Source organism: Streptomyces sp. AC555_RSS877, from assembly GCF_019049245.1.
GTDB lineage: Bacteria > Actinomycetota > Actinomycetes > Streptomycetales > Streptomycetaceae > Streptomyces.
The window spans coordinates 1-57,087 of sequence record NZ_JAGMUK010000053.1 but is presented as its reverse complement, the minus strand read 5'-3'; the positions used below and the strand labels follow the sequence as shown (position 1 = coordinate 57,087).

Below are 57,087 nucleotides of genomic sequence, written 5' to 3'. Positions count from 1 at the left end.
ATGCGGTCGATGTCGGCCGGGTCCATGGACAGGGCCGCGCCGACGTCACGGATGGCGTGCCGCACCCGGTAGGTCTCCGGCATCGCGACCGTCGCGACCCGCTCGGCACCGAACCGGCCGATGATCGCGCGGTAGACCTCCAGGCGGCGCGCGGACTCCACGTCGATGTCGATGTCCGGCAGGACGACCCGTTCCTTGGACAGGAAGCGCTCCATCAGCAGCCCGTGCTCGACCGGGTCGGCGTGCGCGATGCCGAGGAGGTGGTTGACCAGGGAGCCGGCACCGGAGCCGCGGGCGGCGACCCGGATGCCCATGTCCCGTACGTCGTCCACCACCTGAGCGACCGTCAGGAAGTAGGAGGCGAAGCCGTGGTGGGCGATGATGTCCAGTTCCCGGTGCATCCGCTCCCAGTAGTGCCGCGCTTTCGGGGAGCGGTCGTACCCGTGCAGCACCATTCCGGTCGCCGCCCGCGAGGCCAGCGTCCGCTGCGCGGTGCGGCGGTCCGCGCCGACCAGGTGCGGCTCGGGGAAGTGGACGCTGCCGATACCGAGGTCGTCCTCGGGGTCGACCAGGCACTCGGCGGCCGTCGCCCGGGTCTGTTCCAGCAGGTGGTGGGCGGTGTCGCGCCGGTAGCCGGCGGCCTCGACGACCCGTTCCGCCACCCCGAGCATGGCGGGGGCGTCCTTGAGCCAGGCCTCGCCGGAGTCCAGTTCCTTCGTCGGGTCGACGGGGACCAGACGGCGGGCCGCGTCCAGGACGTCGGCGACCGGGCCGAGTCCGGGATCGGCGTACCGGACGGCGTTGCTGAGCACGGGCCGGATCCGCTGCTCGGCGGCGAAGCCGACGGTACGGACGGCAAGCCGCAGGGAGCCGGGGCCGGTGCCCTCGCGGCCGTGCCAGACGGCTTCGAGGCGCAGGGCGTCGCCGTAGACCTCCCGCCAGGGGGCGATCAGCCCGGCCGCGCGGTCGGGGCGCCCCGCGGCGAGGGCGCGGCCGACGTCTGAGGCGGGGCCGAGCAGGACGGTCAGGCCGTCGGCCATGTTGTCGGCCCAGGGCAGCAGGGGCGTGGCCTCCCTCGCGTGCGAGGCCGTGACGAGCCGGCACAGGTCGGCCCAGCCGCGGGCGCCGTCCCGGGCGAGGAAGGTGACGCGGGGTGTCGACTCGTCGATGAAGGCGCCTCCGCGCACGGGCGTGCGGCGCCGCTCCTGCCGTCCGCCCCCGGGCGTCTCCACCGCGAGGTCCACGCCGAACAGCGGGCGGACCCCCGCCTTGGCGCAGGCCTTGGCGAAGCGGACCGTGCCGGCGAGGGTGTCGCGGTCGGTGAGGGCGAGGGCGTCCAGGCCCCGTTCGGAGGCGCGCTCGGCCAGCCGCTCCGGGTGTGAGGCTCCGTACCGCAGCGAGAACCCGGAGACGGTGTGCAGATGCGTGAAGCCCGGCACACGCACCTCCCGCACTCGCGAGCCCGACGAGCTCTCGAACATTTGTTCCCAGCTACCTCACCCCCACCATAGACCAAATTTCGAATGTGTGTGCGACATCCGTCCGGGCCCGTCCCACCTGCGCAAACACCCCGTGGTCCGGGCCGTGGGGGCATGACGCGGACCACCGGTGCCGACACCCCGAGTACCCCCTTTCTCGGCGAAGTGAAGGACGCCGTGACCCCTCGGGCGACGCTGCTCGTGCTCGGCGTGGTCGCGCTCCAGCCGCTCTTCATCGCCTCCCATGTCGGGGCTCTGCACGACCCCGAACCCAAGGACGTGCCCTTCGGAGTCGTCGCACCGCGGGCCGCGGCCGAGCAGGCGGTGACTCGGCTGGAGCGGCTGCCCGGCTCGCCGCTTGACCCGCGCGTGGTGGCCGACGAGGCGAGGCGGACGCCGGCGCCACGGGATCGTCGGCATCGGCCTCGCGATCCTGCTCGTGGTGATCGCGGGCAACCCGAGCGCGGGCGGCGCCTTCCCGCTGCCGATGCTGCCGCCGTTCTGGCACGCCATCGGTCCGGCCCTGCCTCCGGGCGCCGGAACCTGGGCGGCACGCTCGATCGCGTACTTCGAGGGCAACGACACGACCGCTTCACTGCTGGTCCTGTCGCCGTGGGCGTTCGCCGGGATCGCGATCACGCTGCTGGCGGCGGGGCTGCGCGGAAGGCGACAGCCGAAGCAGGCCGGGCAGTTCGGGCAGGCCGCGCGGACCATGCAGGCCGTTCCCGTACGACTACGACGCGAAAGTCCCGCCCCTCGCGCGCGGGGCGGGACTTCACGAAGCCGGATCACGGTGCCGGATCAGGCGATCCGGCAACCTGCGCGCCGAGTCAGCCGATCTGCGTACCGGTCGCCGACAGCGCCTCGGTCACCGGCTGGAAGAAGGTCTCCCCGCCCGAGGTGCAGTCGCCGCTGCCGCCGGAGGTGAGGCCGATCGCGCTGCTGCCCGAGAAGAGCGAGCCGCCGCTGTCGCCGGGTTCGGCGCAGACGTCGGTCTGGATCAGGCCGTTGACGATGTCGCCGTTGCCGTAGTTCACGGTGGCGTCCAGACCGGTGACCGTGCCGTCGTGCACCTGGGTCGTGGAGCCGCTGCGGGTGACCTCCATGCCGACGGTGGCGGCGGCCGCGCCGGTGATCTGCTGGGCGGAGCCGTTGTAGAGGTCCACCTCGCTCGGGTGGTCCACGTCGGCGGTGTACTTGACCAGGCCGTAGTCGTCGTCCGGGAAGCTGGAGACCTCGTTGGTGCCGATCTCGGTGCCGCTGGAGTCCGACCAGGTGGAGACGGACTCGGTGCAGTGCCCGGCGGTGAGGAAGTACGGCTCGCCGCCCTTGACGACGTTGAAGCCGAGCGAGCAGCGCCCGCCGCCTCCGGTGATGGCGTCACCGCCCGCGATGAAGGGCTTGAACTCCCCCTTCGTGCGCTGGAGTTCGGCCGTGCCGCCGAGCTCGTCGACGACCTTGGTCAGCTTCGCCCACTCGGCGTCGGAGACCGTGCGGTCGGCGGTGACGACGACCTTGTTGGTCGTCGGGTCGGTCGCCCAGGAGGTGCCGGGGATGGTCGCGTCCCGCGTGAGGGTGCTGCGGGCGCTCTTCAGTTCGGCGAGGGAGTTCGCCACGACTCTGGCCTGGGCCCCGGCCGCCTCGACGGTCTCGGCCGCGGCCTCGTCGACCACGTTGACCACGAGGCTCTTGGTCTTCGCGTCGTAGAACGTGCCCGCCGCGTCGGCGCCGAGGTCCTGGCCGAGCGTCGAGGCGAGCTTTCCGGCCGCCAGAGCCGAAAGGACCTGAGGCTCAGGGGTGTTCGCAGGCTCGCTGGCGTTCGCAGTCTGGAAGGTGACTCCCGCGGCGACCAGTGCGGTGATGCCCGCACCTGCCACGGCGACCCGCCGCCTGGGTATGCGTCGGTGCTTCAACTCGCGTCCTCCTGTGGGGGGTCGGTCCGGAGGTTGTGGGGACCTCGTGGACCGGAAGGCTGGTTGACGAGCGACCACTCTTCCGAACCCCACAGGGGGCGCACAAGGTCGACTTCCGGACGCGCGTAGAACGCGGTTGCGCGCCCCCTTTGTTTTGACTGTTCACGGTCACCCCAGGCTCTTCGCCCTGCAAACACTACGCGCGAGTAATATCCATCAGCCTGTGAGGTCTAGTCCTGTCTTGAAATCGCCCCTCGGACCCCGGATTTCGGCCGGGGTTCGACGGACAGGAATTGCTCCTGCACCGGTTGCTGCACCGCAGGAGGCGTCGGCTGCGCCACGGAAGGCACCGGCCGCTGTGCAACGGGAGGCACCGGTCGCCGTGTCGCAGGAGGCGTCGGCTGCGCCACGGAAGGCACCGGCCGCTGTGCAACGGAAGGCACCGGTCGCCGTGTCGCGGAAGTCGCAGGTTCCTGCACCACGGAAGGCTCCGACTGCTGCCCCGCAGGCGGCGCCTGCTGTGCCCTCTCCAGGAAGCGCAGCAGCTCCACCGGGAACGGCAGCACCAGCGTCGAGTTCTTCTCGGCGGCGACCGCGACCACCGTCTGGAGCAGCCGCAGTTGCAGCGCGGGGGGGCTGCTCCGACATCACGCCGGGGACAAGGGTGAACCCCCGCACACCAGTTGTGTGCGGGGGCTCGCCTGCTGCCGGCTGCAGGCTGGGCCGTGCGGGTGCCGAAGGTCGCCAGGTCCTCAGTAGATGCTGACGCCGTAGGCGCTGAGGGCCTCCGTGACGGGCTGGAAGAAGGTCGTGCCGCCGGAGCTGCAGTTGCCGCTGCCACCGGAGGTGAGACCGTACGCGGTGCCGTTGCTGCCGTAGAGCGAGCCGCCGGAGTCGCCGGGCTCCGCGCAGACGTTGGTCTGGATCAGACCGGAGACGATGTCGCCGCCGCCGTAGTTGACGGTCGCGTTGAGGGCGGTGACACGGCCGCTGTGCGTACCGGTGGTGGAGCCGTCGCGGATGACGGTGGTGCCCACGCTCGGCGTGGCCGCCCGGGTGATGTCCACACCGTTCGCGGTGCCGGGCCTGCTGACGGACCCGGAGTACCGCACGATGCCGTAGTCGTTGCCCGGGAAGCTGGAGCCCGTGGTCGAGCCGATGACCGTGGTGCGGCCGGAGTTGGAGTACCAGGTGCCCGCGCCGTCGGTGCAGTGACCGGCGGTCAGGAAGTACTGGACCCCGCTGCTGTTCTGGACGTTGAAACCGAGGGAGCAGCGCCAGCTACTCGCATAGATGGCGTCGCCGCCCTGGATCAGCTTGTTGAACTTGCCGGGGGTCCGCTTGATCGTGAGCGCGTCGGCGTTGGCGCCCGCCTGCTCCTTGATCTTCGCGATCTCGGCCTGGGAGACCGTGCTGTCGACGGTGACGACGAGACGGTTGGTCTTGCTGTCGACCGCCCAGGCGGTGCCCGGGACGTCGGCCTTGAGCACCGAACTGCCGGCGCTCTTGAGCGCGGTGGCGCTGAAAGTGCTGGGGGTGTCGGACGCGTTCGCGCTGGGGACCGCGATGGCTGCGGCGGCTGCGAGTCCGGCGGTCACGGCGATCAGCCGGGTCCGTCTCGTGATGCCGCTGCGGGGGGTGGTGCGCTTGATCCTCACTTTTCGTTCCTCCACATGGGAAGTCGGGGGCCCTCGTGGGGTTCGGGCCCGTGAGGCGCAGCCAGGTGCCGGGTGCCCGGATTCCGGACACGTCGTGCTCCTGACAAGCGCTGTGGGGAATATTCGGCCGAACGGACGGTAGGCGCAAGGGCGCCTTTCGGCCGTCAACATTTAAACGATCTTTGCGGTCTACGCGAGATGACCGCTTTTCAGAGCAGGTTGCGCTCCCCCGCCTCGACCGCGACGTCCAGCCTGTTCCCCGGTGGCGGAAAAGGGCAGACGAAGTGGTCGGCGAACGCGCACGGCGGCAGCAGCGCCCGGTTGAGGTCGACCGTCGTACGCCCGTCGGCGTCCGGTGCGGCGGGCCGCAGGAACCGGAAGCGGTAACTGCCGTTGCCGCTCGTGGTATCGCCGAAAACCGCCCACAGCGAGCCGTCACCCTGGACCGTCACCTGAAGCGTCAGTTCCCGCCCGTCCAGAGTGAAGGCCAGCTGCCCGCCGAGGCCGAGCCCGCGCGCCCGTCCGTCCGCGTTCTCCACGCGTACGGTGCGGTGCTCGCCGTACGGGGTGAACCGTCCCGGCACCGACCAGCGCGGATCGTACGGCGTGGCCTCGATCCCCGGAACGCCCGGCGGGCCGGGGAGGCGGGGTCGAAGTCGCGCACGCCCCAAATGCCTTCGCGCACCAGCACGACCAGCCGCCGCTCCCCGTGGGCCACCCGGGCGGCGGCAGCCGGACCCGGATCCGCGGTGAGCCGCACCGCGTCGGCGAAGGGCCGGCCGTCCACGGTGAGACCGTCCCCGCCGGCGGCCGTGAGGACGACCGTCCCGCCCTCGACGCTCCATGCACCGGGGGTGTCCGGAAGTCGCCCGTCCGGATAGTCCTCCAGCCAGTACGTGCCGGTCAGAGCGAGCGGTCCGTAGGGCGGCGCCGCTGTCTCGACGCGGTGCTCGTGCCACCGCTTCCACGCGTCGGACGCGTCCGTCGTCATGCGATCAGCCTTCCCCGCCGGTTCGGCGAGTCGCAGGTGTGGGCGCGGTGTCATGACGCTCCCCCGGTCCCGGCGTACTGGTTGGCGGGCCGGGGAAGTCCCAGGTGCTCCCTGAGAGTGCTGCCCGGGTAGAACGTGCGGAACAGCCCCCGGTGTTGCAGCAGCGAAACCGTGCCGTTGACCAGCCGCTCCAGGTCACGGCGGGGCTCGGCCGGTATGAGGTGGAAGCCGTCCGTCATCCCGTCCGTGTACCAGGCGCCGATCAGCTCGGCGAGGTCGACGGGACCGCCCCGGTACAGCGGCCCCTGGGGCGTCCGCCGGGGGCCGCCCCCGCCGTGACCGGGCTCGGCCGCGTACTCGCCGCCGCCGAGGTCGACGACGAGACTGGCGAGGACCCGCAGGTCGTCGGGGTCCCGGCCGAACGCCGAGGCAGTCTCCCGGAGTTGATCCCGTACGGCAGCGAGCTGCGCCGGGCCCACGGCTTGGACGAGCGCCACGTCGGCGTAGCGGGCGGCGGTCCGCCGGGCGGGTCCCTCGGTGGCGTCGACCACACGCACGGGGTGGCCCTGCGGGGGTCTCGGCACGATCGAGCGACCCGTGACCGAGAAGGCGGAGCCCGTGGAGTCGACGTGGTGCAGCTGGGCCCGGTCGACGAAACGGCCGGTCGCCACGTCCCGTATCCCGGCGTCGTCCCGGCCGTCCCCCGACTTCGCGGCCGGATCGGCGACTTCACCGGCCTCCTGCCACAGCGCTTCGGCCGCCGGGTCCGCGTTCCGCCGGCCGAAGAGGCGGACCTCGCCCTCGGTGGCCGACACGTCGAGCCGTCGGCCGGCCCGGCCGCGGCTGACCCGGTCGAGGGTCGCGACGGCCGCCTGGGCTTGGAAGGGCTCGGTGTGCGTGGTCGTGACCGTGGGCACCAGGCCCACCCTGCTGGTCGCGGGCGCCACCCGGGACAGGACGCCGAGCGCGTCGGGGCCGGGGCGGGAGAAGCTGTCGTCCAGCGTCACGAAGTCGAGACAGCCGCGCTCGGCGAGCCGCGCCAGAGCGACGTAGGAGTCGGCGTCGTACACCGCCCGCTGGTCGACGGCGGCGGCCAGGTGCAGCAGGCGCCGGCCGTGCGATGAGGTCATGGGGAGCAACCCTTCTCGGCAGGCCTTGCAGGCCTCAGAGGACCTTGGAGAAAAAGGCTCGGGTCCGCTCGTGGCGCGGCGCGTCCAGCACCTCACCGGGCGTGCCCCGCTCGACGATCCGCCCGTCGTCCATGAACACCACGGTGTCGGCGACCTCGCGGGCGAACCCGATCTCGTGGGTGACGACGATCATCGTGGCGCCCTGGTGGGCCAGGTCCTTGATGACGTCGAGGACTTCACCGACCAGCTCGGGGTCGAGCGCGGAGGTCGGTTCGTCGAAGAGGAGCAGCCTGGGCTCCAGCGCGAGCGCCCGGGCGATGGCCACCCGCTGCTGCTGCCCGCCGGAGAGGTGCCGCGGATAGGCGTCCGCCTTCTCGGCGAGCCCCACCCGGTCGAGCAGCCGACGCGCGGACTCCACGGCGTCCTTGCGGGGCCGCTTCAGCGCGGACACCGGCGCCTCGATGACGTTGTCCAGCACGGTGAGGTGCGGGAAGAGGTTGAAGTTCTGGAAGACGAAGCCGATGCGCGTGCGCTGCTTCAGCACTTCGCGCTCGCGCAGCTCGTACAGCCGGTTGCCGGAGCGCCGGTAGCCGACCAGCACCCCGTCCACGCTGATCGCGCCCCGGTCCACCTTCTCCAGATGGTTGATGGTGCGCAGCAACGTGGACTTGCCGGATCCGGACGGGCCGAGGATCACCGTGACCTCGCCCGCGCGCACGGCGAGGTCGATGCCCTTGAGCACGTCCAGCGAGCCGAAGCTCTTGTGGACGGACCTGATGTCGACCATGACGGTCATCGCGGATTCCTAGCGGTCGAAGGAGGGTGAAGTGTGGCCGAAAGGGGTGAAATGTCCCCGATAGGGAGCGATGTGCGGTCGAAGGGGGTGTCTCACGCGGCCGCCCGTCCGGAGAGCGCGCTCAGGAAGACCAGCGCGGCCCGGGCCGTCGCGTCGTTCTGCCGGAACGCGGGCCCCCCGGTGCGCGGCCGGGTGAACGCGCCGGGGGCGCGGGCGTCGGTGTGCGGCCCGAGTGCGAAGCGCCGGGGATGCGGCCGGCCGGCCCTGTCGAGGATCCGCCCGTCGGCCGGGTCCACCCGGAGCAGCCCGTCCGGCGTCTCGGCCACCCCGTCGGCGTGCAGCTCGCGCAGCAGCGGGTCACGGGCCCGCCCGACCGTCGGCTCGGGCAAGCGCGCCTCGACCAGTGCCCGGGCCTCCACGACGAAGCCCGGCACGGTGGCGCCGGACGCCCGGAACACCCCGCCCTCGGCACCGACGGTCATGCCCGCGCCGAGGAACCGCACCACGCCCGCGCGGGACAGGGCGAGCAGCTGCCGCAGCCGCGGCCCGGGCGGACCGGAGGCCAGATAGCTGAAGAACCCGTGCCACCAGGGCCCGATGTCGCCGAGCCGGACCAACTGGCCGTAGACGGAGAGCAGCCCGAGGAACACGGCGAGGTCGGGGCTGTACGACGGATCGTGACGGCGGCTCAGGTCGCTTTCGACGTACCCGCGCAACCCTTCCTGGAGCTCCGCGTACGACGCGTACCGCACTCCCTCCAGCGGACGGTCGAGCGCGGCGAGGTCGAGCCGGTCGGCGGGATCGGGCACGGCGGACGCGACCAGGGCAGCCCGCCCGGCAGGGTCGTCGACGGCCGCGTACTTCTCCTCGAAGACACTCCAGGCCGCGGTGGTCCGATCGGGGTGGACCGTGAACAGCCGGTGGTAGTGCGCGAAGCCCAGTTCCTTCTCCACCAGCGGCCACACGTCCCGCCGGAAGTCGAAGCTCCCCGGCCGGGCGAGCAGACCGTCCGCCTCCGCCGGCCCGAAGAACCGCGGCAGCGGCGGCCGTTCACCGGTCCAGTCGTAACCGATCTTCGAGTGGTACGGCACTCCGCGCCGCGAACCGACGTACAGGACCGGCTCCCGCCCCGAAGGCACGTAGGTGTCCCCGGCGTACCGCCCGCCCCTGCCCTCGGTGAGCAGCACCATCAGGTCGACGAAGGCGAGCCCGAAGCCGCGGACGAGGACGGGTTCGCCGGGCGCGAGCCGGGACAGGTCGCTGTCGGCGGTGAAGTCCGGCGGGAGGTGGACGAGGCCGTGCTCGCGGGCGTACGCCCCCAACTCGCGCTGCTCGTCGTCCGGTTCGGCGTCCAGGTGGCCGAGGGCGAGCACGACGAGGTCGGCGAGGAGCGGGCGGGCGCGGCCCTCCAGCCACACCTGCTGGCGTCCCTGGGGCGACCCGCCGACCCGCAGGGCACGGCGTGGATGGTGGTGGACGACGACGCCCGGCGGCAGCTCGGCCACCGCCCGCTCGTGCACCCAGCTCAGGTAGGCGCCCTGGAGCCGCCGGTCCGCGAAGGTGCGGCCGTCGATGCCGGCCCACTCGTGCAGGGTCGGGCCTTCCCGCACGGGCCCGGCCATGTCGACCGTCTCGTCGGTGAACATGGTGACGTCCTCGGCGTGCGAGTTCATCCACAGCAGCGGCGACTGGGCCGGGCGCCAGATGCGTCCGGCACCCGGCGGATGCGGGTCGACCAGGTGGATGTCGAGGCCCGGACCGGCGTACAGCTCGGGTGCGTTGGCGGCGATCCGCTCGATCAGACCGGTTCCCCGCGGCCCGGCCCCGACGATCACCAGGGAGGGCCGGTGAGCGCTCATCGGGTGCGCTCCGAGCCGCGCGCGTAGTGCTTCTCGACGTAGTGCTGGCCGAGGCTGAGCACCGAGGTGACGATCGTGTACCAGACGGTGGCCACCATCAGTAGCGGGATGACCTGGTAGGTGCGGTGGTAGACGAGTTGCACCGAGTAGAGCAGGTCCTGCACGGCGATGACGCTGACGATCGAGGTGCCCTTGAGGGTGCCGATCAGCATGTTCCCGGCGGGCGGCACGATGGAGCGCATCGCCTGTGGGAGCACGATCCGCCACCAGCGGCGCCACCGGCTCAGGCCGAGCGCCTGCGCGGCCTCGATCTGCCCGCGGTCGACGGAGAGGATGCCACCGCGGACGACCTCGGCGGCGTACGCGGCCTCGTGCAGGGTGAGGCCGATGATCGCGACGGTGACCGGGCCGAGCAGGTCGACCGTCTTCACGCCGAGGATCTGCGGGTACAGCGCACCGATGTTGAACCACAGCAGCAGCTGCACCAGGATCGGGATCGACCGGAACAGCCAGATGTAACCCCAACTGACGCTTCTGAGAACGGGGTTGGCGGACAGCCGGAACGCGGCGAGCAGCGTGCCCAGCGCGAAGCCGAGCACCATCACGAGCGCGGTCAGCCACAGGGTGAGCCACAGGCCGCGCAGCACCGCGTCCGAGGTGAGGTAGTCGGCGACGACGTCCCACTGGAACACCTTGTTGCGCAGGACGGAGTTGCCGGCGAGCGCCAGCAGCACCAGTACGGCGACGGCGGCGGCCCACTGGCCGGTCCGGCGCTGCGGGACGATGCGCAGGGAGTCCGCGTGCTCGGGGACGTCCGGTGCGGCGGGGGCTTTGGCGAGGGTGTCGGAGGACATGCGAAGGCTCCGTGGCATCGAGTCGGGAGAACTCGGGTGGGTGCCTTCACACGGATACGCGCGGAAACGTGCCGCGCGGTACGGCCGAGCCCCTCAGCAGGGCCGTCCCTTGAGACTACGGGTGCGATTCCGTTCACTGTCAAGGCTGTCCGAACTGTGAGCCGTACGTCTCACGTTGGTTGACGCACCACCGAATGCCTGTTCCACTTGGCCCATGCATCCGCAGCAGTGGCTGGTCAAGCGCTCCCACATCGACTTCGGTCGCGTGTGGTCCTCTTCCTGTTGAGCTGACCCTCTGCGCGCCCTGAGCTGTTGATCCAGCGGGGCGCTTTCGCGTTCTCCCCCTTCGCTTTCCTTTCTTTCGCCTTCACACGCGCTCCCCCTCACCCAGCGCTTCTCGCTCCCAGGAGACCGCCACACCATGCGTACGCCCACGCGTGCCCGAAACAGGCCCATCGCCCCCTTCGCCCTGATCACCGCAGCGACCCTGCTCCTCACCGCGTGCGGCTCCGGCACGGACGACACCGTCAACGCCTCCGCCCGGTCGGACGAGGTCCCGACCACGGACGTCGTCTCGGCCGTCGGGAAGGACGAGGCAGCGGCCGCCCTCCTGCCTTCCGGTGCGTCGAGCCTCACCATCGCCGTCAGTGTCTCCGGCCAGCCGCCCGGCACCTCGATCCTGGACGACGGCAAGACCCTGGCCGGCCAGGACGTCGACTTCGCGAACGCCGTCGCCAAGGTCCTCGGCATCAGGCTCAGGACCGAGCAGGCAAGCTTCGAGGCGATCCTGCCGGCCCTCGACAGCGGCAAGTACGACCTCGGCGTCGGGAACTTCGGCGTGACCGACGAGCGCCGCAAGGCCATCGACTTCGTCACCTACATCAACGACGGCCAGGGCTTCGCCACCCGCGAGGACAGCAAGCTGCCCAAGGTCACCGACCTGATCCAGCTGTGCGGCCTGAACATCGCGACCGGCGCGGGCACCACCTTCGAGGCCACGCTGGAGGACAGCGAGCACCTGTGCACCGACGCGGGCAAGAAGGCGTACAAGGTGCAGACCTACAACGAACAGGGCGCCACCTGGTCCTCACTCCAGCAGGGCCGCAGCGACATCGTGATGTCCACGATCAACGGCCTGCGGTACGCGGTCGCCCACCAGGAGGGCGTGAAGTTCCTCAACGAGTTCCACCGCCTGGACGTCGGGTTCGCCTTCGAGAAGGGAAGCAAACTCACCCCCGCCTTCCAGGCCGCGGTGAACAGCCTCATCGCGGACGGGACGTACGACAGGATCCTCAAGAAGTGGGGGACGACGGGCTCGGCGATCACGACCTCGCAGATCTCTCCCCCGGAACTCAAGGAGTAGGCAAAGCGCTCCAGGCGTCGACCCGCCCATGGGGCGGATCGGCGAGATCAGGCACAGGGCAGGTCAGCAGTCGCAGCCACAGTCGCACCCGTCGCCGCCGCAGCAGCTCCCGCAACAGTTCCCGCAGCAGTCACAGCAGTTGCAGCAGTCACTGCAGCCGCTGCAGTCGGCGTTGGTGCACAGTCCTTCTCGGCGCCGGCCGCTCCACGGGTCGTCGAAGTGCCCGCAGCACATCTGGCACGTGCAGGCGAGTCCCGCCCACACCGCGCACCCGGCGAGCAGCCCGCGCCGGTCGCGGCGGGGCGGCTCCGGGGGCAGCGGGGCTCCCGGGCCGCCGGGCGGGGCGTACGGTCCGCCCGGCATCGCTGCCGTCGGGGCGGGCCCGTGGGCGCAGGAGGCGGTGCCGAAGACCCGGTCCACGGAGGTGCGCAGCTCGTGCACGAGCAGCCGGTGCGCGAGCTTCGCGTCCGTGAATTCCGCCTCCCGCAGCGCGAGCCGTATCCCGTGCACGGCGTCGTCGGCGAGCCGCCGGGCCTCCGCGAGCGGAGTCCCGGTCGCGGTGAGGGGGTTCCAGGCACCCGACGCGGCGTCAGCTCCCTTGTCCTCCACGGCGTCCAGGAGATGCGCGAGCCGTCCGAAGAGGCGTCCGGCCTCGGCCAGCGGTTCGGCGTTGCCCGGCCGTCCGGCGAGGACCGCGGTGTGCGCGAAGGCGGCGGCGGTCGCGGTCTCGGTGGGTTCGGTGACCGTCAAAAGGGGCGTTCCCGGCCCGGCCAGCGCCTCGATGCCGATCTGCCGGTCCACGGCGTCGACGAGCAGGGCGGTGTCGAACCCGACGTCCGAGCCGGTCCGCTCCCCGGCCCGGCCCCAGCTCGTGGCGACCCGGCGCGCGGCGAGCGCCACCGGCTTGCGGGCCAGGACCCCGTCCCGGTCGGCGACATGGTCGCGCACCTTGGCGGAGGCGAGCACCAGCGAAACGGCGGCCGCGAGCCGTGCCCCCTCGCCGTGCGCGACGGACGCGGTACGCATTCCGCGCAACGGGCAGGGTCCCGCCGTACGCCGTCCGCCACCGGCCCGCTCGGCCTGAGCTTCCGTCAGAACCGATATCAACAAGCCGTCATAGTTCGTGACGATCCTCGCGAACTGCCCGTGGTCCTTCCGCAGTGCGAGGCACAGCCCGCACAAATGGGCCATCCACTGGGTGGCGAGACTCTCGCCGAGCCGGTGACGGCAGGGCCTGACGATTCCGAACACGACGATCCCCCGGTGGTGCGTACGGCGTTGAACTGCGGTGAGCTGCGGCATCGTACCGATCGCCGCATTCACCCGTACGCACCGCCCATCACCCGTACGCCGTGAAGAATCATATTTCACTCACAGTCAGCAGCCGTTTGCGTAACGACCCTTGGGACATACGGACTCTCGACGGATTCGCTGTGCACCAGTACCGTCACAAACCCCCCGCGCGGCGTCTATCCACTTGGCGCGACGTCCGCATCATGGATGACCATAGGGATGCGGAAAGCAGAAAAGACCGCTGTGAGAGGAGGCGTCCATGGGATCGGTACGCAAGGCAAGTGCCTGGCTTGGCCTCGTCGACGACAACGATGACGAGCGTTACTACGACGACGACTACTCCGAAGGGACCGAGCAGCCCGGGGAGGCCTGGGTCACGGACCCGCGGGTCAAGGTGGCCTCGGACGTCGCCGAGGAGAAGGGCCGCCGGATCGGCACGGTCACCCCGGACAGCTTCCGGGACGCCCGCGCCATCGGCGAACTGTTCCGCGAAGGTGTCCCGGTCATCCTGAACCTCACGGCCATGGAGGCCGCCGACGCCAAGCGCGTCGTCGACTTCGCGGCCGGGCTGATCTTCGGCCTGCGCGGTTCGATCGAGCGGGTGTCCACCCGGGTGTTCCTGCTGACCCCCGCCAACACGGAGATCGTGAACGGCGACCCGGCCGCGCACCGCACGGACGGCTTCTTCAACCAGAGCTGAGGCAGGGCCGCTCACCGGCCCTGCCGCTGCTCGGGGGAATCAGCGGAAGGCGTCCAGCCCGGTGAGCGCCTTGCCCAGCACGAGCTGGTGCATCTCGACGGTGCCCTCGTAGGTGAGTACCGACTCGAGGTTGGTGGCGTGCCGCATCACGGGGTATTCGAGCGAGATCCCGTTGGCGCCGAGGATGGTCCGGGCCGTACGGCAGATGTCGATGGCCTCGCGGACGTTGTTGAGCTTGCCGAAGCTGACCTGCTCGGGACGCAGGCGGCCGGCGTCCATGCGCCGCCCGAGGTGATGGGCGAGCAGAATCCCCTTGTGCAACTCGACGGCCATGTCGGCCAGCTTGGCCTGGGTCAGCTGGAACCCGCCGATCGGCCGGCCGAACTGCTCCCGCGTCTTGGCGTAGTCGACCGCGGCCTCGAAGCAGGTGCGGGCCGCGCCCATGGCGCCCCAGACGATGCCGTACCGGGCGTGGGAGAGACAGCTGAGCGGTCCCTTGAGCCCGGTCACCTCCGGCAGCACGGCGTCGGCCGGCAGCCGTACGTCGTCGAGCACGAGCTCGCTGGTGACGGAGGCGCGCAGCGACCACTTGTGCTTGATCTCCGGCGCGGAGAACCCGGGGCGGTCGGTCGGCACGACGAACCCGCGGATCCCGTCCTCGGTCTGCGCCCAGACCACGGCCACCCCGGCGACGGACCCGTTGGTGATCCACATCTTCCGGCCGTTCAGCACCCAGTCTCCCCCGGCGTCGCGCTTGGCGTACGTCCGCATGGCGGCGGGGTCGGATCCGTGGTCGGGCTCGGTGAGTCCGAAGCACCCGATGACCTCACCGGAGGCCATGCGCGGGAGCCAGCCCTGCTTCTGCTCCTCGCTGCCGAACCGGTGGATGGCGTACATGGCGAGGGACCCCTGCACCGACACCAGCGACCGGATCCCGGAATCGGCGGCCTCCAGCTCCAGACAGGCCAGCCCGTACTGCACGGCGCTCGCACCGGCGCACCCGTACCCGCTGAGCGACATTCCGAGCGCGCCGATGCCGCCCAGCTCCCGGGCGAGTTCCCGGATCCCGGGCAGCTCCCCGCTCTCGTACCACTCGGCGACATACGGCAGCACACGATCACCGGCCCACGCCCGCACGGTTTCCCTGACGGCGAGGTCCTCCGGCTCGAGCAGGTCGTCGATTCCGAGGGGGTCGGCGGGGTCGAACGGAGCCATGAGCAGATCCTCCCAAAACTAGCACCGCTAGTTACGCGCTTGCGAGGCTGACGATACGAGGCGGTGTCCCGCACGTCCAGGTGTCGACGGTGGCCGTGAGCGGCGACGACCCGCAGCGCCCACGGCGGTGTATCCCCGCAGGAGAGCTCCACCACTCAACGACCGCCACAGGCGGTGCGTGGGCGGGAGATGTTCCCGCTGTCAGGCCGAGACGCGGGACTCCGCGACCTCCCGAGGCGCAGGTACCTCCACAGCCCCGCCCCCGACCTCCCCGCACTGCATCACGCGCGGCAACCGCAACGCAATCACCGCCCCCAGCAGCAACAACCCGGCGCTGACCAGCAACGTCACATGCAACCCGTGCACGAAACACTCCCGGGCGGTCCGACGCAGGGCCACTCCGGCCGACCCCCCGAGCCGCCCGGCAACCTCGTACGCCTCGCCCAGCGAATGCCCGGCGGCCGCCGACGCCGACGCCGGAACACCCGGCACCGACGTCACCCCAGGCGCGTACGCCGCGTTCATCACGCTCCCGAGCAGCGCGATCCCGATGCCCGCACCCAGCTGGTACGACGTCTCCCCGATCGCCGCCGCCCCACCCGCCTGCTCCGGGGGGGCCTCGCTGAGCATCGACTCGTACGCCCCGAAGAGAGTCGTCTCCAGCCCGAAGCCCAGCAGCACGAACCCGGACAGCATCAGACCGGCGTTGTCCTCGCCGTCCATCGCCGTCAGCAGCAGCACGGCCACCGCCGTCAGCAGGAATCCGCAGCTCACCATCCGGCGCGGCCCGAACCGCCGGAGCATCCGCGCACCCGCGAGACCCGCCGCCATCGCGGCGATGGTCAGCGGCAGCAGCCGCAGACCGGTCTCCAGCGGAGACAGCCCGAGCACCAGCTGCAGATACTGCGCCGCGATCAGTTCGAGGCCCACCAGTGCGAGCATCGCCAGCACGATGCAGCCCACCGACGTGCTGAACGCCGGCCGCGCGAACATCCGCAGGTCCACCAGCGGATGCGCCCGGCGCCGCTGACGCCGTACGAAGAAGACGACCAGCACCGTGCCGACCACCAGCGGCACCACCGTGAACAGGCCCAGCTCCCCGCCGCCGAGCCGCTTGACGCCGAGTACCAGGCAGAACAGTCCGGCCGCCGCCATCAGCGCGCCGACCACGTCCCAGGGCCCGCGTCCGTCGCCCTTCGACTCGGGCAGCAACAACCGCCCGATCGGCAGACTGACCAGCATCAACGGAATGTTGACGAGGAAGACCGAGCCCCACCAGAAGTGCTCAAGCAGGAAGCCGCCGAGCAGCGGGCCGATCGCCGCGCCGACCGCCGCCACGGCGCTCCAGATGCCGATCGCCAGCGCCCGTTCCCGCCGGTCGGGAAAGACCTGGCGCAGGATCGACAGCGTCGCGGGCATGATCATCGCGCCGCCGACGCCGAGCAGTGCCCGCGCCACGATCAGCACCTGGGCGGTGTCGGCGAGGGCGGCCATCGCGGAGGCGACGCCGAAGAGGGCGTAGCCGAGGAGCAGGACCCGTCTGCGGCCCACGCGGTCGCCGAGCGTGCCGAAGAGGATCAGCAGCGAGGCGCAGACGAGCGGATAGATGTCGACGATCCAGAGCAGCTCTATCCCGTTGGGCCTGAGGTCCTCGGAGACGGCCGGGACCGCCACGTGCAGCACGGTCGCGTCGAGGGCGACCAGGAGCAGGCTGGTACAGAGGACGACGAGGACGACCCAGCGGTTGGCACCGGCCCCGGCCGCCCGACGGCGCAACCCAGCGGCGGCCGTGGTCGTCCCGGACATGTACGTACCTCCCAGATGTTCCCTCGCGTTCGGCGGGTTCACAGGGTGGGGACTCCCCGTGACTCGGCCGGAGAGGAGCGGTGGTCTCCGGCCCGCGCAACGATGGCGAGTGACACGTCAGCGTACGCGAGTCCGTGCCGGGACCAAGTGGCGGACCTCTCAGTGGTTGCACGGAACCCCTGTGGCGTGCACCACTCCTCTCGGCCTCACCACGCCCCGGCCGGCCACCCGGTTCCGTACGCCGTCGATAATCGGGCCCGTGACCGATCTTGAAACGCGCGCGGCACCGCCCGGCGCCCCGAGCCTGCGCCGGGCCGCCCCGGCCCTCCTCGGATACGCGGCCGTACGCGCCCTTGGGCTGCTCGCGCTGGCCCTGTGGAGCGCGGCGCGCGACAAGAACGCGTACACGCTGCTGACCGCCCGCTGGGACTCCCTGTGGTACACGAGGGTCGCCGAGCTGGGGTACGGCTACGAGGTGCGCCTGCCCAACGGCGACGTGCACTCCAACCTCGCCTTCTTCCCGCTGCTGCCCTGGCTGGAGCGGCTGCCGGCCACGGTGACCCCGTTGTCCCCCGCCGACGTGGGCTTCCTCGTCTCCCTGCTCGCCTCGCTCGCCGCGGCCTGGGGGATCTTCGCGGTCACCGATCACCTGCACGGCCGCCGGGCGGGCGTCTGCGCGGTGCTGCTGTGGGCCGTCCTCCCGGTCGCGATCGTGCAGTCGATGGCGTACAGCGAGTCGTTGTTCACGGCCCTGGCCGCCTGGTCGCTGTACGCGGTCCTGACCGGCCGCTGGGTGACGGCGGGCGCCCTGGCCCTGCTGGCGGGCCTGACCCGTCCGGTGGGCCTCGCCGTCGTCGCGGCCGTGTGGGCGGCGGCGATCGTCGCCTTCGCGCGGGACCGCAGCGCTGCGGGCGCTCCCTCGTCGGTGCGGGACGGGAGCCCGGCGCGAGTGGACGGCGCCCCTTTCCAGGAGCACGCCGGGGGCACGCACCGCGCCCCCGGCGCCCGCCGCGTCCTCGGCATGCTCCTCGCCCCCCTCGGCGCCGCCGCCTACGTCCTGTGGGTCGGCCACCGCACCGGCCGCGGCCCGCTCGGCTACCTCGACGTCCAGGCCGGCTGGCGCAACGGGTTCGACGGCGGCCTGGCCTTCGCCCGCTTCGTCGCCGACAAGTTCACGTCGTTTCCGTCGGCCCTCGCGGGCGTGGGGCTGATCGTCGGGGTCGGACTGATCGTCTGGCTGTACGTCGTCTGCGTACGGCAACGCCAACCGCTCCCGCTCCTGGTGTACGCGGGTGTCGTCACCGCCCTCGCCCTGTGCGCGTCGAGCTACTTCGGCTCGAAACCGCGCCTGCTGATGCCCGCCTTCCCCCTGCTGCTGCCACTCGCCCTCACCCTGGCCCGGCTGCGTACGACCAGGTCGGCCCCGGTGCTCGGGACGCTCGCGGTGGCGTCGGCCGTGTACGGGGCGTTCTGGCTGAACGGCTCCGGTCCGCCCTGACCGGCGCCGGAACGCCATGAGCGCCCGGAGAATTCCACCCCATGATTCGGTGAACGAATTCATAAGCGGGATAAAACCGCAACCCAGAACGATCAAAGGAATTGAAGGACACCGGCGGCCGGCATTGCGGAATCGTTGGAAATAAACCTCTCTCTGAGAGGAATCCCACATCACATCGTCATCACAAAGCCGTGGAATCGCCCGGGAACAGAGCTCACTCGCTGTAACGTCGATTGGGTGCGTACCGAACAAACCCTCACCCGTCTGGACCGGGTGTTCGCGAGGCTGGACCGTGAGCCGGAACGGCCGGCTCACATCGACGTGCCGAAGATGAGCCGGCACCGCGTCGCGCTGCTCGCCGGAACCCTGGCTTTCTACCTGGCGATCGTGTGGCTCGTGGTGATCACCTCCTGGCTGGTCCGGCTCGACTGGCAGGTCATGTTCTTCCGGCCGTACCAGCAGTGGGCCGGCATCCACTGGTTCGTCGACTACTACGTGGTGCTCGGCCAGCGCGGCCCGACCGCGGTGATGGTCGCGGCCTGGCTGGGCTGGCGTTCCTGGCGGCAGCACACGCTGCGCCCGCTGCTGACCCTGGGCGCGGCCCTGCTGCTGCTGAACATCACGGTCGGCGCCGCCAAGCTCGGCATGGGCAGACTCGGGCCGCACTACGCGACCACCATCGGCTCGAACGAGATGGGTCTGGGCGGCGATATATTTCCCAGCGGCCACACCGCCAACGCCGTGGTGACCTGGGGAATCCTGGCCTATCTGGCCTCCGCCCCGTGGGCCCGCCGCTGGCTGTCCGCCGTGTCCGCGGTGACCTCCCTCGGCGTCGGCCTGGCCACGGTCTACCTCGGTACGCACTGGCTGAGCGATGTCCTCCTCGGCTGGGCCGCCGGCCTGCTGGTCCTGCTGGCCCTCCCCTGGGTGGAGCCGCTGATCGCGCGCGCGGAGGCCGGGATCTTCGATCTGCGCGACCACTGGCGCGCCCGCGGCGGCCTCACCGCTCCGGCACGACTGTCGCCGGTCGAGACGCCCGTGCGGCTCAAGCCGCGCTCTGCCTCGCAGAACGAGACCGCGGCCCGCGCCGCGACGCCGCGCGCGCCCGTCTACCTGGCCCCGGGCCCGCACACGGCCCGCTCGGAACGCACCCCGGTCACCCCGGCCGGCAGCCGACGCCCACCCCAGACGGACCGCGGGGTGCGTGGTCCGGCCTCGACGGCCCGTCCCCTGACAGGCGGCGGCTGACCCGAGGCAGCGGGGCCGGTACGCACGCTCCCACCCCGCACGGCGACGGCCCCGGCTCTCTTTCCGAGAGCCGGGGCCGTCGCCGTGTTCGACGGGTCAGCCCTTCCAGGCCCGGGCCACCTGCCCGTCCTTGACCTCGAAGTTCAGCCGTCCCACGCGGTATTCCATGGTGATGATCGCCCCCGGCGGCAGCGACCGCACGGTCGACCACCCCCGCTCGCGCGCGAGCCGTTCGGCCTGGTCGGAGCCAAGGCCGACATAGGTGTCCGGACTGTCGTCGGGTTCGGCGGAGGGACTCGGAATCGGTGCCATACGGCCACGCTAGGCCCAGTCCGACGATCGGGGAAGCCCGGGCACACGCACCCAGCGTCACGTGTCCCTCTCCGGTCACGCTTCTGTCACAGAAGTACGACACCCGTTTCCGACCCCATGACATCGACTGCTGCCGCAGCGGGCCGTCACACGTACGAGCGGTTCCCTAGGCCTTCCGCAGGTAATCGAACGCAATTCCCGCGTGTCGCGAGGGTCGCGAGAAAACGCCGACGGAAAGTCCCGGAAGAACCGTTCCCCGACCCCCTTTCCCCGTTGATTCCGCGGAGGCCGGCGGGTGCTGATGCCGCATGAGAAAAAGCCGGTTTTGGCACAGAACCCCCGTACGCGCCCTGTCGGACCACGCGACGACGCGAGCATCATGACGTGAGCTCGCGGGTACGCGTGGCGCGGGCTTCGGCGGGCCCGGGACAGGCGAGCGAAGGGGCGAGCGAGCGATGGGGACGCAGACCGTGCAGGCGACGGCACGACCCGTGCGAACCAATCAGCACGGCCGGGTGGTCGTCGACTGGCTGACCACCACCGACCACAAGAAGATCGGCCATCTCTACCTGATCACGTCGTTCGCGTTCTTCCTGATCGCCGGTGTGATGGCGCTGCTGATGCGCGCCGAACTCGCCCGGCCCGGTCTGCAGATCATGGACAACCAGCAGTTCAACCAGCTCTTCACGATGCACGGCACGATCATGCTGCTGCTGTTCGCGACCCCGAGCTTCGCGGGCTTCGCCAACGAACTGATGCCGTTGCAGATCGGCGCGCCCGACGTCGCCTTCCCCCGCCTGAACATGCTGTCGTACTGGCTGTTCCTCTTCGGCGGCCTGATCGTGCTCGGCTCGCTGCTGGTGCCGTCCGGCCCAGCCGCCTTCGGCTGGTTCGCCTACGCGCCGCTCAACGACTCCGTGCACTCCCCCGGCGTCGGCCCCGACCTGTGGATCATGGGCCTGGCGCTGTCCGGCTTCGGCACGATCCTCGGCGCGGTCAACTTCATCACCACGATCATCGGGATGCGCGCGCCCGGCATGACGATGTTCCGGATGCCGATCTTCGTCTGGAACACCCTGTTCACGTCGATCCTGATCCTCATGGCGTTCCCCGTGCTCGCCGCCGCGCTGCTGGTCCTGGAGGCGGACCGGCGGTTCGGCTCGCAGGTGTTCGACGCGGCCAACGGCGGGGCGATCCTGTGGCAGCACCTGTTCTGGTTCTTCGGGCACCCCGAGGTGTACATCATCGCGCTGCCGTTCTTCGGCATCATCACGGAGATCATCCCGGTCTTCAGCCGCAAGCCGATGTTCGGTTACCTCACGCTGGTCGCGGCGACCATGTCCATCACCGGTCTGTCGATGGTGGTGTGGGCGCACCACATGTTCGCCACCGGCGCGGTGCTGCTGCCGTTCTTCTCGTTCATGAGCTTCCTGATCGCGGTGCCGACAGGGGTGAAGTTCTTCAACTGGACCGGCACCATGATCAAGGGCTCACTGTCCTTCGAGACGCCGATGCTGTGGGCGACCGGCTTCCTGGTGTCGTTCCTCTTCGGCGGTCTGACCGGGGTGATCCTCGCCTCGCCACCGCTGGACTTCCACGTCACCGACACGTACTTCGTGGTCGCGCACTTCCACTACGTCGTCTTCGGCACGGTCGTCTTCGCGACCTTCGCCGGCTTCTACTTCTGGTGGCCGAAGTTCACCGGCAAGATGCTCGACGAACGCCTCGGCAAGATCCAGTTCTGGACGCTGTTCATCGGTTTCCACACCACGTTCCTGGTGCAGCACTGGCTGGGCGCGGAGGGCATGCCCCGCCGGTACGCCGACTACCTCGCCGCCGACGGGTTCACCGCGCTCAACACCCTGTCGACGATCGGCGCGTTCCTGCTCGGCATCTCGACGCTGCCCTTCCTCTACAACGTGTGGAAGACCGCCAAGTACGGCAAGAAGGTCGAGGTCGACGACCCCTGGGGCTTCGGCCGCTCCCTGGAGTGGGCGACCTCCTGCCCGCCGCCCCGGCACAACTTCACCACGCTGCCCCGGGTCCGCTCCGAGGCCCCGGCGTTCGACCTGCACCATCCCGAGTACGCGGCGCAGATTCCCCAGCCCGAGCCAAAGAGCGAGCAAGCCGGTCGCGAGCCGTCCTGACCGCCTCCGTCAGCTCGGCCGGCTCCAGCACCTCGAACTCGAAGCCCAGCATCATCACGTGGAGCACCATCACATCCAGGCTCGCGGCTCCCGTGCGCAGGATGCAGCTGTTCTCGTCGGAGGCTTCCAAGGTGCCGGCGGAGGGCGAGACCCGCTCCGCGGCCTCAGCCAGGGGCGCCAGCAGCCGGATGACGGCGTGCGAGGCGTACACGCGCGTGGAGACGCCCTGGGAGACGTACGCGGCGAGGTCGTCGGCGGGCGGTGGGCGCGGTACGAAGCGCGGGCCGTGCGGCGGCCTGGGAGTGATGCGGTCGACGCGGAACGTACGCCAGTCGTCACGGTCGAGGTCCCAGGCGACCAGGTACCAGCGGCGCTCGCTGCACACCAGGCGATGCGGCTCGGCGCTGCGGCGGGTCGGGGTGCCGTCGTGGTCGCGGTACTCGAAGCGCAGCCGTTCGGCGTCCCGGCAGAGGTTGGCGAGCTCGGTGAGGACGGCCGGGTCGACGGAGGAGGGCAGCGGGCCGCGCAGCATCGGCACGGTGAAGGCGTTCAGGGCGCTCACCCGGCGGCGCAGCCTGCTCGGCAGGACCTGCTCCAGCTTGGCGAGGGCCCGCACCGAGGTCTCGCCGATGCCGTCGATGCCCTGCCCGGCGGCCGTGCGCAGTCCCACGGCGACCGCCACGGCCTCGTCGTCGTCCAGGAGCAGCGGGGGCAGTTCGGCGCCCGCGCCCAGCTGGTAGCCGCCGCCCGTGCCGGGGCTGGCGTTGACGGGGTAGCCCAGCTCGCGCAGCCGGTCCACGTCCCGCCGGACGGTGCGCGGGGTGACGCCGAGGCGGTCGGCCAGGTCGGGGCCGGTCCATTCGCGGTGGGCCTGGAGGAGCGAGAGCAGGCGCAGCAGTCGTGCCGAAGTCTCCAACATGGGGCCGAGTCTGCCAGCCCTTGCGGACAGCTGTTGTCCGCAAGGGGCGTCAGGAACCGGTCCCGAGCACTTCAGGGCCGATACGGCAGTTGTGGGACGTCGAAGCAGGTGCTGTCCATGTCCCCTTGGGACACCCATCCCCGCCCGTCCTCCCAGCGGGCCACCGACAGACAGGTCCTGCGGGTCTTCGGTGGTTCGGCATGCCGCTCGAACACGACCGGGACGAGCAACCCGTCCGCGGTGTATGTCCCGCCGCGGTTCATGAAGGCGTCCACGCACGCGCGCGTGACACCGCTCCCGGAGCAGGACCTCGCCGCGTCCGTGAACCACCTCGCGGCCGCCCAGCCCTCCAACTGCCACTGGGAGTGCGTCTTCAGGCCCTTGGTGGCGTCCCGGAACTCCCGTACGGCCGCATGGCCGGTGTCCTCGTGGTTGCGGCTGGACGCGGTCGCCCACAGTGCGTTCCGGCAGCGCGGGGCGTCCTTGTAGTCGTCGGGGACGGTGGACGTCCAGTTCTGTACGTTCGTGACCTTGGCGGTGACCTGGACGCCGGCGTCGTCCATCGCCTCGCACAGCCGGGCGTTGCCGTGGGTGTCGATCGCGTCGAAGACGAGGTCGACACCCTGCTCCTTCAGGTCGGCGGCCACGGCCCGGAAATTGGGCAGCGCGAAGTCGACCTGCTCGGTGACCACCCGGTAGCCCTCGGCCTTCAGCCCTCGCTCGACCAGTGCGGCGTAGGCGGCGGACGCGGCCTGGTTGTAGGACACGACGGCGGCAGTACGGGCGCCGTGCTCGCGCTTGAAGTAGCGGTACACCTCGGTGCCGCCGTACTGCTCTCCGTCCCAGCCTGTCGTGCCGTCGCGGGGCGCGAGGCTGCCGTAGATGCCGTACAGGTGCGGCCAGGTGTCGTAGGCGGCCCCGACGGGCTGGCCCCCGATGTCGGGCACGCGTGCGCGCGAGACGCGGGAGGCACCCGCGTAGTCGAGGGCGGTGGTGGCGACCAGGGCGACGACCTTGTCCTCCTCGATCAGCTGGTGGACGCAGGTGTTGTTGCCGACGCCGCTGCCGCCGTCGTCGCACAGCCGCACCTCGACCGGACGGCCGTCGATACCCCCGCGCGCGTTGAGACGGTCGAAGTAGGCCTTGGCACCGTCGCGCGGGCCGGTGAACGCGTTCCCGCCGACCGGGCTGGTGGCGCTGGTGATGATGCCGACGCGGACGGGGGCGCCGTCCCCGCGCGCGGGCGCCGGCGTCCGGTCGCGGTGCTCGAAGTCGCTCTCCGGGAGCCGGCTGCCGCAGGCCGTGCCCAGCAGGAGCAGCAGGCCCGCGACGGCCGTCTCAGCAGCCCGGGCCCGGCGAGGCATTGCCGCTCAGGCCGACCAGCCCGCACAGCGTCTTGACCGACACCTTCCACACGTCGTCCTGCTCGACGGCCGTGCCGGCGGCGTCGGGCATGACGGTGGCGCCCTTCAGGGTGAGGGTGTACGTCACGTTCGCCCCGGTCGGCGAGGTGAACTCGACCTTGCTGACCTTCGCCTCCACCTGCCCGCCGCGCTCATCGCCGCTGAAACCGTCCAGAACCTGGCCCATCCGGTCGCCGTTCTCCAGGACGGCCCGCTTTTCCGCGACAGGCACGGCCGGATCGAAGAACTTCACCCAGTTCCGCTTGATCTCCTGCTCCGCCGCCGCGGGGTCGTCAGGAGCAGTCGGGCTCGGCTCCGCGCTGGTGGAGGTCTCCACCGAGGGTGTGGGCGGAGTGGCGTCGCCGCCGCCGCTGTCGTCCGAGCAGGCTGTGAGGGCCGAGGCGAGGAGGAGCACCCCCACCACCAGCCCTCGGCCGCCGTTCCTCCGCTTGAGGTCGCTCCCGAGAACCATCTGGCTCACCACCGGGTGTCGGTCCGGGCCGTAGGCGCCCGGTGCTTTCAGGGTCGGCTTGCAGAAGGCATAGTGCAAGCCATCGGCTGACATGGACAGACACATGACGTGTGGGAGCCAGAGATGCGGACAGCCCGACTGCGGACCGTGCACCCCGTCCTGTGGGCCGGCTGGGCCGCGCTCGCCGCGGGCGCGGTGCTGTGCGTGCTCGGCTGGTACGGCGTCTCGGGCGAGCGCTTCGCCGAACGGCAGCTGCCCTACCTCGCCTCCTGCACGGTCCCGGGCGCCGCGCTGATCGTCGCGGGCGCGGTCCTGCTCACCCACGGCCGCAACGCGCTCGCCGCCGCCCGCGTGGAGGAGCTGTACGGCCTCCTGGTGGCCGCGGAATCCGCCGGCGGGGAGGAGGAAGCCGGGGCCGGGCAGCCGGCGTCCGCGCCCCTGGCGGTCAGCGGGGACCTGCTGATGGTGCCGGGCGGCACCCTGTGGCACCGGGCGGACTGCCCGCTGGTTTCGGGGAAGGCGGAGGCCGTGCCGGTGGACTCCAAGCTGGCGGCGAGCGGCGAACTGGGCCCCTGCCCCATCTGCGAGCCCGCCGAAGAAACCGACTGATGTCCGGCCTGACGTACGACCTCACGCTCGCCGGTCTCTCGGTCGGCAGCGCCGCCGCCCTCACCGGGATCGGCCTGATCGTGACGTACCGCGCGACCGGCGTCCTCAACTTCGCGCACGGCGCGATCGCGATGGTGTGCGCGTACGTGCTGCGGCAGTGCGTGGTCGAGTGGGGCTGGCCGCTGTGGGCGGGGGCGGCGGTCACGATGCTGGTGCTGGCGCCGGGCCTGGGTATGGCGTTGGAACGCTTCGTCTTCCGCCCGCTGTCGGTGCTGGGCAGCGACCCCGCGCAGACATTGGTCGCGTCCATCGGCGTGTTCGTGCTCCTGGTCGGCGGGGCCGCGCTGGTGTGGGGGCAGGGCGCGCGGGACGACGCTCCCGAGCTGGTGTCGGCGGACCCGTGGGGGCAGTTGGCGGTGGTGCTCGTGCTGGCCGTGGCGGTCGCCGCGGTGATCCGCTGGACGCGCTTCGGGCGGGAACTGCGGGCCGTGGTCGACGACCGGCGGCTCGCCGTGCTCGGCGGGATCGACGCGGACCGGGTGGCCGCGGCGGGCTGGGCGTTCGGCTCGTTCACGGCCGGTCTGACGGGCGTGCTGCTGGCGCCGTACGTACGTCTGGACCCGTATGGCCTCCCGCTGCTCGTCATGGAGGTGGTGGCGGTCGCGGTGGCCGCGCGGATGCGCAGCCTGGCGGTGGCCGTGGTGGTGGCGCTGGGCATCGGGGTGGCGCAGAGCCAACTGACGAGGCTGCACCCGTCGGGCTGGGGCGAGCCGCTGCTCCAGGCGGTCGGCGCCAACCTCTTCGTCGTGGCCCTGCTGCTCGCGGCGCTGGCCCTGCCCCGGATCGGCGCGCGCGACGCCCTGCCGCGCACGGCCACCGCGCGCGTGCCGACGCCGCCGGGCGCCTGGATCGTGGCCGCCGTGCTGTTTCTGCTGCCGCTCGGCTTCGCGGGCTCGGACCTGCACACGGCGGTCCAGGTACCGGCGCTGGGCGTGGTGCTGCTGTCCCTGGTGGTGGTCACCGGCCGGGGCGGCCAGATCTCGCTGGGGCAGGCGGCGTACGCGGGCCTGGGAGCGCTCTTCACGGCCCTGCTCGCGGCCGGGCGCTTCCCCGGACTGCCCCGCCTGCCCGAACTGGCCGCGCTGGCCGTGGCGGTCCTCCTGGTCGCTCCCCTGGGCCTGTTGACGGGCTGGCCTGCGATCAGCCGCCGGGGCCTGGCCCTCGCGCTCGCGACCTTCGCGGTGGGCGTCGGGGTGAGCCGCTTCGTCTTCGCCCAGCCGTACGCCGTCTCCGGGCTGTCGCTGGGCCGCCCGGCCGCCTTCGACGGCGACCGCGCGTACTACGTCCTGGAGCTGCTCCTGCTGGCGGCCGCCCTGCTGGCGACGCACGCCCTGCGCAGGGGCCGTACCGGACGCGCCCTGGCCGCCATGCGCGACCACGAGGCGGGCGCGTCCGCCGCGGGCGTCCACGTCCCGTCCCTGAAACTCCTCGCCTTCGTCGCCGGCGCCGCCCTGGCCGCCCTCGGCGGCGGCATGCTCGGCATGGGCCTGCGCGCCTTCGACCCCGGCGCCTACGACCCCGTCCGCGGCCTGCTCTGGTTCGCCGCGGTCGTCGTCCTGGGCGCCGACAGCACCCTGGGCGCACTGGCCGCGGCCGCGTTGCTGGTGGGCCTCGACGCGGGCGCCCGGGGTGGCGTGGCGGCGGCGCTGATCGGGGTCCTGGCGGTGCTGGTCGGCCGCTTCCCGGGGGGACCGTACGAGGCGCTGCGGACGGCGGGTGGGCGGCCACGGCTGCGACGGAGGGCAGTGTTGACGCCGCTCGGAGAACGGGTGCGGTCAGGGCTCGGGCCGGTGGACCGACGGCCTGCACCCGCCGACGGCGCTCCGCCCCCACCAGGGCCACCCGCACCCGACCACGAAAGCCGCACGGGTGGTGCGCGTGGGAACCCGAAAAACCCGGCCGAAGGCCGGGTGCCACCCCACACACCCGCACCCGCACCCACCCTCACGGCCCGCCATCTCCACGCCCGCTACGACGGCTTCACCGCCCTCGACGGCGTGGACCTCGACGTCCTCCCCGGCCGCGTCACCGCGATCGTCGGCCCCAACGGCGCCGGAAAGAGCACCCTCTTCCACTGCCTCGCCGGAACGCACCGCCCCTCGCACGGCCAGGTCCTGCTGGGCGGACGGGACATCACCCGGCTCACCGCACACGCCCGCACGCGGCTCGGCATCGCCCGCACCTTCCAGCGACTGGCCGTCTTCCCGTCGTTGACCGTGGCCGAGAACGTTCGGGTGGGCGCGGAGCAGGGCCGCGTCACCGACCCCGGCGCCGTGGAGCGGGCCCTGCGGCTGCTGACGCTCGACGGGCCGGTGCGCGCGCTGCCCGCCGCCGATCTGCCGACCGGCACCCTGCGCCGCGTCGAACTGGCCCGGGCCCTGGCCGGCAGCCCGCGCGTCCTGCTGCTCGACGAGCCCGCCGCCGGCCTGGACACCGCCGAGGTCACCGCGCTCACCAAGGTGTTGAAGGCCCTCGCCGCCGACGGCACCGCCCTGCTCGTCGTCGAGCACGACCTGGACCTGGTCGCCGACCTCGCCGACGAGGTGCACGTGATGACGGCGGGCCGCATCGTCGCCTCCGGCCCGCCCGCCCGCGTCCTCGACGCCCTCGGCGCCCGGGAGGCCCCCGCATGACCGCCGCCCTGCAACTGCGCCACGCGCGCGTGCGCTACGGCCCCCTGGAAGCCCTGCACGGCGTCACCCTCGCCGCTCCCGGTCCCGGCCTCACCGTCCTGCTGGGCCGCAACGGCTCCGGCCGTACGACCGTACTGCGGGCGTTGGCCGGCACCGTGGCGCTGTCCGGCGGCGCGGTGCTCTGGGACGGCACCGACGTGACCCGCGTACCGGCGTTCGAGCGGGCCCGCGGCGGCCTGTGCCTGGTCCCCGAACGGCAGGCGGTGTTCGGCTCCCTCACCGTGCGCGAGAACCTCGAACTCACGGCACCGGCGTACGACCTCGCCCTGGACGCCTATCCACAGCTCGCGCCCCTCCTGGCGCGCCGCGCCGGCACCCTCTCGGGCGGCGAGCAGCGCATGCTCGCCCTCTCCCGCGCCCTGCTGGCCCGCGCGCGCGTGGTGCTCGTCGACGAGCCCGCGCAGGGCATGTCACCCACGGTCGCGGCCCGCACGTACGCGCTGCTGGCCTCGCTCGACGCGTGCGTGGTCATCGCCGAGCAGCGGCTGCCGCCCGCACTGCACGGGCGGACCGCGGTGGTGTACGAACTGCGCCGCGGGACCGTGGCGTTCAGTGGAGAGGCGAGCGAGTTCCGGTTGCGGGAAGCGGCGGGCCGAACACGGCGAAGGCCCGGGCCGAGCCCTTCGGGATGACCAGCAGCGTGCCCGGGTTCAGACGGTCCGGATGGTCGCCGATCATGTCCTTGTTCGCCTGGTAGAGCTCCTGCCAGCCGCCCTTGACGTCGTACTTGCGCGCGATGGCCGCGAGCGTGTCGCCGGCTTTCACCGTGTGCATACGGCCCTTGAGCCCGTACCTCTTGGAACAGACCGGCCAGGCTTCCCAGCCCTGCACGGCCACCACCTCCTGGGCGACGGCGATCTGCTCCTCGCGGGTGGCGAGATCGGCACGCGGGGCGTATTTCAGTCCGCCGAACGCCTCCCAGGTGGGCTGCCAGAACTGCAGTCCCCCGTAGAAGCCGTTTCCGGTGTTGACGTTCCACCGCCCGCCGCTCTCGCACTCGGCGATGCAGCCCCAGGGCCACTGGTCCTCGGCACACTCGTAGGGCACGCGGAACGAGGACGGTCCGGGAGCCGGTGGTGGCGGTGCCGCGTGCGCGACGCCCGAGGCGAGGGCGCAGAACAGGGCCGCGGCCAGAGCGAGCTTGATCGGCTTCGGGTGCATCGGCCCACGCTAAGCAACGTGGGCCGGATCCCCGTCGCGGCGCGTCCGGCGCGCTCGGCGGCCCACCCGGTCGGCGGACCGGGCGGGGACCCGGGGTCCCCCGAAGCGGGTGTTCGCCGTGACCTCGGGCATCAACATTTTTCGGCCACCTACTTCATTCGCCGATTTCGTGATTTGTCGACCAGTCACCTCGACGATCCACGACCCACTTCTCCGGCTCAACCTCCTTTGCTTTTGGAGGAGTTGGCGGTGATTTCCGGATCCCGTACCAAAGGTGACCTCGCCCTGTGGATGGTTCGATTCCGTTCGCCGTGGAGCGTGACTCCCGCCACAGATCACCCGTTGTCTCCTTCATGAGCCCGGGACCCGCCCGGTTCACGGGCGGGAGCCACCCGGCCCCGCCACGCACCACATCCCGAGGGAGCCACCCGTGCCGCGCATGCTCGACGTCAGCGACGAGGTACGCGCCGAGATCGGCGACGAAGAAGCCGACCGGCTGCTCGCCGGAGAGAACGCCCCCGGCAGTTACGACTGCACCTCCTGCCGCACCCAGGGCGACTCCCAGCAGGAGCGCACCAGCACCGTCCTGTTCATCGGCGACGAGACCGCCGTCCTCGCCTTCGCCCACGCCAGCTGCCTGCCCTCGCAGGTCGTCCAGGTCACCGAGGAGCAGCTCCAGGGAGCGGTGAAGTCCATCACCGGCGACACCGTCGACCTGGAGCCGGACAAGATCGCGCCCGAGCAGGCCGTGCTCGGTGTGACCAGCGGACTGGTCCTGATCAACGGGGAGTTGTACCCGGCGCTGGTGGTCGAGCCGACCGCGCCGATCGTGCGGCCCGGTGCGACGGGGATCGGCGACGACTTCCTGCCGCTGCTCATCGAGCAGGGGTTCATGCCGCTGACGACGATCGACTCCGCGCCTTCCGTACTGCACGGCTGGTCGGTGCTGTTGGCCGTGGGCCGGCTGCACGCGGTGCTCCAGCCCTCGCCGAACGGCGGACAGCCGGTGGCGTGGTGGCAGGCACATCAGCCGTTGCAGGTGACCGAGAGCTGGCGGGCCGCCGCGAACAAGCACCAGCAGGTGCTGATGTTCGCCGCGCCGGTGGGATCGATCGGGCGGCAGCCGCGGGAGGACCTGCTGCGGGACGCGCTGGACAAGGCGGCGGCCAACGGGAAGCTGGTGGCGGCCGCGATGCCGCTTGCGGGGACCTGACCGCGCCAGCCGGGAGAGGGTGTGCGACCGTCGGCGGCTACGGGTGGTACACGGCTGGTCGCGCCCCTGAAGGCCTGCCGCCCGACCGCATCTCTTCATGTGCGGGGTCGTTTGGACATACGTGCACACCTACGACGTTCCCCGCCGCCACTCCTTCCATCCGATCCCGTCTGCACGGTCGGCTCAGGAGCCCACCGGCGGCCCATCGGCCACGCCGATCTACGACGCGCTCTACGCCGAGTACGTCAAGTCGTTCCGTTCCCTGCCGGGTGACCGCAGTGGCGAGGACGAGTTGGGCTTCACCGCCTTCGGGAACATCCCGCACAGTACGGGCTCGTTCAGCACCTCCTACAGCGCCTACAGCGCGGGGGCGCACAACGCCCGTCAGCAGTCGCAGTGGCAGCGGGTGGGGCAGATCGGACCGCAGCACAGCACGGGGATGCACCACGTACCGGCGGCGCTGCCGCCCGGACTGCGCAGGGGCATCTGAGGCAGGAAAGAGGGCGGCTCCCCGGTCTGGGGGGCCGCCCTGTTTCATGCCTGCGTCACTTCTTCCTGCCGCGCTTCTCGCGCACCCGCACCGAGATGTGGATCGGCGTCCCCTCGAAGCTGAACTCCTCACGCAGACGGCGCTCGATGAAGCGCCGGTAGCCCGCCTCGATGAAGCCGGAGGCGAAGAGCACGAACCGCGGCGGCTTGGTGCCGGCCTGGGTGCCGAACAGGATGCGGGGCTGCTTGCCGCCCCGGATGGGGTGCGGGTGGGCGGCGACCAGCTCGCCGAGGAAGGCGTTCAGGCGGCCCGTGGGGACGCGGGTCTCCCAGCCGGCCAGCGCCGTCTCGATCGCCGGGACCAGCTTCTCCATGTGGCGTCCGGTGAGCGCCGACACGTTCACCCGGGGCGCCCAGGCGACCTGGGCGAACTCGGTCTCGATCTCGCGCTCCAGGTAGTAGCGGCGCTCCTCGTCGAGGGTGTCCCACTTGTTGTAGGCGATGACGAGGGCGCGGCCCGCTTCCACCGCCATGGTGACGATGCGCTGGTCCTGGACCGAGATGGACTCGGAGGCGTCGATCAGGATGACCGCCACCTCGGCCTTCTCCACGGCGGCCGCGGTGCGCAGCGAGGCGTAGTAGTCGGCGCCCTGCTGGAGGTGGACGCGCTTGCGGATGCCCGCCGTGTCGACGAACTTCCAGGTGATGCCGCCGAGTTCGATCAGCTCGTCGACCGGGTCGCGGGTGGTGCCCGCGACCTCGTTGACGACGACGCGCTCCTCGTTCGCCACCTTGTTCAGCAGCGAGGACTTGCCGACGTTCGGGCGGCCGATGAGGGCGATGCGGCGCGGACCGCCGACGGCGGTGCCGAAGGTCTGCTCGGGCGCGTCCGGCAGGGCCTCCAGGACGGCGTCCAGCATGTCGCCGGTGCCGCGGCCGTGCAGCGCGGAGATGGGGTGCGGTTCGCCCAGGCCCAGGGACCACAGGTAGGCCGCGTCGGCCTCGCCGCTCTGGCCGTCGACCTTGTTGGCGGCCAGCACCACGGGCTTGCCGGCCTTGCGCAGCAGTCGCACGACCGCCTCGTCGGTGTCGGTCGCGCCGACCTTGGCGTCCACGACGAACACGACCGCGTCGGCCGCCTCGATCGCGTACTCGGCCTGCGCGGCCACCGAGGCGTCGATGCCGAGGACGTCCTGCTCCCAGCCGCCGGTGTCGACGAGCTTGAAGCGGCGGCCCGCCCACTCGGCCTCGTAGGTGACGCGGTCCCGGGTGACACCGGGCTTGTCCTCGACGACGGCCTCGCGGCGGCCGATGATGCGGTTCACCAGTGTCGACTTGCCGACGTTCGGGCGGCCGACGACGGCGAGAACGGGCAGCGGTCCGTGACCGGCCGCCTCGATCGCTCCCTCGACGTCCTCGACGTCGAAGCCCTCTTCCGCGGCGAGCTCCATGAACTCCGCGTACTCGGCGTCGCCAAGCGCTCCGTGGTCGTGCTCCTCGCCCGAGCCGTCGGAGTGGATGTGGTCGTTCATGAAGTCCGTACCTCGTTCATCGTGGTGATCGGTGGAACACCCAACCGTTTGTCCGGGTTGATCCACTACTCAGTGTCGCCTAGCGCCCGGTCAGGCGCCTGGCGTTTTCCAGGTGTGCGGTGAGCTGCTTCTGGATGCGTTCGGTCGCCTCGTCGAGCGCCTTGCGCGTACGTCGTCCGCTGCCGTCGCCGGCCTCGAACGGGTCGCCGAAGACGACGTCGACGCGGCTGCGCAGCGCGGGCAGCCCTTTGGTCAACCGTCCGGGCCGGTCGGAACTTCCCAGTACGGCGACCGGGACGATCGGGGCACCGCCGCGTACGGCGAAGTACGCGAGCCCGGCGCGCAGTGCGGCGAAGTCGCCCTCGCCGCGGGTGCCCTCCGGGAAGATCCCGAGGACGCCGCCGTCCGCCAGCACACCCAGGGCCTGGGTGATCGCCGTACGGTCGGTGGTGTCACGGTCCACCTTGACCTGCCCGATGCCGAGCAGGAAGGGGTCGAGCGGTCCGATGAAGGCTTCCTTCTTGATCAGGAAGTGCGTGGGCCGGGGCGCCACGCCCATGACCATCGGGCCGTCGATGACGTGGGAGTGGTTGACGGCGAGGATCACCGGGCCGGTCGCGGGGACCCGCCAGGCGCCGAGCACGCGCGGTTTCCACAGCCCGTACATCAGGCCGACGCCGATGCGCCGCCCGACCTCGGCGCCCTTTTCCGAGGGCACGGACGCAACGCTCACTTCGAGGCCCGCTTCTCCTCGACGAGCGTGACGACGCACTCGATGACCTGCGCCAGGGTGAGCTCGGTGGTGTCCACCTCGACCGCGTCGTCCGCCTTGGCGAGCGGCGAGGTCTTGCGGCTGGAGTCGGCCGCGTCGCGCTTGATCAGGGCCTCGCGGGTGGCGTTGACGTCGGCGCCCTTCAGCTCACCGCTGCGGCGGGCCGCCCGCGCCTCCGGCGAGGCGGTGAGGAAGATCTTCAGGTCGGCGTCGGGCAGCACCGTCGTCCCGATGTCGCGGCCCTCGACGACGATGCCCTCCTCGGCGGTGGCCGCGATGGAGCGCTGCAGCTCGGTGATCCGGGCCCGCACCTCCGCCACCGCGCTGACCGCGCTGACCTTGGAGGTGACCTCCTGGGTGCGGATCGGGGCGGCCACGTCGGTGCCGTCGACCGTGATCGTGGGGTTCGCCGGGTCGGTGCCGGAGACGATGTCGGGCTTGCCTGCCGCCGCGGCGATCGCCGACGGGTCCTCGGTGTCTATCCCGTTGCTCACCATCCACCAGGTGATCGCCCGGTACTGGGCGCCGGTGTCGAGGTAGCTCAGGCCGAGCTGGGCGGCGACGGCCTTCGACGTGCTCGACTTGCCCGTGCCGGAGGGGCCGTCAATGGCGACAATCACGGGCGGGGCGGCGCCGTTTTCCACGGGGGGACACCTTCCTGGTGCGTGGTGGGAGTGTGCGGGGACCCGAAAGCACCCCGCACAAGGTTACTGGCTCGCCGGAGGCCTCCTTACTGGCGGCTGCCGAGGGGTCTTCCTCCTGGTGCCGCGGGGCCTTCCTACTGGCGGATGGCCCAGCCCCGCTCCCGCAGCGCCGCCGTCAGGACCGGCACCGCCTTCGGCTCCACCGTCAGCTGCACCAGACCGGCCTGCTGCCCGGTCGCGTGCTCGATCCGTACGTCCTCGATGTTGATCCCGGCCATCCCCGCGTCCGCGAAGATGCGGGCCAGCTGGCCCGGTTGGTCGTCGATGAGGACGGCCACGATCTCGTACACCCGCGGGGCGGACCCGTGCTTGCCGGGCACGCGGACCTGGCCCGCGTTGCCGCGTCGCAGGACGCCCTCGATGCCGGTCGTGCCCTCGCGCCGCTTGCCCTCGTCGGAGGACTGCAGGGCCCTGAGCGCCCGGACCGTCTCATCGAGGTCGGCGGAGACGTCCGCGAGCAGGTCGGCGACCGGCCCCGGGTTCGCGGACAGGATGTCGATCCACATCCCGGGGTCGGACGCGGCGATCCGGGTCACGTCCCGGATGCCCTGTCCGCACAGCCGTACGGCGGCCTCCTCGGCGTTCTCCAGGCGCGCGGCGACCATGCTGGAGACCAGGTGGGGCATGTGGGAGACGAGGGCGACGGCCCGGTCGTGGGCGTCGGCGTCCATGACGACCGGCACGGCACGGCAGTGCGAGACCAGTTCGAGGGCCAGGTTCAGTACCTCGGTGTCGGTGTCCCGGGTCGGTGTCAGCACCCAGGGGCGGCCCTCGAAGAGGTCGCCGGTGGCGGCCAGCGGGCCCGACTTCTCACGGCCCGACATGGGGTGGCTGCCGATGTACGACGACAGGTCGAGGCCGAGCGCCTCCAGCTCGCGGCGCGGGCCGCCCTTGACGCTGGCCACGTCGAGGTAGCCGCGGGCCAGGCCCCGGCGCATCGCGTCGGCGAGCACCGCGGCCACGTGGGCGGGCGGGGCGGCGACGATCGCGAGGTCGACGGGCTGCTCGGGCGCCTCGTCGGTGCCGGCGCCGAGCGCGGCGGCCGTACGGGCCTGCTCCGGGTCGTGGTCGGCGAGGTGGACGACGACGCCCCGCTGGGACAGGGCGAGGGCGGCGGACGTGCCGATGAGTCCGGTGCCGATGACGAGGGCGGTCCTCACTGGGCGATGTCCTTGCGCAGGGCGGCCGCGGCGCCGAGGTAGACGTGCGCGATGTCGGCGCGGGGCCGGTCCGACTCGATGTGCGCGAGGACGCGGACGACGCGGGGCATGGCGCCCTCGATCTCCAGCTCCTGGGCGCAGATCAGCGGTACGTCGGCGAAGCCCGTGCCGAGCTTGCGCGCCGCGGCGGCCGGGAAGTCGCTGTGCAGGTCGGGCGTGGCCGTGAACCAGATGCTGATCAGGTCGTCCGGGGTGAGGCCGTTGCGCTCCAGGACCGCGGTGAGCAGGGCCCCGACCTGCTCGTCCATGTGGCCGGCCTCGTCCCGCTCGAGTTGGACGGCGCCCCTCACCGCTCGTACCGCCACGACGATGCTCCTTGCTGATGTACGGCTCTTGGTACATCCAGCCTAGTCAGCCCCCGTGGAGCCGGTGCGCGGCGCCCGCCCGCTGAGACAGGGCCCGCGTCTTGTGGCGAACCCTGCCAATGTCACTCGTACAGCGCAAATCCGCTACTTGGGGCGAGAACGCCCCCGTGCGCCTCTGGACGCGAGGGCCCCGGTCCGCTCTGATGGCAGGAAGCTCGCCTCGGGGGAGGCCCTTCATGAAGCGCTCCGGACCACTCGTCACTCTGCTCGCGGGACTGCTGCTCGGCCTGTTCGTGCTGTCGCTGAACGCGACGACGGGGACGAAGAGCGCCTCCACCTCGTACGCCGAACCGTCACCGGAGGCCACGGCCTCCCCGACGCCCACCGGGACGACCGCGTCCCCTGCCCCGTCCTCGGCGTCCCCCTCCAGCGTCCCGGTCCCCGACGCCGACTACGCGGGCCGCACCACCGACGACTCCGCCGCCGTCGCCGTGACGCTGAGCGACGGCAAGGCGGTCGCGTACTTCTGCGACGGCCGCGCGAAGGAGTCCTGGCTGAAGGGTGACGTCGAGGAAGACGGCACGATGAAGCTCACCGGCAAGCACGGCGCCGAGCTGAACGGCACCCTCAAGGAGGGCAAGCGGATCAGCGGAACCGTCGACATCGACGGCGACCGGTACGGCTTCACCGCCGACAAGGCGAAGAAGCCGTCCGGGCTGTACCGGGCCACGGCGACGGTGCGCGGCGCGAAGGTCGACGGCGGCTGGATCGTCCTGCCGGACGGCCGGCAGGTCGGCATCCTCACCCGCGACGACGAACCCTCCCCGGCACCGCGGATCGACCCGGAGACCGGCGCGGTGACGATCGACGGACAGCAGCTCACGGCACGCCCTGTCACCCCTTGACCCTTCCCGGAGTCGTTCATGACCGTCGACCCGAACGCAGCCACCCAGAGCTTTCCCCCCTCGGGGCCCGACCACCGTCGCCCGCACCCGGCCCGCTACCTGGTCCCGGCGCTCGTCGCCGCCGCGGTGGCGGTGGGCCTGGGCGTGTACGGCAAGGTCCACGACCCGGCCGGGACCGCCTTCAACCTGGCCGGCTTCAGCAGCACCGGGGCGGTGAAGTCGTGGCTGGCCACCGTCGCGTTCTTCTTCGCACTCGTCCAGGTGGTCTCGGCGGCGATGGTGTACGGCAGGCTGCCGGGCCCTCCCTGGTCGTCGACCCTGCACCGGTGGTCGGGCCGGGTGGCGTTTTTGGTGTCGGTTCCGGTCGCGGTGCACTGTCTGTACGCTTTCGGCTATCAGACGTACGACTCGCGCGTTTTGTGGCACTCCCTGCTGGGTTGCTTCTTCTTCGGTGCCTTCAGTGCCAAGATGCTGCTGCTCCGTTCGGAGCGACTCCCCGGCTGGCTGCTGCCCCTCGTCGGCGGTCTGGTCTTCACCGCGCTCACGATCATCTGGCTCACCTCTGCCCTCTGGTTCTTCCGCACCTTCGGAGTGACGACATGACTCAAGGCCCGACGCGGCGCACGGTTCTCCTCGCGACGGGGGCGGCGGCACTCACCGTCGGATGCAGCGAGTACGGCGACGAGGACTCCGGTTCGTCCTCCTCGTCCGTCGACGCCTCCGCCGGGCAGGAACTGGCGAAGGCGAGCGAGATCCCGGTCGGCGGCGGCAAGATCTTCGCGGAGGAGAAGATCGTCGTCACGCAGCCGAAGGAGGGCGAGTTCAAGGCCTTCTCGAATATCTGCACTCACCAGCAGTGCCCGGTGGCCGACGTCTCCGACGGCACCATCAACTGCTCCTGCCACGGCAGCAAGTTCAGCATCACGGACGGCGCGGTGCAGAACCCGCCGGCAACCAAGCCGTTGCCCGCGAAGCAGATCAAGGTGTCCGGGGACTCGATCACCCTGGCCTGACCACCGCTTCCCGCCCCCGGCCCGGTCAGGCGTCCCAGAGCGCCCCGAAGGTCACCAGCTCGCTCTGGTACTCGATCCGGTCCGCCCACTCGGTCGGCCAGGCTTCCGCACCCAGGTACGCGCCGGCGAAGGCGCCCGCCAGGCACGCGATCGAGTCCGAGTCGCCGGCCGTGCAGGCGGCCCGGCGCAGGGCCGTCACCGGCTCGTCGGCGAAGAGCAGGAAGCTCAACAGCCCGGTCGCCATGGCCTCTTCGGCGATCCACCCCTCACCGGTGGCCAGGCACGGGTCGGTCTCGGGCGAGGGGGTGCGCAGGGCCTCCTGGAGGCGGTCCAGGATCGCCAGGCACTCGTCCCACCCCCGGGCGATGAAGTGCCCGGGGCCGGGGTCCTGGCTGCGCGTCCACAGGTCGCCGAGCCAGCGCTCGTGGTATCGGCTCCGGTTGTCCTCGGCGTACGACCGCAGCAGTCCGACCAGTTCCCCCGGCTCGGCCCCGTGCGCGAGCAGCCGTACCGCGTGCGCGGTGAGGTCGGAGGCGGCGAGGGCCGTCGGATGCCCGTGCGTGAGGGCGGACTGCAACTGGGCGGCACCCGCGCGCTGTTCGTCGCTCAGCCCCGGGAGCAGCCCGACGGGCGCGACCCGCATGTTGGCGCCGCAGCCCTTGGAGCCGATCTGGCTGGCGTCCTGCCAGGGCAGGTCCGGACGCTCGAGAAGGGCGCAGGCACGCAGGCAGGTGTTGCCCGGGGCACGGTTGTTCTCCGGGGAGCGGTTCCAGGCGATGAACTCCCGCCGCACCGGCTCGGCCATGTCGGGCCCCAGCACTCCCCGGTCCGTCGCCGCCCGCAGCCCCTTGCCCAGCGCCAGCGTCATCTGCGTGTCGTCGGTGACGAGAGCGGGTGTCGGCAGCGACATGTCCCGCCAGGGCCCGAACCTGTCGATGATCGACGCCACGCCTTGGAACTCCGTCGGATATCCGAGCGCGTCACCGAGGGCGAGCCCGATGAGCGAGCCCGTGGCGGCGCGCTTGGTGAGGGTCGTGGTCATGCGGGACGTCCTTCCCGGGACGGTCGGAGGAGAGGCGGTTGCAGGGCGGTGGCCGGACCCGCCCGGTACAGTGCGGCCGGTTTGCCACGGCCGCCGGTCAGCCGGGCGGCACCGGGTACCGCTTCGACGAACCCGGGCGTGGCGAGCACCTTGCGCCGGAAGTTGGGCCGGTCGAGCGCGGTGCCCCACACGGCCTCGTAGACCTGCTGCAGCTCGCCGAGCGTGAACTCGGGCGGGCAGAAGGCGGTGGCGAGGCAGCTGTACTCCAGCTTGGCGCCGACGCGTTCATGGGCGTCGGCCAGGATCCGGTCGTGGTCGAAGGCGAGCGGCCGGACGGAGGCGTACGGCACCCAGCCGGCCTGCGCCGCGTCACTGCCGCCGTGCGGTTCGGGAGGGTCGGGCAGCAGCGCGGCGAAGGCGACCGACACGACCCGCATCCGGGGGTCCCGGTCGGGCTCGCTGTAGGTCCGCAGCTGCTCCAGGTGCAGCCCGGACACATCCGTGAGGCCGGTCTCCTCGGCGAGTTCCCGCCGAGCGGCCGTTTCCGCAGACTCGTCCGGCTGCACGAACCCGCCGGGCAACGCCCAGTGCCCGGCGTACGGCTCCTGCCCGCGCTCGACGAGCAGCACGTGCAACGAGCCCGCGCGAAGGGTGAGTACGGCGAGGTCGACGGTGACGGCGAAGGGCTCGTGGGCGTACTTGTCGTAGACCTCCTTGCCGCCGCTCACTCGCACCCACCTTCTTAATAGTCAATACGACTATAAAGAGGCGGGTGGGTCTCCACAACCCCCGGGGGGCGACAGCGACACCGGTACAGACCCGCAGGAGGGCGAAAACGGATCGGCCGGCCCCGAGAACGATCCGGAACCGGCCGCACACGCGCGTGGAGGGGCGGACTACAGGTCGACTTCCTTCATCAGCATGCCGACCTCGGTGTTCGACAGCCGCCGCAGCCAGCCCGACTTCTGGTCGCCCAGGGTGATGGGGCCGAAGGCCACGCGGACCAGCTTGTCGACCGGGAAGCCGGCCTCGGCCAGCATGCGGCGGACGATGTGCTTGCGGCCCTCGTGGAGGGTGACCTCGACGAGGTAGTTCTTGCCGGTCTGCTCGACGACCCGGAAGTGGTCCGCCTTCGCGTACCCGTCCTCCAGCTGGATGCCGTTCTTGAGCTGCTTGCCCAGGTCGCGCGGGATCGGGCCCACGATGTGCGCGAGGTAGACCTTCTTCACGCCGTACTTGGGGTGGGTCAGCCGGTGCGCCAGTTCGCCGTGGTTGGTGAGCAGGATGACGCCCTCGGTCTCGGTGTCGAGCCGCCCGACGTGGAAGAGCCGCGTCTCGCGGTTGGTGACGTAGTCGCCGAGACACTGCCGGCCCTCGGTGTCCTCCATCGTCGAGACGACACCGGCCGGCTTGTTCAGCGAGAAGAACTGGTACGACTGGGTCGCGACCGTCAGGCCGTCGACCTTGACCTCGTCGTGCTCCGGATCGACCCGCTTGCCCTGCTCCAGGACGATCTCGCCGTTGACCTCGACCCGCGCCTGCTCGATCAGCTCCTCGCAGGCACGCCGGGAGCCGTAGCCCGCGCGCGCGAGGACCTTCTGCAGCCGCTCGCCCTCCTGCTCGGCGCCCGGGAAGGTCTTGGGCAGCTTGACGTCCTTCTTGTCCGCGTACCGGTCCCGGTTGCGCTCCTCGGCCCGCGTCTCGTACTCGCGCGAGGTCGCCGGGACCGACCGCCCGCGCTGCTGGGGCCTCTTCGGTCCTCCCTTGGCACCGCCGCGGGCCGCGCCGCCGCGCCCCGCCTTCGGGCCCTCATGAGACGCGCTGGGGCCCACGTCGTAGCGGCGCTCCTCGGGGCGGGGCTTGCTGGGACGGCCCTGACCCTGGCCCTGGCTCTGGCCCTTGGCCTGACCACCCTGGCCCCTGCCCTGCCCCTGAGCCTTGCCCGGGCCCTGCTTCTGGCCCCTGTTGTTGCCGGCCCCGCGGGGGTTACCGCGCCCGCCGCTCTTGCCGCTACCGCTGCCACTGCTTCGCATCAAAGTTCCGTCGTTGTCGTGTTCGGCATGTTCGTCCTGGGACCGTCGTCCGGCTCCGGAGCATCCGGATCGAACGACGGTACGGCTTCCTGGGTCTCGGCCTCGATCGCCTCCGCCTCCGGGAGGAAGGGCGCGAGCTCCGGGAGCTCGTCCAGACCGCGCAGGCCCATCCGCTCCAGGAAATAGTTCGTCGTCGTGTAAAGGATCGCACCTGTTTCGGGTTCCGTGCCCGCCTCCTCGACCAGACCGCGCTGGAGGAGGGTGCGCATCACGCCGTCACAGTTGACTCCGCGGACCGCCGAGACCCTGCTGCGGCTGACCGGCTGACGGTAGGCGACCACCGCCAGGGTCTCCAGGGCGGCCTGGGTGAGCCGGGCCTGCTGGCCGTCCAGGACGAAGCCCTCGACGGCCGCCGCGTATTCGGGACGGCTGTAGAAACGCCAGCCGCCGGCGATCAGCCGCAGCTCGAAGCCGCGGCCCTGCACGGTGTACTCGTCGGCCAGCTCCCGCAGCGCGTCCCCGATCTGCCGTCTGGGCCGCTGGAGGATCTTCGCCAGGTGCTCCTCGGTCGCCGGCTCGTCCACGACCATGAGGACGGCCTCCAGGGCCGGCTTGAGGTCGAGGCCGGCGACGGCCCGCGGCCCGGCCGGAACGCCGGTGTTCTCCTCGCTCACGGCTTCTTCTCCTCCTCCTTGGGCTCCTCGGGCGGCCGGTCGAACTCGTCGGTGACTACGGGCTGGGCGTCCCCGTCCCCACCGGTCCAGCGCACGAGCAGCTCCCCGAGAGCGGTCTCCTGGTCCAGGGCCACGGCCTTCTCCCGGTACAGCTCCAGCAGGGCCAGGAACCGCGCCACGACGGTCAGGGTGTCGTCGATGTCCTCGACCAGCGTCCGGAAGCTCGCCTCCCCCAGTTCCCTGAGCCGCGCGACGACGATCTGGGCCTGCTCCTGGACACTCACCAGCGGCGCGTGGATGTGGTCGACGTACACCTGCGGCTTGGGCCTGGGCTGCATCGCCTTGACGGCGAGCCTCGCGAACCCCTCGGCGCCGATGCTGATGACCACCTCGGGCAGCAGCTCGGCGTGGTGCGGTTCGAGTCCCACGGTACGGGGGTAGCGGCGGGCCTCCTCGTCGAGGCGTCCGCTGAAGATGTCGGCGATCTGCTTGTACGCGCGGTACTGCAGGAGCCGTGCGAAGAGCAGGTCCCGGGCCTCCAGCAGCGCCAGGTCGGCCTCGTCCTCCACCTCGGCGGCGGGCAGCAGCCGCGCCGCCTTCAAATCCAGCAGCGTGGCCGCGACGACCAGGAACTCGGTCGTCTGGTCCAGGTCCCAGTCCGGGCCCATCGCCCTGATGTGGGCCATGAACTCGTCGGTCACCTTGGACAGGGCGACCTCGGTGACGTCCAGCTTGTGCCGGGAGATCAGCTGGAGGAGCAGGTCGAAGGGCCCCTCGAAGTTGGAGAGACGGACCTTGAAGACGCCGTCGGAGGGTTCCTCGGCGTCCGGGGGGACAGGAGGCTCCGCGGGCGCGGGAGCCTCCACGACGGGAGCAGGATCCTCTGCGACGGGAGCAGGACTCCCCACAGGAGGAACAGGAGGCTCCGTGACAGGAGGTGTCTCCGGAGCCGGGGCCCCAACGGGCGCTCGGCCTGCCCCCGGCCCCTTCCCCAGCGCACGCCGACGGCCGGCGGCGGCGCCGGAGACGGGGGGCACGTCGTTCGAGGTCATGGCCCCCGCAGGCTACCGCTACCGCCCGCGCAGCCGTCGTACGAGGATGCTCGCGTCCCCGCGGGACTCCAGATCGGCCAGCACGACGGCAACGGCCTCGCGGACGATCCGCCCGCGGTCCACCGCCAGCCCGTGCTCGCCGCGGAGCACCAGGCGGGCGTGCTCCAGATCCATGAGCTCCTCGGCGGACACGTACACCGTGATCTTCTCGTCGTGCCGCTCACGCCCGCTGGGCCGGCGCGAGGCCGCCCGTCCGCGCTTGCCGCGCGGCGCGGCGCCCGAGGCAGAACCTTCCTGCTCGTCCTGACGACGTCCGGAGCGGTCCGCGCCCCGGCTGCGGGACTCGCCGGTCTCGGCCGGCTCCGCGCCGGTCGCCACGTGCTCCGCGCCGTCGCCGTCACCGCCCTGGGCGGGCACCGACTGCGGTGCGTCCTCGGACGAGGACGGAGGCGATGCCCCCGCGGCCCCGTCGGACTCCCCCGCGGGACCCGGCACCCGGGCCTCGCCGTTGGCCCCTCGCCGGGGAGTGGACGCCTGGAGCGCCATTCCCCCTGTCGTACGGAACAGTTCGTCGGCCCCCGGCAGACTCACTCGGCGTGACACCGGGCGAGCACCTCCCTGGCGAGCTGGCGATAGGCGGCGGCACCCACGGAGTTGGAGGCGTACGTGGTGATCGGCTCGCCGGCGACCGTGGTCTCCGGGAAGCGGACCGTGCGCCCGATGACCGTGTGGTAGACGTGGTCGTCGAACGCCTCGACCACGCGCGCGAGCACCTCACGGCTGTGCACCGTGCGGGAGTCGTACATCGTGGCGAGGATCCCGTCGAGCTCCAGCTCCGGGTTGAGCCGCTCCTGGACCTTCTCGATGGTCTCCGTCAGCAGCGCGACACCGCGGAGGGCGAAGAACTCGCACTCCAGGGGCACGATCACCTTGTGCGCGGCCGTCAGGGCGTTCACCGTGAGCAGGCCGAGCGAGGGCTGGCAGTCGATCACGATGTAGTCGTAGTCGGCCATGAGCGGCTTCAGGGCGCGTTGCAGCGTCGACTCGCGCGCCACCTCGGAGACCAGCTGGACCTCGGCGGCGGACAGGTCGATGTTGCTGGGCAGCAGGTCCATGTTGGGGACCGCTGTCTTCAGGAGCACCTCGTCGGCCGCCATGCCCCGCTCCATGAGCAGGTTGTAGACCGTGAGGTCGAGCTCCATCGGGTTGACACCGAGACCCACCGACAGCGCGCCCTGCGGGTCGAAGTCCACGAGCAGCACACGACGGCCGTACTCCGCGAGGGCGGCACCCAGGTTGATGGTGGACGTCGTCTTGCCGACGCCGCCCTTCTGGTTGCACATCGCGATGATCGTCGCGGGCCCGTGATCGGTCAGCGGACCCGGGATCGGGAAGTACGGCAGCGGACGGCCGGTCGGGCCGATGCGCTCACGGCGCTGGCGGGCAGCGTCGGGCGCGAGCGTGGCCGCGTACTCGGGGTCGGGCTCGTATTCGGCGTCGGGATCGTAGAAGTGCCCGTCGGGCAGTTCGTCGTAGTCGGCGAAGTGGTTGTGGGGCGCGCCACTTCCGTCGCCGGCCATGGCGTTCACGTGATGGCCATCCATGCTCTGGTGTGCTGGCTGAGTCACCCCTGAGGTCCGGTGACTCCTGTGGGCTGCGAAGGTGCGCACCGCGACGGAGCCGACAGCCTCGAACCCCGCGGGGCCCTCGGCCCGTGCAGGCATTCCTGGTTGACCACCCCCGGGAGAAAATGTCGACTCATTCACAAGTCGTCTTACCTCCTTGGTGACCAGGAAATTTCTAGACAGGTCAGCGTGGCACCATGCCGACGGTTGGCGACTCTATGGCGTGTCGGGCGTCCGCAGCAACACAATCCGCCGGACCCGGCAGGATGTGTCGGCAATGAAACATCCCTCTGTCAAGGGCGTACGGCCGTCGCACGGTAGGTTTCACCGGTGTACGAATCGGTTCAAGGGTTACGTTCGAGGCGAGTTGACCGAGAGCCGCAAAGTGACCATACACACACCCGGCCGGACCTTTGTCGGGCAAGGTCCGGCCGGGTACGCGGTGTTGACGACCGTGTTGACGTATCGCCTTTTGGCGAATGCTGACTTGGCGACGCGACCTGCGGCTTCGCGGCGGGTGTCCGCTCAGCCGAGCAGCGTCTCCAGCTCCACGTGCTCCAGGCCGTGCGCTTCGGCGACCTCGCGGTAAACGACCCTGCCGTCATGGGCGTTGAGCCCCTTGGCCAGCGCGGGATCGCGGCGCAGGGCCTCCGCCCAGCCGTGGTCGGCGAGTTCGACGATGTACGGCAGCGTCGCGTTGGTGAGCGCGTAGGTGGAGGTGTTGGGCACCGCGCCGGGCATGTTGGCGACGCAGTAGAAGACCGAGTTGTGGACCGGGAAGGTCGGCTCGGCGTGAGTGGTCGGGCGGGAGTCCTCGAAGCAGCCGCCCTGGTCGATCGCGATGTCGACAAGGACACTTCCCGGCTTCATGCGCGACACGAGCTCGTTGGTGACCAGCTTCGGCGCCTTGGCGCCCGGGATGAGCACGGCGCCGATGACGAGGTCGGCCTCCAGGCAGGCCTTCTCGAGCTCGAAGGCGTTGGAGACGACGGTCTGGATCTTCGTACCGAAGACCTTGTCGGCTTCCTTGAGCTTGTTGATGTCCTTGTCGAGCAGGGTCACGTGGAAGCCCATGCCGATGGCGATCTGCGCGGCGTTCCAGCCCGAGACGCCGCCGCCGATGACGACGGCCCGGCCGGCCAGCACGCCGGGGACACCGCCGGGCAGCACACCGCGGCCGCCGTTCGCGGCCATGAGGTGATAGGCGCCGACCTGCGGGGCGAGGCGGCCCGCGACCTCGGACATGGGAGCGAGCAGCGGGAGCGCGCGGCTGGGCAGCTCGACCGTCTCGTATGCGATCGCGGTGGTGCCGGACTCGATGAGGGCGTCCGTGCACTCCTTGGAGGCGGCCAGGTGCAGGTAGGTGAAGAGCGTCTGGTCCTTGCGGAGGCGGTGGTACTCCTCGGCGATGGGCTCCTTGACCTTGAGAAGCAGGTCGGCGGTGGCCCACACCTCGTCGGCGGTCGGAAGGATCCGGCCGCCGGCGGCGACGTACTCGTCGTCCGTGATCGAGGAACCGGCACCGGCACCCCGCTCGACGACGACCTGGTGGCCGTGGCGCACCAGTTCGTGCACACCGGCGGGGGTGATGGCCACCCGGAACTCGTTGTTCTTGACCTCGCGGGGGATGCCGACCTTCACGTCGATCACGGTCCTTGGCTCAGAGGATGTCGGGGCATTACAAGACATACCCAGGCATGCGAGGGCACACCAGGATGCACCGCAGGAGAAGGTGCGGCAGAGCCAGTCTAATGAAGGTGTTCCCGCTGTCTAGCCTTTCATTGCATCAATCTTCAGCGGATGTACTACGGATTTCGCAGGTGTTAGCGCTGTGTTCCGGTGGATCGGGGGGTTCCGGGACCGGATCGGGCTCCCCATCGGCCTCCCCGGCGACCCCGTCGGGCTCCTGTGGCTCCTCCCCCAGCAGCCGCTCGGCCGCGCCCCGGTGCAGCGCCGCCGCCGCGGGATCCCCGAGGTGCTCCAGCGTGTCGGCGAGCCGCAACTCCAGTGCGGCCTGCAGGCGTACGTCCTCGGCACGACGCGCCCACTCCACGGCCTCCTGGCAGGTGCCCAACGATTCCTCGGTCCGTCCTGCGTACTCCTGGACGCGCGCGAGTTCGCTCAACGCCCGTGCGTGGGCGGCCACATCGCCGTTCTTGCGGTAGCCGGCGACCGCGGCCCGCCAGTTGCGCTGTGCCTCGCCGTACCGGCCCGCGTAGGTGTGGGCCGCCGCGATACGGCCGTACAGCCGCGCGGCGTCTGAGCGCTCGTCCCGGGCGAGGCGCTGGACCAGGGCCCGGCCGTACCAGTCGGCGGCCCGGTCGTAGTCCCCGAGCTCCAGGTGTGCGCCGCCTACGGATTCCATCGCGCGGCCGGTCGCGTACGGGTCGTTCGCCTCCCGTCCGGCGTCCAGAGCCGCCCGATAGCGGGCCAGGGCCTCCGTGGTGCGGCCGGTCCGGGCGTCCAGGTCGGCGAGGTTCAGCAGGGCGGCGGCCTTCTCGCGGGGCAGCCGGCGGCGTTCGGCCACGTCGAGGACGAGGCGGTGGATGCCGTACAGGTCGGGCGCGGCGGCCTGGGTGCCGAAGTGGGCGACCATCGCCCGCACGAGCTGGGACATCAGGCGCCGGGCGAGGGTGTCCAGCTCGCCGTCGGCGACCGCGAGACGGGCCGCGGCGAGCAGGGCGGGCCTGCGGATGCTCAGCCAGTCGGCGGCCGCCCTCGGGCTCGGGAAGCGCAGGGAGCGCGGCATGCCCTGCAGCTTCTCGCGTGTGCCGGGGTCGTCGGTCTCGGTGATCGCCCGGCAGGACTGCAGCAGCCGTACGGTCCGCTCCAGCATCCGGGCGCGGGCCAGCTGGAGCTCGGCGGGGCGTTCGTGGGACTCGGCGAGCGCCTTCAGCAGCGGCTGGAGGCAGCCCGGCACCTCGTACTGCGGCAGCGGCGAGGGCACGGCGTGCAGCAGGCCGAGGGCGACGAAGTCGTCCAGGGTGGTGCGGGCGCCGCCCACCGAGCAGCCGGCGAGCGCGGCGGCGGTGTGCGGGTCGACCAGGCCGGCCGGGGCGAGGCAGAGCAGTCGCAGTATCCGGGCGGCCGGGGCGGGCAGGGACGTGTAGGCGAGCCGGAAGACCCTGCTGAGCGGGGTCGCTCCTTCGTCGCCCTCGGTGTGCAGGTGCTTGGCGAGGTCGGCGACGGCCGCCTTGGGCCGGGCGGCGAGCCAGCCGCCGGCCAGGGTCAGCGCGGCGGGCTGGGCCTGGCACTCCTCGACCAGGCCCTCGGCGGCCCGGGGGTCGACGGTGATGCGGACGGAGCCGGTGTGCCGGGACAGCAGTTCGAGGGCGGACTTGGTGTCGAGGCCGCCCAGGGTGCACGGGCGGACGTCCGCGATCCCGGTCAGCGGGCCCCCCGAGACGGCCACGACCAGGCAGTCCGGGGTGTCCGGCAGCAGGGCGTCGACCTGCTCGGCGGTGGCCGCGTCGTCGAGCAGGAGCAGCACCCGGCGGTCGGCAAGGGCCTCGCGCAGGGCAGCCGTGAGGTCGTCCTCGGCGGCTCCGGCGGGCGTCGGCAGCTTGAGTGCCACCAGCAGTTCGCGGGCGGCGTACTCGGTCGGCACGGGGGTGCCGTCGGGCTCGCTGAGCCGGGTCCGGAGCACGCCGTCCCGGTAACGGTCCGCGACCTGCCGTACGAGTTCCTCGGCGAGCGCCGTACGGCCCGAGCCGGGTTTTCCCGCGATGAGGAGCACGCGTGCGCGGGGAGCCTTGCGGCCGGAGATGGTGTCCAGGCCGGCGCGCTCGATGTCGGCGCGGAGTTCTTTCAACTCTCTTGTACGGCCCAGGAATCGAGACTCCGCAGCAGCGTCTCCGGACAGCTGCACGCCGCCTGTGTCCACCGCCTGATCCGTCACGGGCCACACTCCCGTCCCACCGCACGCGCAAGCCCGCCGGGACTCCGGTTCGGGCGTTTCCAGAGCCTAGTTCACGCTCTGCTACGTTCCGTGTGGAGCGCGGCGGACACGTCCCCCGATCGGATCAGCCGATGGTCACATCAGCGGCGGGGTCTGTGGGTTCAGGACTCGAAGGGTCGCGCGGGCCAGGGCGCCTCGGCCGGACGCAGCGCGTCGAGCCCGTCCCCACCCCGCGCGGCGACCAATGAGAGCACTCCAACGACGAGGCAGTTGTTGTGCAGCTCCCCCGCGAGCACGCCCCGGACGAGCTCGTCGACCGGCACGCGTGCGTGCTCCATGTCGGCCTCCTCGTCCTCCACCTCGAAGCGCTGCCCCTCGGCCTCGGACAGATCACGGGCGAGGAAGATCCGTACGGCCTCGTCACAGCCGCCGGCCGTCGTGTACACGTCGGTGAGGACCCGCCAGTCCTCGGCCTTGACGTGCGCCTCCTCGTACAGCTCGCGCTGGGCCGCGTGCAGCGGGTTCTCGCCGGGGACGTCGAGCAGGCCGGCCGGGATCTCCCACAGCTTCTGCCGCACCGGATGCCGGTACTGCTTGATGAGCAGGACACGGTCCTCGCCGTCGAGGGCGACGACGGCCACGGAGCCGGGGTGGACCTGGTAGTCGCGGCTGACCACCGAACCGCCGGGCATGACCACCTCGTCGGTGCGGACGGAGGTCTTGTTGCCCACGAAGGGGGTCTCGGTGGACCGGATCTCCCAGGCCTCGGGGGTGTCCTTGATCGTCATGCCCTGTCCTTCCACGTGCGCAAAGAGGCCGGGGCGCCCACCTTTTGAATGCGCGCGCCCCGGCCACCGTACAACTGTTGTGCTGCTACGAATTCTTCCGCTCGACCGAGGCCTTCACGAGACCGGCGAACAGCGGGTGCGGACGCGTCGGGCGCGAGCGGAGCTCCGGGTGCGCCTGCGTCGCGACCAGGTAGGGGTGGACCTCGCGCGGGTACTCGACGTACTCGACGAGCTTGCCGTCCGGCGAGGTGCCGGAGAACAGGATGCCCGCCTTCTTCTCCAGTTCCGCGCGGTAGGTGTTGTTCACCTCGTAGCGGTGCCGGTGGCGCTCCTCGACGTACTCCTTGCCGTCGTACACCTCGCGCACGATCGAGCCCTCGGCCAGCTTGGCCGGGTACATGCCCAGGCGCATGGTGCCGCCCATGTCGCCCTCGCCGGCGACGATGTCGAGCTGCTCGGCCATGGTGGAGATGACGGGGTGGCCGGTGGCCGCGTCGAACTCGGTGGAGTTGGCGTCCGGAATGTCGGCCAGGTTCCGGGCGGCCTCGATCACGATGCACTGCAGGCCCAGGCACAGGCCGAGCAGCGGGATCTTGTTCTCGCGGGCGTAGCGGATGGCGCCGACCTTGCCGAGCACGCCGCGGTCGCCGAAGCCGCCGGGGATGCAGATGCCGTCGACGTCACCGAGCTGCTGGGCGGCGCCGGCCTGCGTCTTGCAGTCGTCCGAGGTGACCCACTTGATCTTCACGCGGGCCTTGTTGGCGAAACCGCCCGCGCGCAGCGCCTCGGTGACCGAGAGGTAGGCGTCGGGCAGGTCGATGTACTTGCCGACCAGGGCCAGGGTGATCTCGTGATCGGGGTTGTGGACGCGGTCGAGCAGGTCGTCCCAGGTCGTCCAGTCCACGTCGCGGAACGCGAGGTCCAGCTTGCGGACGACGTAGGCGTCCAGGCCCTCGCCGTGCACGGTCTTGGGGATGTCGTAGATCGAGCGGGCGTCGGGGCAGGCGACCACGGCTGCCTCGTCGACGTCGCACATCAGCGAGATCTTCCGCTTGATCGCGGTCGGGACCTCGCGGTCGCAGCGCAGCACGATGGCGTCCGGCTGGATACCGATGTTGCGCAGGGCCGCAACCGAGTGCTGGGTCGGCTTCGTCTTCAGCTCCCCCGAGGGGCCGATGTACGGCAGGAGCGAGATGTGCACCACAAAGACGTTGTCGCGACCGACCTCGTGCCGCACCTGGCGGACCGTCTCCAGGAACGGCAGCGACTCGATGTCGCCGACCGTGCCGCCGACCTCGGTGATCACCACGTCGACCTCGTCCGTCGCCATGCGGCGGATGCGGTGCTTGATCTCGTTGGTGATGTGCGGGATGACCTGCACGGTGTCGCCCAGGTACTCTCCGCGCCGCTCCTTGGCGATCACCGTGTTGTAGATCTGGCCGGTGGTGACGTTGGCGGAGCCGTCCAGGTCACGGTCGAGGAAACGCTCGTAGTGCCCGATGTCCAGGTCGGTCTCGGCGCCGTCGTTGGTGACGAACACCTCACCGTGCTGGAAGGGGTTCATCGTGCCCGGGTCGACGTTCAGGTACGGATCGAGCTTCTGCATCACGACGCGCAGGCCCCGCGCCTTGAGCAGCATGCCGAGGCTGGAGGCCGTCAGGCCCTTGCCGAGCGAGGAGGCGACACCCCCGGTGACGAAGATGTGCTTGGTCGTCGTGGATTTGGGCGTCATGGCCAAGAGGGGGCTCCCGTGGTCGCGGTCTGGGGGTGCGGGGCGGCTTCCGGCCCGGAGACACCGGGTTTTTCTGGGGGAGCCGTCGCTGCGGTTCGGGGGTTTCTTGCCCACCGGTCCACGGGCTACCAGGGTATCAGCGCCCGGACGAGATGGCTTCCGGCCACGCTCCGCGCACGGGTCGGCACAGCCTGCACGGCCTCACGCGTTTCTCACCCCTTGCTCACCCGTTCGGCGCACCTGCGTTGCCCGGAGCGGCACGCGGATCATCTAGGTGCGTCGTATCCTGCTCGGACACTCGCTGAACGAGCCAGGCCGGCAACACGGCACCACCCCCGTCCGTAAGCACCGGAACAACGAGAGCTCGTCAGTTCGTTGAGCAACAGTTGTCGTTTTGCCTCACGGCACCACAGCCTGTTTTGCTTCACCACTCAACGACGTATGACAAAGACCCCTTGACCGCACTAGCGACAGCCCCCCGTTTTCCGGGGGCGACGTGGCCGTTCGACTGGAGTTGCACGTGGCCGGGCGCATCGAAGACTACGCACTCATCGGAGACATGCAGACCGCTGCCCTGGTCTGCCGGGACGGCACGGTGGACTGGCTGTGCCTGCCCCGCTTCGACTCGCATGCCATCTTCGCCGGTCTGCTGGGCACCGAGGAACACGGTTTCTGGCGGCTGGGACCCGCGCACGCGGCCGACGCCGCACCGCCCACCGCGGCCCGTCGCAGCTACCGCGGCGACTCCCTGATCCTGGAATCCGAGTGGGACACCCCCCGCGGCACGGTCCGTGTGACGGACTTCATGCCGCCGCGTGACGGCGCCCCGCAGCTGATCCGGATCGTGGAGGGCGTCTCGGGCCGCGTACCGATGCGCTCGGCGCTGCGGATGCGTTTCTCCTACGGCCGGGTCGTCCCGTGGGTGCACAAGCACGAGGGCCGCACGGTGGCCGTCGCCGGTCCCGACTCCGTGTGGTTCGACACAGAGGCCGAGACCTACGGCAAGTCGCTGACGACGTACGCGGACTTCACGGTCGCCCCGGGCGAGCGGATCGCGTTCACCATCTCCTGGGAGCCCTCGCACAAGCAGCCACCGCCGCTGCCGGAGCCGGAGCAGTCGCTGGAGGCCACCGAGGACTTCTGGCGGGACTGGGTCGAGCACTGCACGTACCACGGCCCGTACCGCGAGGCGGTGGTCCGCTCCTTGATCACGCTCAAGGCGCTGACGTACGCCCCGACGGGCGGCATCGTCGCCGCTCCCACCACCTCCCTGCCGGAGGAGATCGGCGGCGTCCGCAACTGGGACTACCGCTACACCTGGCTGCGGGACGCGGCGATCACCCTGTCCTCGCTGCTGCGCACCGGCTACCGCGAGGAGGCCCGCGCCTGGCGCGAGTGGCTGCTGCGGGCGGTTGCCGGCGACCCGGAGAACCTGCAGATCATGTACGGCATCGCGGGCGAGCGCGAGCTGGGCGAGGCCGAGCTGGACTGGCTGCCGGGATACGAGAACTCCGGGCCGGTCCGGGTCGGCAACGGCGCCGCGCACCAGCTCCAGCTGGACGTGTACGGCGAGGTCACCGAGGCCCTGCACCTGGCCCACATGACGGGCCTGGCCCGCAACGACTACGCGTCCCTGCTCCAGCTGAAGCTGATCCGCTACCTGGAGGACCACTGGGACGAGCCGGACGAGGGCATCTGGGAGGTGCGCGGCCCGCGCCGCCACTTCGTGCACTCCAAGGTGATGGCCTGGGTCGCCGTCGACCGGACGATCAAGCTGATCGAGTCCGGCGACGCGGACGGCCCGCTGGAGAAGTGGCGCGAACTGCGCGACGACATCCACCGGGACGTGTGCGAGAAGGGTTACGACAAGGAGCGCAACACCTTCACGCAGTCGTACGGCTCCAAGGAGCTGGACGCCTCCCTGCTGCTGATCCCGCAGATGGGCTTCCTGCCCCCCGACGACAAGCGCGTGATCGGCACGATCGAGGCGATCCAGCGCGAGCTGTCCACGTCGGACGGCTTCATCCTGCGGTACCCGACGGACGGGGCCGACGAGGGCGTCGACGGACTGCCCGGCGACGAGGGCGCCTTCCTCGCCTGCTCGTTCTGGATGGCCGACGACCTCGCGATGATCGGCCGCGTCGACGAGGCCCGCAAGCTGTTCGAGAAGCTGCTGTCCCTGCGCAACGACCTCGGGCTGCTGGCCGAGGAGTGGGACTCGCGCCTGCAGCGCCAGGTCGGCAACTTCCCGCAGGCGTTCAGCCACGTGCCACTGATCGACACGGCCCTGCGTCTGACGGCGTCGGGAGCCTACGGCGGCTGAACAGGACCGGCCCGTCGCTCCCGCCTAGGCTGGAAGCCACCAATCCCCCGCACGGAAGGGGGCGGCCATGGCTCCCCTCTCGAAGGCGGGCGCGGCTCTCACCGCGCTGCGCGAGGATCTGACCGGAGGGGTGTTCGCTCCCGGGGATCCGGGTTACGACGAGGCCCGGGTCGTCCACAACGGCATGATCGACCGGCGGCCCGCGGTGATCGCGCAGTGCGTGGACGAGGACGACGTCGTACGGGCCGTGCGCTTCGGGCGGGAGCTGGACCTGAACATCGCGGTCCGCGGTGGCGGGCACAGCGTGGCCGGCATGGCGCTGAACGACGGCGGGCTGGTCGTCGATCTACGGCGGATGCACGAGGTGACCGTCCACCCGGCAGCCGAGGCGGTACGGGTCGGCGGCGGTGCCACGATGAGTCACCTCGACCGCGCCACCCAGCCCTACAAGCTCGCCACCACCGGCGGCCGGGCCTCCACGACCGGCGTCGGCGGCTTCGTCCTGGGTGGCGGCACCGGCTGGCTGGACCGCTGCTGCGGGCTCGCCGTGGACAACCTGCTCGGCGTCGAGCTGGTCACCGCCGACGGCAACCGGACCCACGCGAACGCCGACGAGAACCCCGAGCTGTTCTGGGCCCTGCACGGCGGCGGCGGCAACTTCGGCATCGCCACCGCGCTGACCCTCAAGCTGCACGAACTGCCCGAGTTCTCCCTGGCGCTGCTGCTGTACCTCCCGGAGTTCGGCCCCGAGGTCGTCCGCACCTACCGGGACCTGATCTCGGTCGCCCCGGTCGAGGCGGCCGGCGGGATCATCTACCTCACCGGCCCGCCCGAGGAGTTCGTACCGCCGCACCTGGTCGGCACGCTGTTGTGCGGGGCGATGCTGACGTACGCCGGCGGCGAGCAGGATCTGCGCAAGCTCGCCGAGCCGCTGCTGGCGCTGCCGCACGAGGCGGAGATCGTCGGGGCGATGCCGTACGCCGATGTCCAGTGCATGATCGACGATCCGCCCGGACTGCGGAACTACTGGTCGGCTGAGTACGTCTCGCAGGCGCCCGACGACTTCGTGAACGTCTTCTGCGACCGCGCGCACTCCATGCCCGTACCGTCCGCCACCCAGCACGTGCTGTTCCCGCAGGGCGGTGCGATCGCCGACGGGCCGCACGAGTATCCCGTGCCGTACCGGGACGCGCCGTGGGCGGTGCACCCGTTCGCGGCCTGGGAGGACCCGGCCGACGACGCACGCGCCATCCAGTGGGTCCGGGACGTGCGCGCCGACGTCCGGCCGTGGAGCACCGGCGCGGTCTACCTCAACTTCATCGGCGACGAGGGCGCGGACCGGGTGGAGGCCGGGCTGGGCGCCGAGAACGCCCGGCGGCTGGCGGTGGTCAAGGGGCAGTACGACCCGGACAACGTCTTCCGCTTCAACCACAACATCACGCCGGCCTGAGCGCGGTCAGCGTCCGCTCCCCCGCCGCGTCACCCGCCGTGGCCGGGACCAGCGCGATCTCGTCGAGCCCGGCCTCGGCATAGGCGTCGATCCGGGCCCGTACGGCGTCGAGGTCCCCGACCAGACCGACGGCGCCCGCGGCCCGGGGCGGGAGCGCGCGCAGCAGGGCGTCCCGGCCGGCCCCGGCCGCGGCCAGCTCCACCGCTTCGCCGAGGCCCGCCGCGGTGAACATGTCGCTGTAGCCCGGCACGGTCAGATACCCGGCGATGCTTCCCATGACCTGGGCGAGGGACTCCGGCTCCGGATCGACGGCCGCGGGCAGCCAGGCGGCCAGTGTGGGCGGGGTGCGGCCGGCCCGCTCGGCCGCCGCGAGCAGCTTGGCCCGCAGCACGCGCACCTGCTCCGGCGACACGAGGTCGAGCAGCATGCGGTCGGCGTGCGCGGCGGCCGTGGCGATCGCGCGGTCCCCGAAGGCCGCCACGGTGAGCCCGCCGCCGGGCGGCGGGAGCCGGCGCCGGAAGGGGCTGCCCGGCACGACCGGCTCGCCCGGCACACCGTGCAGAAGACGCCGTACGGCCGCCGCGCTCTCCTCCATCACGGCCGCCGGCCGGACCCGCGGCCGCCCGTGCACTCCTTCCACCACCCGCCGGCTGGACGTGCCCAGCGCCACCCCGGCCGGGCGGCCGGTGAGGGCCGCGACGCCCGCCGCGCCCCGGGCGATGGTGAACGGGTCGCGCACGGACACCGGGACCGGTCCGGCGGTGAGCGCGACCCGTTGGGTGGCCCGCCCGATCGCCGCGGCCAGTACGAAGGAGTCCCAGGTCGGTCCCTCACCCGCCCACACCTCGCGATATCCGAGCCGGTCGGCGAGCACCGCCACCCGCACCGGCTCGTCGACCGGACTGTCGTCCTCGCGCCCAACGGCGACCACGCTGATGTCCATGACCCGCCGCTACCCGGCGGCGATCTCCCCAACCCGGAGCGTCGCAGGTAGCGTGCGCTGCATGGACAGCGGCACGGACCACCGATTCGAGAGCCGGGGTGCCGGGATCACCGTTCAGCGCGCTCTGGAGCTGCCCGGACTGCGCAGCGGGCTGCCCGAGGTCCTCGCGGGTGCGGACCGGCTGGAGCGCACCGTGCGCTGGGTGCACGCGGGCGAGGTGCCCAACATCGCCTCGCTCCTCAAGGGCGGTGAACTGCTGCTGACGACCGGCTACGCCCTGGGCACCCGCCCGGCCGAACAGCGCGCGTTCGTGCGCACCCTCGCCGAGCGCGGCGTCGCGGCCCTCGTCGTGGAGCTCGGCCCGCGTTTCACCCGGCTGCCCGCCGCCATGGTCGACACGGCACGCGCGGCCGGGCTGCCGCTGGTCCAACTGCACCGCGAGGTGGCCTTCGTGGCGGTCACCGAGGAGGTCCACACCGAGATCGTCAACGGCCACTACGCGCTGCTCCAGCGGGCGGAGGAGGTGCACCGAAGGTGTACCGAGGCCCTGCTCGGCGGCGGCGGTATCCCCCAGGTGCTGGGCATCCTGGCCGACTTCGCCGGCAACCCGGTCTTCCTGGAGACGACGGACGGCCTGCTCCTGTACGCCGCCGGGGCCGGCCCCGAGGGCGCGGATCCGCTCCAGGTGTGGGAGGGGCTGCGCGGCCAGCACAAGGACACCCCGCCCGCGGGTTCGGTCCTGGTGGACGTACCGGGCGGCGGGCCGGGGACGGGTTCGGTCCGCGCCCGCCTCGTCCTGCTCCCCGTCCGTGGCCCGCTCGCGCCCGTGCACCGGATGGCGGCCGAGCGGGCCGCGGGCATCCTGGCCGTGGTCCTGATGCAGGCCCGGCAGGAGGAGGAGCTGGCGGCGCGGGGACGGGGGGATTTCCTCACCGACCTCGCCGAGGGACGCGTGGCGGCCGAGGACGCGCCCGCGCAGGCCCGGGTGCTGGGTTTCAAACCGGGCGGCAGCCCGCTGCTGCCGGTGGTGATGCGCGTCGGGGACGCCCTGTCTCCCGGCGGCGGGTGGGCGGTCCTGGCGCGTGCGGTCGCGGAGGAGCTGGCGTCCGTGGGGGTGCCGGTCCTGTTGGGTGTACGCCCCGTGGAAGGCCGCGTTCCGCTGCTCGTGGGCCTGCGTGCGGAGTCGGAGCGGGCGGCGGTCGCGGACCGGGTCGCGGCAGCGCTCAGGACGGGCGTGGAACGGGCCGCCATGCAACGGCCGGGGGCGCAGCCGCCGGTGGTGGTCGTCGGCGTGGCGGGCGGCTGGGCCGCCGCCTCGGCCGGCCTCAGGCACGCGGCGGAGACGGCGACCGCGGCACAGGGGCTGTCGGACCGGCCGTGGTACGACGCCCGCCGGCTGGACATCGACCTGCTCCTGTGGCGGCTGCGCGACGACCCGGACCTGGCGGCCTTCGTGGACCGCGCGATAGGCCCCGTCCGCGACCACGACAGCCGTTCGAAGCCGCCGCTGCTGCCCACCCTGGAGACGTATCTGGCGCACGCGGGCCGCAAGGCGGAGACGGCACGCGAGCTCCACCTCAACCGGCAGACGCTGTACAACCGCCTTGCCCGCATCGGCGAGTTGCTGGGCACCGATCTCGACGACCCGCAGACGGTACTGGCGTTGAGCCTGGCCCTGCGCGCGCGTCGGCTCGTGCCCTAGGTGTTCTGTCCGGGGAGGTTGTGGACAGGTGAGTCAGGTCTCGGCTGAGGGATCTTGAAACAGGTGAGGGCCTTCCGGTTCGGTGTGGATTGCG

Annotated in this window: 47 protein-coding genes and 3 pseudogenes (1 of these 50 only partly in view); 17 read left to right on the top strand and 33 right to left on the bottom strand. The window is 71.4% G+C overall.

Going from position 1 to position 57,087, the window contains the following annotated elements; genetic code table 11:
• Positions 1-1,439 carry the start of a DNA polymerase III subunit alpha gene (locus KUM49_RS23080; RefSeq protein WP_217238815.1) on the bottom strand. Its footprint begins 1,999 nt before the window's first position, so 1,439 of the gene's 3,438 nt are visible here — the first part of the coding sequence; its start codon is at positions 1,437-1,439; the stop codon falls past the left edge of the window.
• Positions 1,440-1,592: 153 nt separating this feature from the next.
• On the opposite strand from KUM49_RS23080, the pseudogene KUM49_RS48545 reads away from it, so the two are divergent.
• Positions 1,593-2,151 (top strand): annotated as a pseudogene (locus KUM49_RS48545) (hypothetical protein); the annotation flags it as partial.
• A gap of 157 nt (positions 2,152-2,308) precedes the next feature.
• Here KUM49_RS48545 and KUM49_RS23075 read toward each other — a convergent pair.
• From KUM49_RS23075 to KUM49_RS23045, 7 genes and pseudogenes are all read right to left on the bottom strand, one after another.
• A complete protein-coding gene (locus KUM49_RS23075; protein ID WP_217238814.1) occupies positions 2,309-3,391 on the bottom strand; it encodes a S1 family peptidase in 1,083 nt (360 codons plus the stop codon).
• A 752-nt stretch (positions 3,392-4,143) separates the two neighbouring features.
• Entirely contained in the window at positions 4,144-5,049 is a 906-nt protein-coding gene (locus KUM49_RS23070) for a S1 family peptidase (protein ID WP_217238813.1), read from the bottom strand.
• A gap of 209 nt (positions 5,050-5,258) precedes the next feature.
• A pseudogene (locus KUM49_RS23065) lies at positions 5,259-6,040 on the bottom strand (DUF1684 domain-containing protein).
• A gap of 50 nt (positions 6,041-6,090) precedes the next feature.
• Positions 6,091-7,170, bottom strand: a complete 1,080-nt coding sequence (locus KUM49_RS23060; protein ID WP_217238812.1) for an LLM class flavin-dependent oxidoreductase — start codon at positions 7,168-7,170, stop codon at positions 6,091-6,093.
• 34 nt (positions 7,171-7,204) lie between these two features.
• Positions 7,205-7,966, bottom strand: a complete 762-nt coding sequence (locus KUM49_RS23055; protein WP_302185470.1) for an amino acid ABC transporter ATP-binding protein — start codon at positions 7,964-7,966, stop codon at positions 7,205-7,207.
• 92 nt (positions 7,967-8,058) lie between these two features.
• Complete coding sequence (locus tag KUM49_RS23050) at positions 8,059-9,825, bottom strand: FAD/NAD(P)-binding domain-containing protein (RefSeq protein WP_217238811.1); 1,767 nt, start codon at positions 9,823-9,825, stop codon at positions 8,059-8,061.
• The gene (locus KUM49_RS23045) at positions 9,822-10,679 is read right to left on the bottom strand and encodes an amino acid ABC transporter permease (RefSeq protein ID WP_217238810.1); all 858 of its coding nucleotides are present in this window, start codon (positions 10,677-10,679) and stop codon (positions 9,822-9,824) included. The genes KUM49_RS23050 and KUM49_RS23045 overlap by 4 nt, the downstream gene beginning before the upstream one ends.
• Before the next feature lie 421 nt (positions 10,680-11,100).
• Here KUM49_RS23045 and KUM49_RS23040 point away from each other — a divergent pair, with 421 nt between their 5' ends.
• On the top strand, positions 11,101-12,042 hold the full coding sequence (locus tag KUM49_RS23040) for an ABC transporter substrate-binding protein (protein WP_217238809.1): 942 nt from the start codon (positions 11,101-11,103) through the stop codon (positions 12,040-12,042).
• A 63-nt stretch (positions 12,043-12,105) separates the two neighbouring features.
• On the opposite strand, the gene KUM49_RS23035 is transcribed toward KUM49_RS23040, so the two are convergent.
• Positions 12,106-13,293, bottom strand: coding sequence for a DUF5685 family protein (locus KUM49_RS23035; protein ID WP_217238920.1), 1,188 nt, complete (start codon positions 13,291-13,293; stop codon positions 12,106-12,108).
• 301 nt (positions 13,294-13,594) lie between these two features.
• On the opposite strand from KUM49_RS23035, the gene KUM49_RS23030 reads away from it, so the two are divergent.
• Entirely contained in the window at positions 13,595-14,035 is a 441-nt protein-coding gene (locus KUM49_RS23030) for a cell division protein SepF (protein WP_217238808.1), read from the top strand.
• Between the two features lie 39 nt (positions 14,036-14,074).
• On the opposite strand, the gene KUM49_RS23025 is transcribed toward KUM49_RS23030, so the two are convergent.
• Positions 14,075-15,250, bottom strand: a complete 1,176-nt coding sequence (locus KUM49_RS23025; protein WP_217238807.1) for an acyl-CoA dehydrogenase family protein — start codon at positions 15,248-15,250, stop codon at positions 14,075-14,077.
• A 201-nt stretch (positions 15,251-15,451) separates the two neighbouring features.
• Positions 15,452-17,056, bottom strand: a complete 1,605-nt coding sequence (locus KUM49_RS23020) for an MFS transporter (protein WP_217238806.1) — start codon at positions 17,054-17,056, stop codon at positions 15,452-15,454.
• Between the two features lie 259 nt (positions 17,057-17,315).
• Here KUM49_RS23020 and KUM49_RS23015 point away from each other — a divergent pair, with 259 nt between their 5' ends.
• Positions 17,316-18,554 carry a mannosyltransferase family protein gene (locus tag KUM49_RS23015; protein ID WP_217238805.1) on the top strand — a complete coding sequence of 413 codons (1,239 nt, stop codon included), beginning with the start codon at positions 17,316-17,318 and terminating at the stop codon, positions 18,552-18,554.
• Between the two features lie 237 nt (positions 18,555-18,791).
• A complete protein-coding gene (locus tag KUM49_RS23010; protein WP_217238804.1) occupies positions 18,792-19,802 on the top strand; it encodes a phosphatase PAP2 family protein in 1,011 nt (336 codons plus the stop codon).
• Positions 19,803-19,898: 96 nt separating this feature from the next.
• On the opposite strand, the gene KUM49_RS23005 is transcribed toward KUM49_RS23010, so the two are convergent.
• Positions 19,899-20,114, bottom strand: coding sequence for an I78 family peptidase inhibitor (locus KUM49_RS23005; protein WP_217238803.1), 216 nt, complete (start codon positions 20,112-20,114; stop codon positions 19,899-19,901).
• 455 nt (positions 20,115-20,569) lie between these two features.
• On the opposite strand from KUM49_RS23005, the pseudogene ctaD reads away from it, so the two are divergent.
• Positions 20,570-22,099 (top strand): annotated as a pseudogene (gene ctaD, locus KUM49_RS23000) (cytochrome c oxidase subunit I); the annotation flags it as partial.
• A gap of 40 nt (positions 22,100-22,139) precedes the next feature.
• Here the strand turns inward: ctaD and KUM49_RS22995 are convergent.
• The 3 genes from KUM49_RS22995 to KUM49_RS22985 form a co-directional block, all read right to left on the bottom strand.
• A complete protein-coding gene (locus tag KUM49_RS22995; RefSeq protein WP_308406704.1) occupies positions 22,140-23,180 on the bottom strand; it encodes a YafY family protein in 1,041 nt (346 codons plus the stop codon).
• Positions 23,181-23,251: 71 nt separating this feature from the next.
• Complete coding sequence (locus KUM49_RS22990; RefSeq protein WP_217238801.1) at positions 23,252-24,544, bottom strand: ABC transporter substrate-binding protein; 1,293 nt, start codon at positions 24,542-24,544, stop codon at positions 23,252-23,254.
• Positions 24,519-25,055, bottom strand: a complete 537-nt coding sequence (locus KUM49_RS22985) for a hypothetical protein (protein WP_217238919.1) — start codon at positions 25,053-25,055, stop codon at positions 24,519-24,521. Before KUM49_RS22985 ends, KUM49_RS22990 begins: the two co-directional genes overlap by 26 nt.
• Positions 25,056-25,178: 123 nt before the next feature.
• Between KUM49_RS22985 and KUM49_RS22980 the strand changes: the two genes are divergently transcribed.
• Genes KUM49_RS22980 through KUM49_RS22970 form a run of 3 tightly spaced genes read left to right on the top strand, consistent with a single transcriptional unit; the run spans position 25,179 to position 29,049 of the window.
• A complete protein-coding gene (locus KUM49_RS22980) occupies positions 25,179-25,664 on the top strand; it encodes a hypothetical protein (protein WP_217238800.1) in 486 nt (161 codons plus the stop codon).
• Complete coding sequence (locus KUM49_RS22975; RefSeq protein ID WP_217238799.1) at positions 25,664-28,357, top strand: ATP-binding cassette domain-containing protein; 2,694 nt, start codon at positions 25,664-25,666, stop codon at positions 28,355-28,357. Before KUM49_RS22980 ends, KUM49_RS22975 begins: the two co-directional genes overlap by 1 nt.
• Complete coding sequence (locus tag KUM49_RS22970; RefSeq protein ID WP_217238798.1) at positions 28,354-29,049, top strand: ATP-binding cassette domain-containing protein; 696 nt, start codon at positions 28,354-28,356, stop codon at positions 29,047-29,049. The genes KUM49_RS22975 and KUM49_RS22970 overlap by 4 nt, the downstream gene beginning before the upstream one ends.
• Here KUM49_RS22970 and KUM49_RS22965 read toward each other — a convergent pair.
• Positions 28,967-29,578, bottom strand: a complete 612-nt coding sequence (locus tag KUM49_RS22965; RefSeq protein WP_217238797.1) for a transglycosylase family protein — start codon at positions 29,576-29,578, stop codon at positions 28,967-28,969. The two genes, KUM49_RS22970 and KUM49_RS22965, sit on opposite strands and share 83 nt — an antisense overlap.
• Positions 29,579-30,008: 430 nt before the next feature.
• Between KUM49_RS22965 and KUM49_RS22960 the strand changes: the two genes are divergently transcribed.
• Both KUM49_RS22960 and KUM49_RS22955 read left to right on the top strand, forming a co-directional pair.
• Positions 30,009-30,791: a hypothetical protein gene (locus tag KUM49_RS22960; protein ID WP_217238796.1), complete on the top strand. Its 783-nt coding sequence runs from the start codon at positions 30,009-30,011 to the stop codon at positions 30,789-30,791.
• Positions 30,792-30,912: 121 nt separating this feature from the next.
• Positions 30,913-31,281 (top strand): hypothetical protein, encoded by a 369-nt coding sequence (locus tag KUM49_RS22955; protein ID WP_217238918.1) that lies wholly within the window; start codon positions 30,913-30,915, stop codon positions 31,279-31,281.
• Positions 31,282-31,336: 55 nt separating this feature from the next.
• On the opposite strand, the gene der is transcribed toward KUM49_RS22955, so the two are convergent.
• The 5 genes from der to aroH form a co-directional block, all read right to left on the bottom strand.
• On the bottom strand, positions 31,337-32,812 hold the full coding sequence (der, locus tag KUM49_RS22950) for a ribosome biogenesis GTPase Der (RefSeq protein ID WP_217238795.1): 1,476 nt from the start codon (positions 32,810-32,812) through the stop codon (positions 31,337-31,339).
• 79 nt (positions 32,813-32,891) lie between these two features.
• Entirely contained in the window at positions 32,892-33,479 is a 588-nt protein-coding gene (locus KUM49_RS22945; protein ID WP_254401670.1) for a 1-acyl-sn-glycerol-3-phosphate acyltransferase, read from the bottom strand.
• A 62-nt stretch (positions 33,480-33,541) separates the two neighbouring features.
• Positions 33,542-34,228: a (d)CMP kinase gene (gene cmk, locus KUM49_RS22940; protein ID WP_217238793.1), complete on the bottom strand. Its 687-nt coding sequence runs from the start codon at positions 34,226-34,228 to the stop codon at positions 33,542-33,544.
• 134 nt (positions 34,229-34,362) lie between these two features.
• Positions 34,363-35,448, bottom strand: a complete 1,086-nt coding sequence (locus KUM49_RS22935) for a prephenate dehydrogenase (RefSeq protein WP_217238792.1) — start codon at positions 35,446-35,448, stop codon at positions 34,363-34,365.
• A complete protein-coding gene (gene aroH, locus KUM49_RS22930) occupies positions 35,445-35,813 on the bottom strand; it encodes a chorismate mutase (protein WP_217238791.1) in 369 nt (122 codons plus the stop codon). The genes KUM49_RS22935 and aroH overlap by 4 nt, the downstream gene beginning before the upstream one ends.
• A 236-nt stretch (positions 35,814-36,049) precedes the next feature.
• Between aroH and KUM49_RS22925 the strand changes: the two genes are divergently transcribed.
• The 3 genes from KUM49_RS22925 to KUM49_RS22915 are packed head-to-tail and all read left to right on the top strand — an operon-like array spanning position 36,050 to position 37,731.
• Positions 36,050-36,718 carry a hypothetical protein gene (locus KUM49_RS22925; protein WP_217238790.1) on the top strand — a complete coding sequence of 223 codons (669 nt, stop codon included), beginning with the start codon at positions 36,050-36,052 and terminating at the stop codon, positions 36,716-36,718.
• 18 nt (positions 36,719-36,736) lie between these two features.
• Positions 36,737-37,321, top strand: a complete 585-nt coding sequence (locus KUM49_RS22920) for a DUF6529 family protein (protein WP_217238789.1) — start codon at positions 36,737-36,739, stop codon at positions 37,319-37,321.
• The gene (locus KUM49_RS22915) at positions 37,318-37,731 is read left to right on the top strand and encodes a Rieske (2Fe-2S) protein (protein WP_217238788.1); all 414 of its coding nucleotides are present in this window, start codon (positions 37,318-37,320) and stop codon (positions 37,729-37,731) included. Before KUM49_RS22920 ends, KUM49_RS22915 begins: the two co-directional genes overlap by 4 nt.
• 25 nt (positions 37,732-37,756) lie before the next feature.
• Here KUM49_RS22915 and KUM49_RS22910 read toward each other — a convergent pair whose 3' ends face one another.
• The 11 genes from KUM49_RS22910 to KUM49_RS22860 all read right to left on the bottom strand — a co-directional run bounded on the left by KUM49_RS22910 (position 37,757) and on the right by KUM49_RS22860 (position 50,575).
• Positions 37,757-38,773, bottom strand: a complete 1,017-nt coding sequence (locus tag KUM49_RS22910; protein WP_217238787.1) for an ADP-ribosylglycohydrolase family protein — start codon at positions 38,771-38,773, stop codon at positions 37,757-37,759.
• Positions 38,770-39,501 carry an NUDIX domain-containing protein gene (locus KUM49_RS49855; RefSeq protein WP_217238786.1) on the bottom strand — a complete coding sequence of 244 codons (732 nt, stop codon included), beginning with the start codon at positions 39,499-39,501 and terminating at the stop codon, positions 38,770-38,772. Before KUM49_RS49855 ends, KUM49_RS22910 begins: the two co-directional genes overlap by 4 nt.
• Before the next feature lie 168 nt (positions 39,502-39,669).
• Positions 39,670-40,806 (bottom strand): pseudouridine synthase, encoded by a 1,137-nt coding sequence (locus KUM49_RS22900; RefSeq protein WP_217238785.1) that lies wholly within the window; start codon positions 40,804-40,806, stop codon positions 39,670-39,672.
• Positions 40,806-41,480 (bottom strand): SMC-Scp complex subunit ScpB, encoded by a 675-nt coding sequence (scpB, locus tag KUM49_RS22895; protein ID WP_217238784.1) that lies wholly within the window; start codon positions 41,478-41,480, stop codon positions 40,806-40,808. Before scpB ends, KUM49_RS22900 begins: the two co-directional genes overlap by 1 nt.
• Positions 41,477-42,532 (bottom strand): ScpA family protein, encoded by a 1,056-nt coding sequence (locus KUM49_RS22890; protein WP_217238783.1) that lies wholly within the window; start codon positions 42,530-42,532, stop codon positions 41,477-41,479. The genes scpB and KUM49_RS22890 overlap by 4 nt, the downstream gene beginning before the upstream one ends.
• An 18-nt stretch (positions 42,533-42,550) precedes the next feature.
• Positions 42,551-43,135, bottom strand: a complete 585-nt coding sequence (locus tag KUM49_RS22885) for a hypothetical protein (RefSeq protein ID WP_217238782.1) — start codon at positions 43,133-43,135, stop codon at positions 42,551-42,553.
• Positions 43,120-44,256: a ParA family protein gene (locus KUM49_RS22880; protein WP_217238781.1), complete on the bottom strand. Its 1,137-nt coding sequence runs from the start codon at positions 44,254-44,256 to the stop codon at positions 43,120-43,122. Before KUM49_RS22880 ends, KUM49_RS22885 begins: the two co-directional genes overlap by 16 nt.
• Positions 44,257-44,682: 426 nt before the next feature.
• Complete coding sequence (gene ald, locus KUM49_RS22875; protein WP_217238780.1) at positions 44,683-45,807, bottom strand: alanine dehydrogenase; 1,125 nt, start codon at positions 45,805-45,807, stop codon at positions 44,683-44,685.
• Between the two features lie 136 nt (positions 45,808-45,943).
• Positions 45,944-48,055, bottom strand: a complete 2,112-nt coding sequence (locus KUM49_RS22870; protein ID WP_217238779.1) for a tetratricopeptide repeat protein — start codon at positions 48,053-48,055, stop codon at positions 45,944-45,946.
• 161 nt (positions 48,056-48,216) lie between these two features.
• Complete coding sequence (locus tag KUM49_RS22865; RefSeq protein ID WP_217238778.1) at positions 48,217-48,843, bottom strand: NUDIX hydrolase; 627 nt, start codon at positions 48,841-48,843, stop codon at positions 48,217-48,219.
• Between the two features lie 85 nt (positions 48,844-48,928).
• Positions 48,929-50,575: a CTP synthase gene (locus KUM49_RS22860; protein WP_217238777.1), complete on the bottom strand. Its 1,647-nt coding sequence runs from the start codon at positions 50,573-50,575 to the stop codon at positions 48,929-48,931.
• A gap of 520 nt (positions 50,576-51,095) precedes the next feature.
• Here KUM49_RS22860 and KUM49_RS22855 point away from each other — a divergent pair.
• Both KUM49_RS22855 and KUM49_RS22850 read left to right on the top strand, forming a co-directional pair.
• Entirely contained in the window at positions 51,096-52,898 is a 1,803-nt protein-coding gene (locus tag KUM49_RS22855) for a glycoside hydrolase family 15 protein (RefSeq protein ID WP_217238776.1), read from the top strand.
• 67 nt (positions 52,899-52,965) lie between these two features.
• On the top strand, positions 52,966-54,348 hold the full coding sequence (locus tag KUM49_RS22850) for an FAD-binding oxidoreductase (RefSeq protein ID WP_217238775.1): 1,383 nt from the start codon (positions 52,966-52,968) through the stop codon (positions 54,346-54,348).
• On the opposite strand, the gene KUM49_RS22845 is transcribed toward KUM49_RS22850, so the two are convergent.
• On the bottom strand, positions 54,335-55,291 hold the full coding sequence (locus KUM49_RS22845) for an LLM class F420-dependent oxidoreductase (RefSeq protein WP_217238774.1): 957 nt from the start codon (positions 55,289-55,291) through the stop codon (positions 54,335-54,337). The genes KUM49_RS22850 and KUM49_RS22845 overlap by 14 nt on opposite strands.
• A gap of 61 nt (positions 55,292-55,352) precedes the next feature.
• Here KUM49_RS22845 and KUM49_RS22840 point away from each other — a divergent pair, with 61 nt between their 5' ends.
• On the top strand, positions 55,353-56,993 hold the full coding sequence (locus KUM49_RS22840; RefSeq protein WP_217238773.1) for a PucR family transcriptional regulator: 1,641 nt from the start codon (positions 55,353-55,355) through the stop codon (positions 56,991-56,993).
• Positions 56,994-57,087: the final 94 nt, after the last annotated feature.

Excerpts from the sequence above, each read along its gene's own strand:
- KUM49_RS23045 (WP_217238810.1), bottom strand. The coding sequence starts at position 10,679 with ATGTCCTCCGACACCCTCGCCAAAGCCCCCGCCGCACCGGACGTCCCC.
- KUM49_RS22920 (WP_217238789.1), top strand. The coding sequence starts at position 36,737 with ATGACCGTCGACCCGAACGCAGCCACCCAGAGCTTTCCCCCCTCGGGG.
- KUM49_RS22965 (WP_217238797.1), bottom strand. The coding sequence starts at position 29,578 with ATGCACCCGAAGCCGATCAAGCTCGCTCTGGCCGCGGCCCTGTTCTGC.
- KUM49_RS22880 (WP_217238781.1), bottom strand. The coding sequence starts at position 44,256 with ATGCCTGCACGGGCCGAGGGCCCCGCGGGGTTCGAGGCTGTCGGCTCC.
- KUM49_RS22915 (WP_217238788.1), top strand. The coding sequence starts at position 37,318 with ATGACTCAAGGCCCGACGCGGCGCACGGTTCTCCTCGCGACGGGGGCG.
- KUM49_RS22850 (WP_217238775.1), top strand. The coding sequence starts at position 52,966 with ATGGCTCCCCTCTCGAAGGCGGGCGCGGCTCTCACCGCGCTGCGCGAG.
- KUM49_RS22840 (WP_217238773.1), top strand. The coding sequence starts at position 55,353 with ATGGACAGCGGCACGGACCACCGATTCGAGAGCCGGGGTGCCGGGATC.
- KUM49_RS22860 (WP_217238777.1), bottom strand. The coding sequence starts at position 50,575 with ATGACGCCCAAATCCACGACGACCAAGCACATCTTCGTCACCGGGGGT.
- KUM49_RS22865 (WP_217238778.1), bottom strand. The coding sequence starts at position 48,843 with ATGACGATCAAGGACACCCCCGAGGCCTGGGAGATCCGGTCCACCGAG.
- KUM49_RS23020 (WP_217238806.1), bottom strand. The coding sequence starts at position 17,056 with ATGTCCGGGACGACCACGGCCGCCGCTGGGTTGCGCCGTCGGGCGGCC.
- KUM49_RS23055 (WP_302185470.1), bottom strand. The coding sequence starts at position 7,966 with ATGACCGTCATGGTCGACATCAGGTCCGTCCACAAGAGCTTCGGCTCG.
- KUM49_RS22980 (WP_217238800.1), top strand. The coding sequence starts at position 25,179 with ATGCGGACAGCCCGACTGCGGACCGTGCACCCCGTCCTGTGGGCCGGC.
- KUM49_RS23025 (WP_217238807.1), bottom strand. The coding sequence starts at position 15,250 with ATGGCTCCGTTCGACCCCGCCGACCCCCTCGGAATCGACGACCTGCTC.
- KUM49_RS22910 (WP_217238787.1), bottom strand. The coding sequence starts at position 38,773 with ATGACCACGACCCTCACCAAGCGCGCCGCCACGGGCTCGCTCATCGGG.
- KUM49_RS23005 (WP_217238803.1), bottom strand. The coding sequence starts at position 20,114 with ATGGCACCGATTCCGAGTCCCTCCGCCGAACCCGACGACAGTCCGGAC.
- KUM49_RS22945 (WP_254401670.1), bottom strand. The coding sequence starts at position 33,479 with ATGTACGGGCTGTGGAAACCGCGCGTGCTCGGCGCCTGGCGGGTCCCC.
- KUM49_RS22890 (WP_217238783.1), bottom strand. The coding sequence starts at position 42,532 with ATGACCTCGAACGACGTGCCCCCCGTCTCCGGCGCCGCCGCCGGCCGT.
- KUM49_RS22975 (WP_217238799.1), top strand. The coding sequence starts at position 25,664 with ATGTCCGGCCTGACGTACGACCTCACGCTCGCCGGTCTCTCGGTCGGC.
- KUM49_RS22845 (WP_217238774.1), bottom strand. The coding sequence starts at position 55,291 with ATGGACATCAGCGTGGTCGCCGTTGGGCGCGAGGACGACAGTCCGGTC.
- KUM49_RS22970 (WP_217238798.1), top strand. The coding sequence starts at position 28,354 with ATGACCGCCGCCCTGCAACTGCGCCACGCGCGCGTGCGCTACGGCCCC.
- KUM49_RS22995 (WP_308406704.1), bottom strand. The coding sequence starts at position 23,180 with ATGTTGGAGACTTCGGCACGACTGCTGCGCCTGCTCTCGCTCCTCCAG.
- KUM49_RS22985 (WP_217238919.1), bottom strand. The coding sequence starts at position 25,055 with ATGGTTCTCGGGAGCGACCTCAAGCGGAGGAACGGCGGCCGAGGGCTG.
- KUM49_RS23040 (WP_217238809.1), top strand. The coding sequence starts at position 11,101 with ATGCGTACGCCCACGCGTGCCCGAAACAGGCCCATCGCCCCCTTCGCC.
- KUM49_RS22900 (WP_217238785.1), bottom strand. The coding sequence starts at position 40,806 with ATGCGAAGCAGTGGCAGCGGTAGCGGCAAGAGCGGCGGGCGCGGTAAC.
- KUM49_RS22990 (WP_217238801.1), bottom strand. The coding sequence starts at position 24,544 with ATGCCTCGCCGGGCCCGGGCTGCTGAGACGGCCGTCGCGGGCCTGCTG.
- KUM49_RS23060 (WP_217238812.1), bottom strand. The coding sequence starts at position 7,170 with ATGACCTCATCGCACGGCCGGCGCCTGCTGCACCTGGCCGCCGCCGTC.
- KUM49_RS22925 (WP_217238790.1), top strand. The coding sequence starts at position 36,050 with ATGAAGCGCTCCGGACCACTCGTCACTCTGCTCGCGGGACTGCTGCTC.
- der (WP_217238795.1), bottom strand. The coding sequence starts at position 32,812 with ATGAACGACCACATCCACTCCGACGGCTCGGGCGAGGAGCACGACCAC.
- KUM49_RS23050 (WP_217238811.1), bottom strand. The coding sequence starts at position 9,825 with ATGAGCGCTCACCGGCCCTCCCTGGTGATCGTCGGGGCCGGGCCGCGG.
- KUM49_RS23030 (WP_217238808.1), top strand. The coding sequence starts at position 13,595 with ATGGGATCGGTACGCAAGGCAAGTGCCTGGCTTGGCCTCGTCGACGAC.